This window comes from Halomonas salinarum (genome assembly GCF_012062845.1).
Taxonomy (GTDB): Bacteria; Pseudomonadota; Gammaproteobacteria; order Pseudomonadales; family Halomonadaceae; genus Onishia; species Onishia salinarum.
This window is the reverse complement of the sequence record NZ_WWNB01000009.1, coordinates 57,672-115,342: the sequence shown is the minus strand read 5'-3', so window position 1 is coordinate 115,342 and position 57,671 is coordinate 57,672. Positions and strand designations below refer to the sequence as shown.

Genomic DNA, 57,671 nt, shown 5'->3' with positions numbered 1-57,671 from the left:
CGCCAGTGCCAACGGCAAGCGCTGCCAGGCGCTGGGTGGCGCCAAGAATCACGCCATCGTGATGCCAGATGCCGACATGGAAAACGTCGTCAACTCGCTGACCGGCGCCGCCTTCGGCTCCTCCGGCGAGCGCTGCATGGCGCTGTCCGTGGCTGTGGCCGTGGGTGACGAAGCCGCCGATGCCCTGATCGCCAAGATGCAGGCAGCGATGAAGACCCTCAAGGTCGGCCCCTTCCACGACGCCGACAACGACTTCGGCCCGGTCATCACAAAGGCGCATCAGGAGAAGGTCTGCGGTTACATCCAAAGCGCCGAGCAGCAAGGCGCCGAGATCGTGGTCGACGGCCGCGGCGTCCAGGTGCCGGGCTTTGAAAACGGCTTCTATGTCGGCGGCACCCTGATCGATCGCGTGACCCCGGACATGACCTGCTACCTCGAGGAGATCTTCGGCCCGGTGCTGCTGGTGGTCCGCGCCGGCTCCATGCAGGAGGCCATGCAGCTGATCGATGAGCACGAGTACGGCAACGGCACCTGCATCTATACCCGCGATGGCGAAGCGGCCCGCTACTTCAGCGACCATATTCAGGTGGGCATGGTCGGCATCAACGTACCGCTGCCGGTGCCGGTTTCCTACCACAGCTTCGGCGGCTGGAAGCGCTCGCTGTTCGGCGACCTCGGCGCCTACGGCCCGGATGCCGTGCGCTTCTACACCAAGCGCAAGACCGTCACCCAACGCTGGCCATCGGCCGGTATCCGTGAGGGTGCCCAGTTCTCCTTCCCGTCATAAATAGCGGTTAACCACCGCCTTACCGCGATAGCAGCGGCCAAGCCAGATAGCCTGGCTTGGCCGTTTTTGTTGATCGGCACAAGTGGCTGAACGCGTCATCAACTCGCAATGCAATGGTGTCGTCTACCCTCTTCAGTTAGGCTCTCCTTATGATAATTGAAGCCAACGCTGTATCGCCCTAAAGAGCCACTCTCACGTCGGAGGCTCGACCCAGCTCATGTGCCAATATCAAGGTGCGCGATGGTTCGATGTACGATACCCTCGCCGGCGGCGACTGCGTGCAGGAGGGTCGCGGCGGCCGCTATCCCAAGCCGAAGGACCTTGAGCTTTTGGGGAGGAATGGGATTTGGACTGAGCAGCAAAGTTGCTTTTAAATACCCCTCTTTGAAATAGGGCTATTAATATTTTTATGCAATGGATGCAGGGGGTATAAAGCTTTGATCGATTCTCAACTGGACAAGAAAAAAATTCTTCAACAGGTTTCCTTTGGCAAGAGGATTGCTGAGGAAGAAAGCTCAGAACTGGCTGGATATTTTGTTGAGACAGATCAGTGGGAGCGAATCATTGGGGGCGAAGTTGATATTGTATATGGTGCCAAAGGGACTGGAAAAAGTGCTATATACTCTTTGATGCTCCAAAAGGAAGACTATCTACTAGATTGCGGAACTGTAATAACTAGCGCTGAAAGGCCACAAGGCGCTCCGGCATTCAAAAGCTTAGAGTCTCATGATGACATTTCTGAACGCGAGCTTGGGAACTTATGGAAACTGTATTTTTTATCCTTGCTAGGAATGGTGTTTAGAGACTATGGGATTGATAACTCAGGAGCAAAGCTAGTCATCAAACAGCTAGAAAAAGCCGGCTTGATGCAGAGAAAATTTAGCTTGTCGCGCTTACTTTCTTCTTCGCTAGATTATGTGAAGAGATTGGCTGCATGGGAAGCTGCTGAAACTGAATTGAAATACGATCCAGCCGGCAATGTTACGGGTGTAGTTGGGAGGATCGTTTTCAAAGAGCCTGATTCGTACCAAGCTGACCAAGGCTTCCATTCCATTGATGAGCTTCTTGATGATGCTAACAATGCTTTAGATAATTATGGCTATGACGTCTGGATTCTTCTCGATCGACTTGATGTCGCTTTTGCGGAAAACATGGCCCTCGAATCTAAAGCGCTAAGGGCTCTTTTTAAGGTTTATTTGGACTTTGCTGCTTACAAAAACATCGTCCTTAAAATTTTCATCCGAGATGACATCTGGGAGAGAATTGTTGCTGACGGATTTAGAGAGGCTAGCCATATAACCCGGTCACTTACAATTGACTGGGACTCTACAGGCCTAATGAACCTAGTTATACGGCGTTTCTTAAGTAACAATGTCATTGTGGATCTATATGATTGCAACATAGCCGAAATCCTTTCTGATATTATCAAGCAGCAAGATCTTTACTACTCAGCTTTCCCAGACCAAGTTGATGTCGGCCAAAAGAAGGGGACATCTTTCGACTGGATGCTTTCGCGGATTAGAGACGGAAATGGTATTCATGCTCCTAGAGAGTTAATACATCTCTTAGAGGAAGCAAAACGTGCAGAAATTGATCGCATAGAAGTAGGCGACCTGGATATTTCTGGAGTAAGACTTTTCTCTGAAAAGTCTTTCAAGACCGCACATGAAGAAGTCTCAAGGGAGAGACTAAACAAGACAATATTTGCTGAATATAGTGACATGAAAAAATGGATTTTGGAACTCTCTGAACAAAAGACCGAGCAGTTTTTAAAAACTCTTTCTGAGCTTTGGAGCGTTAGCGAAGATGAGGCTCTCTCCATCGCAAATCGCTTAATCGAAATTGGTTTTTTCCAGAAAAGAGAATCCAAAGGAGAAGCTTCATACTGGGTTCCATTCATTTATCGCCCTGCGCTCGATATGGTACAAGGCAAGGCTTCTTGATCGAATTGTCAAAAAATTCAAGTTTTTGTATGTATGGCTGCTTCGCTTTCTATAGCCCCTTAACAAAAACCCTCCCGAGGCTCTGAGATTACCGCTAGAGCCTCGGGAGCTGACGCCACGCTACAACGTGGCGCTTGGCACCTAGGTCGTGTTGGTGCTCCCGGCGATGACGCTCTCCTTGGGTGCTAAACCCCAGCCGCCATTTCCTGAGCCGTTCGCTCGGTCGTATGCCCACAGTCCAGACAAGACAATCGGTAGTTCTGCTTATCCAGCCAGCCTAAGTCGAATGCTGTCCAGTGATTTGACTTCCTGCCGCGAATTTCTGTAGCGCCGCAGGGGCAGGCCATGATCCAGCCGCCGGATGGCTCTGGGTACATATCTATTTCGTCCATGGTTCACGCCTCCTCGCAGAAGGGTAACTATAAGCAAGGTGTCATGGCTGGAATGTAGGAAATAGTAGGCAAAGGCTGTGCTGTAATCGTTTTTTTGCGGCTCAAGCCTTGGCGCTGAGCAGTTCTTCCCACTGCGTTGTCCACCTCGGCGTGCGATGCGCACAGCGCAGCTGCCAGGCGGCGTCATGGCGGCGCACACCCAGGCGCACGGTGCCGCGGCCCATCTTCTGGTTAAGCTCGTCCAGCGTGCTCATCAGGCGTTCGCTGCGCTCGCGATCGGCGGCGCTGTCGGGGGTATCCAGCAGCGAGAGCTGTTCGCGGTTGGCGTCCACCAGGTCGAGCAGCATCACGCCGGCCTTCATGAACCGGTAGCCGGGCCGGTAGATCTCGGCCAGGGCCTGCTGTGCGGCGGCAACGATCGGACGGCTGTCGTCGGTGGGCTCGGTCAATTCAGCGACGATGCTGGGGGAATACTGGGCCAGGTCTTGCCGGTGGCGGTTGGTCTTCAAGAACACCAGCACGGCGCGGGCGTGGCTTGCCTGCTCGCGCAGCTTCTCGGCGCCGCGTTGGGCGTGCTGGCGAATGGCCTCCTGCAGCTCGCTCATCTCGCCGGTCAGGCGACCGAAGGAGCGCGAAGTCATGATGCGCTGGCGGGGCTCGTCAGTGTCGTTCATATCGATGCAGGGCGTGCCCTGCAGCTCGCGGGCGGTGCGCTCGAGTGTCACCGAGAAGCGCCGGCGAATGGTTTTAGGGTCGGCGCAGCGCAGGTCCCAGGCAGTCTCGATGCCTTGCAGGGCCAGCCGCTCGACCAGCCGGCGGCCCACGCCCCATACATTGCCCAGAGGGGTGCACTCGAGCAGGCGGCGCGTCTCGTCGCTCTCGCCGTGGAGCACGCAAACGCCGGCGTATTCGGGCAGCTTCTTGGCGGCACGGTTGGCGAGCTTGGCCAGGGTGCGGGTGGGGGCCACGCCCACGCAGACGGGTATGCCGGTGAACTGGCGGACATTGCGGTAGAGGGTGCGCGACAGGGCAAGCGTGGTGGCGGCATCGAAGCCGTCGAAGCGCACGAACATCTCGTCGATGGAGTAAGGCTCGACGCCAGCCGAGAACTCCTCGAGCACCTCGCGTACCCGGGCCGACATATCGCCATACAGCTCGTAGTTCGACGAGAGCAGGTGGATGCGCCCCTGGTTGACCCACTGCTGCAACTGAAAGGCCGGGGTGCCCATCTCCACACCCAGCGTCTTAAGCTCGCTGGAGCGGGCGATCACACAGCCATCGTTGTTGGACATCACCCCCACGGGCACGCCTTCCAGGCGCGGCTGGAAGACCCGCTCGCAGCTCACGTAGAAGTTGTTGCAGTCGACCAGGCCGATCATCGGGTGGCTCATACCGGGTACTCGTGAATCACCGAGCGCACCACGCCCCACACCTGGCAATCCAGGTCCGTGACCGGGATCGGCGCATAGCGCTCGTTGCCGGAGCACAGGTAGGGCCGCTTGCCGAGGATCTCGTAGCGTTTGACGATCACCTCGCCATCCACCAGCGCCACCAGAATATGGCCGGGCTTGGCATTCACCGAGCGATCGACCACCAGGGTGTCGCCATCCTGGATACCGAAGCCTTCCATGCTGTCGCCGGTCACGGTCATGAAGAAGGTCGCCGAGGGGCGCTTCACCAGACGCTCATTGAGATCCAGCGTGCGGCCCACGTAGTCCTCCGCTGGCGAGGGGAACCCGGATATGCCGGCGCGGATGGTGGTCTGCGGGTGGGGCAGGTCCTGCGCGGGCGGTGTCGCGTGTGCCTGGAAGATCTCGCAAGCTCGCATGGCGGTGCCTCTTGTCGAATACTGTCTATCTATACAGTATTAGCCATAAGAGCCGTCTTAGGCAAACACTAATGTGCTGGGCCGAGACTCCCACCCGCCACGCTCACTTACTACGCCTACCTACACGAAGAGGTGGCGAAAGCCCGGTACAGCGCGCTCGATGGGCTTGGCCACAGGAAGATGCCGTTGAGAAAGAACGACGCCGCGCGCAACCGCGTCGGCGTCCAAGGGAGGGACATACCACGGGCCCTGAATGCGACCCGTGGCGGTGGCATCAACCAGGGCTCATGCCGCGCAGCCGCTCGCTGCGCCGCCGCAGCATTTCAAGCGTTGCCAGCAGCAGCATCGACAGCAGCACCAGCATCGTTGCCACCGCGAGGATGGTCGGGCTGATCTGCTCGCGAATGCCCGACCACATCTGGATCGGCATGGTGCGCTGCTCGGGCCCGGCGATGAACAGCACCACCACCACCTCGTCGAAGGAGGTAATGAAGGCGAACAGCGCCCCCGACACCACCCCCGGCGTGACCAGCGGCAGCACCACCTTGAAAAAGGTGCGGGTTGGGCTGGCACCCAGGCTGTGCGCGGCCCGGATCAGAGTGGTATCGAAGCTCGACAGGGTCGCCGTTACCGTGATCACCACGAAGGGAATACCCAGCGCCGTGTGGGCGAGGATCACCCCCAGGTAGGTCTGGGCCAGCTGAATCTTCGAGAAGAAGAAGAACATCGCGGCCGCCGAAATGATCAACGGCACGATCATCGGCGAGATCAGAAGCGCCATGATCAGCCCGCGGGCCGGCATGTGCCGGCTCGACAGGCCAAGCGCGGCAATGGTGCCGAGCACCGTGGCAAGCACCGTCGAGGAGATGCCGATGATAAAGCTGTTCTTGATCGAGTTCAGCCATTCACTCGAGGTAAAGAAGTCCTCATACCAGCGCAGCGAGTAGCCCGCCGGATCAAAGCTCAGCATCGCCTCCGAGAAGGTGAAGTACGGCTCGGCATTGAACGACAGCGGGATGATCACCAGCAGCGGGCCGACCAGGAACAGAAAGATCAGCGCACACAGCCCGAGAAAGACGTAGTGCCAGATGCGTTCGCCACGGGTGGCATAGGAAGGAATCGCCATCACATTACCCCAGTTTGACTTTGTCGACGCCAATCAGGCGGTTAAAGATCATGTAGAACACGATGACCACAAACAGCAGGATCGAGGCGATCGCCGCGGCCAGGCCCCAGTTCAGCGAGGTCTGCATGTGATAGGCTATGTAGTTGGTGATGAAGCGTCCCGACTGGCCACCCACCAGCGCCGGCGTGATGTAGTAGCCGATCGAGAGGATGAATACAAGGATGCCGCCAGCGGCGATGCCCGGAATGGTCAGCGGGAAATAGACGCGCCGAAACGACAGGAACGGCTTGCCGCCAAGGGATCGCGCGGCCCGCATGTAGCTTGGGGGAATCGTCTTCATCACCGAATACAGCGGCAGGATCATGAACGGCAGCAAGATATGCGTCATGGCCGTGATGGTGCCGGTCTTGTTGTAGATCATCTGCCATCGCATCTCGTCCGCGATCACCCCAAGCGACACCATGACGTCGTTGAGTACCCCCTGCGACTGCAGGATGGCAATCCAGGTCGTGGTGCGCACCAGCAGCGAGGTCCAGAACGGCAGCAGCACCAGGATCATCAGCAGGTTGGCGCGCCGCGCCGGCAGGTTGGCGAGCAGGAAGGCGATCGGATAGCCAAGCACCAGCGTCAACAGCGTGATCAGCCCGCTCATCCAGAAGGTTCGCCAGAACAGCGCCAGATGGATCTGCAGGTAATCAGGCACCTCGACGATCTCACCAGAAGGGGTGTACTGCATATCGACCGCTGCCAGGTAGTACGACAGGGTATAGGGCGACGATTCACGCTTGATCAACTGCCAGGTATCGAGCTCGCCCCAGGCGTCGTTGGCGTCGATCAGTGCCGCCTTGTAGGGCGGCTCGATACGCGACAGACGACGGGCGGTGCCCATCACCGCCGAGCGCATGCCCGATTTTTCATAGTTCAGGCGGCTCGACACCAGGCCCAGGTTGCGAGCCTCCTGACCGGTCTTTAAGTCTTGCGCCAGCGCAGCGAAGACCGGCTCACTAGGCAAGCTCTCGCCATCCCAGCCCTCGAGTGCCTCCACGGTATGCGGCAGGGCATTGGAGACTTCGGGGTTGTCGACGCTGCGCCAGAGCATGTCGAAGATCGGCATGACGAAGGCAATGACCAGGAAGGCCAGCAGCGGCGAGACCAGCAACAGGGCCTTGATTTTCAAGCGACGCGAGGCGCGGCGCAGACTAACTTTCAGCGGCACGCCGTCGGCGGTGGTCAGCGGAGCAGAGGGGGAATCAGACACGCGTGCCTCTCCATTCGGGTCACCGGTGAGTGGCTCACCGGTCGTTCGCAACCCCGCCTTGCGTCACGGCAGCCGTGGCACAGGCGAGGCACGGGGAAAGCAGAGCACCGCCCGAAGGCGGTGCTGAATCTTACATGGCCAGCCAGGCGTCGAAGCGGCGGCTTAGCTCATCGATGTTGTCGGCCCAGAACTCGTCATTCTTGGGAATGGCGGTGGCAAAGTTGGGCGGGTAGGTCGGCATATGCGGGGTCATCTCGATGCCAGTCTCGGCATGGGTGGTGACCATACCCGAGGATGATTTACGGGCCGGACCGTAGGAGATATAGCGAGCCTGATCGGCGAGACGCTGGGTATCGGTGGCGAAGTGGAGGTAGTCCTTGACCTTGTCGAGCTTGCCGGTCGGCACTACCCAACCATCGAGCTCGAAGACCTGAGCGTCCCAGATGATCTCGAAGGGCTGGCCTTCGCTCGTCATGGCGTTGAAGATGCGCCCGTTGTAGGCCGAGCCGAAGGCGACTTCCTGGTCCGCCAGCAGCTGGGGCGGCTGAGCGCCTTCCTGCCACCAGATGACCTGATCCTTGATGGTATCGAGCTTGGCGAAGGCACGCTGCACGCCTTCATCGGTGGAGAGCACGTCATAGACATCTTCCGGCGCCACACCGTCAGCCACCAGGGCCCATTCGAGGTTGTTGATCGGCTTGCGCATCAGGGTGCGCTTGCCCGGGAAGTTCTCCAGATCGAAGACATCGGCGATGGTGCTCGGCTGGTTGTCCTCGGGGAACATCTCGGTATTGAAGGCGACGATATTGGAATAGACGATCGAGGCAACGAAGCACTCATCCAGCGCGCCGTCGACGAAGTCTTCGCTGGGCGGCGTGCCATCCGGCGCATCCGCCAACAGGGCATCGTGGTCAAGCGGCTCGATCAGGCCCTCGGCACAGGCGATCAGGGCATCGGCAGGCAGCATGTCGACCAGATCCCAGGTCACGTTGCCGGCCTGCGACTGGGCGCGCAGCCCGGCCAGACCATTGGCGCTGCGATCGATGTTGACGATCTCATCACCGGTCTTCTCCATCCAGGGCTCGTGGTAGGCCTTCTGCTGGCTCTCACTGTAGGCCCCGCCCCAGGAGACGATATTGAGGGTTTCCGCCTGAGCGCTGACCGCCGCGGCCAGAGCACTGAGGCCGACCAGGGCCAACGAGGTGCGCTTGATTCGCATCGAACGACGACCGGCTACCTGCTTGATGACGTTGTACATCACACTCTCCACTTATTGTTGTGCTTGGTTGTGTTGTGCTTGCTAGTGCTTTTCTGTGTTGTTCTGAATCGTGTCGAACTGAGTGTTACCTGGTTGAGCGATGGAGAGACTGAGCGTCATGTCGCGCTACGCCATCCCGTGTGGCCAACCATCTCCCTGCGAGGAGAGAGTACGCCCTGCCCTTCTAACCCCCTGTTTCGTATCCTGTTGCCCCCCCCTTTTTAAGTACGCTTTTTAGCACTCTTGCCTAGGCATCCAGCGCGCGGCAGTCGGCGCTGCACCAGCCGACCTGGATGTCCTGCCCCGGGCGCAGGCTGTGATGGCCGGAGGCATTGGGCGTCTTGAGAATGAATTCATCGCTGCCGCATACCGACAGACGGGTGCGTAGGTGATCACCCAGGTAAATCACTTCCTTGACGCGAGCAGTGAAGACGTTGTCGAAGCGTGCGGCGTCATCCTCGCCAAGGATCGAGACCCGCTCCGGACGCAGCGAAAGCGTCGTACGCGACCCCGGCCCCTCGACGGCGACCGGCTTGGCCATCACCGTCTCGCCGCTGTCCAGGCGTACCGTGCAGGTCTCGCCCTGCTGTTCGGTCACTTCGCCGACCAGCCGATTGTTCTCGCCGATAAAGTAAGCCACGAAGGCGTTCTCAGGCTCCTCGTAGAGGGTCTCGGGGCTTGCCAGCTGCTGCACCACGCCATCGTTGAACACCGCGATGCGATCCGACATGGTCAGCGCCTCGGTCTGATCGTGGGTCACGTAGATCATGGTCACGCCAAGGTCGGCGTGGATGCGCTTGATCTCGTACTGCATTTCCTCGCGAAGGTTCTTGTCCAATGCGCCCAGCGGTTCGTCCATCAGCACCAGGTCGGGTTCGAAAACCAGCGCTCGCGCCAGCGCCACACGCTGCTGCTGGCCACCGGAGAGCTGGGCGGGACGACGGTCACCGAAGTCCCCGAGCTGTACCTTCTCGAGTGTCTGTCTGACCTTCTGATTGATCTCGTCCTTGGACAGGCCGCGCACTTCAAGGGGAAAGGCCAGGTTCTCGGCAACGGTCATGTGCGGAAAGAGGGCATAGTTCTGGAACACCATGCCGATGCCACGCTTGTGGGGTGGCAGCCCATTGATCGGTGTGCCCTTGAGCAGAATCTCGCCATGGGTAGGCGTCTCGAACCCCGCCATCATCATCAGACAGGTCGTCTTGCCCGAGCCGGATGGCCCCAAGAGGGTCACGAATTCGCCCCGACGTATATCGAGATTGAAGCCTTTGACGACCAGTTCCACACCGTCATAGCTCTTCTGTACATCGATGAAACGGGCAAATAGCGATTCATCCTCGGACTCGGCCGGAGCACTGGCCGCTGCTGCGAGAGGTTGGGTCATGCCGGGTTCCTGTGCGTCGCCGTTATTGTGATTGTGATTATTTTGCTGCAATGGTCATGGCCGACTGTGGAGGGCGACATCCAGTAAGCAAACGTCTCATACTTTTTCCACAGCTTGAATGAACAGTAGAGCGAACGGCTTTGCTAATACAAGAACGGTCGGGACAACCAGCGTTGAAAAGACCCGATGCTGACTCAGGTCATTTCTGATAGTTACATTAGGTAACCGCGCACCGCCCTGTGCCGATGCAAGCATGAGCTTATCGGCCCTGGCCGAACCCAAAGGCTTGGGCTGGCCATGCTGAAGTCAGCGGCAGGCTCAAGCGGTGGCGGGCAGGCAAGGAGGCGTGCCAATGGACGAGGTCACCCAACAATTTCTGACCAGTCATCACCTGGCCATCCGCCTGGGGGTGGCCTTGCTGCTGGGCGCGCTGATCGGCCTGGAGCGCGGTTGGGACTCCCGCCACGAGGCCAAGGGCCAGCGAGTCGCCGGTATTCGCACCTTCGCCCTGGTGGGCCTGCTCGGCGGCGTCGCCGCCTTGCTCGCCGAGCGCCTCACCGTCTGGGCCTTTCCGGCGATCTTCCTGGGGATCACCGTCACCAGCCTGATCGCCTATCAGGCGCGGGTTCGCGAGGTGCCCAACTACGGCATCACCGGCCTGGTCGGCATGCTGCTGACCTTCTGCTATGGCGCCCTGGCGATGGCCGTCGACCCGGCCCTTGCCGGTGCGGCGGCCGTGATCACGGCGATGATCCTCGACAGCAAGCGCGAGATTCATGGCCTGCTGCACAAGTTGCAGCGCCATGAGCTGGATGCCGGTTTCAAGCTCCTGCTGATCACGGTGGTGATCCTGCCGCTGCTGCCTAATCAGGACCTGGGGCCGGGTGGTGCCATCAACCCAACGACCATCTGGTGGCTGGTGATCATGATCGCCACGATCTCCTTCGTCGGCTATTTCGCCATGCGCCTGGGCGGCACTCGCCGCGGCATCCTCTTCACCAGCCTGTTTGCCGGGCTGAGTTCCTCCACTGCCCTGACCCTGCACTTCGCTCGTCTGTCGCAACGCTCGCCGGGGCTAAGCCCGCTGCTGGCCGCCGGCATCCTGATGGCCTGCGGCACCATGTTTCCGCGCATTCTGCTCTATTGCCTGGTGCTCTACCCGGCTCTGCTGCCGACGCTGCTCGCGCCGGTGTTGGTCATGGCAACGCTGCTGCTGCTGCCGGCGCTATGGCTGTGGCGCACCCATCATGGTTGCGCCGACCTGGAGGAAAAGATTCCCACCCAGAACCCGCTGGAACTCAGCTCGGCGTTGCTGTTCGGTGCCATGTTGACGGCGGTGATGCTGCTGGGTGAGTGGCTTGGCGAGTGGCTGGGTGATGCCGGTATCTATCTGCTGTCTGCGGTCTCGGGCATTGCCGACGTAGGTGCCGCCACCCTGGCGCTGACGCGCATGGCCGAACAAGGCCTGGCGATTCCCACGGCGGTGATCGGCATCGTGCTGGCGGCCTCGGTCAATAACCTGGTCAAGACGGGGATGGCGGGCATCATCGGCACCAAGGACGTGGGCTGGCGCGTGGCAGGACCGATGGTCATATCACTGTTGGCGGGGCTCGCAGTGGCCTGGCTGCTGTAGGTTCCCCCCAACGGCGGCTCACCCGGCGTCCGGGCGCCACTTCGTCACAAGGCCACCTCGATGGGATTCACCAGCCGCGCGAATGTCGCGTAGGGCAGTTGCAGGACGTCGGTATGCGTGCAGGCATTGAAGGCGATCAGGTCGCTGGCGGTCAGGTGAGGAGAGACGAAGACCTCCATATCGAAGAGGTTGCCGAAGGGCGGCATCGCCCCGACGTCGCAATCCGGCAGACGGTCCTTGAACTCATCCTCCGTCGCCAGTTCGATGGTGCTGGCGCCGACGGACTGGGTCAGACGAGGCAGGTCGACCTGATCGCTGGCCGGCAGGACGGCCAGCGCCAGCCGGCCATCGATCTTCACTACCACGCTCTTGGCAAAGTGGCGGCCGGAGACATGGACGGCCTCGGCGATCTCCTGCGCGGTGAAGGCGGGGGAATGCTGCATGATGACGTACTTGACGTCGTGTTCATCGAGATAGCGTGTCACGTGTTCCATGGACATGGCGATCACCCTTGGACTGGCTAACTGGCTATGCACAATGCATGGCGGCTCCCTTCAGCATAGTCAGTGGTGAGCAATCTGTTGAGCGTCGCGCAGGCTCATGGCGGAGTAAAACAGGCACCTCGAATGCCGGGCAGGGCTAATCGAGCTCCTCGTCCTGGGCGCGCTCGCGGCGCTCGCTTTCTTCCTCGATGACGTCATCGATCACCGCCATCAGGTCGTCGACATCGACCTGCTGGGTGTCGTGAACGAAGCGGCCAGTCAATTGGCTGTCAGGCGTCAGCTCGCCGGCCTCGAAACGCGCCCATATCTCGTGGCCGTATTCGGTGTCGAGCAAGGACGGCGCGAAACGGCCGAAATAGGCGCGCATGCGATCCACATCGCGGCGTAGCATCATCGCCGCGCTGTTGTTGCCGGCAGCGTCCACCGCCTGCGGCAGATCGATGATCACCGGTCCCGTAGCGTCGAGCAGCACGTTGAACTCCGACAAATCGCCGTGCACCAGGCCAGCACACAGCATGCGCACCACTTCACGGATCACCTGATCGTGATAGGCAAGGGCTTCGTCCTCGCTCAATTCACAATCATCCAGGCGCGGTGCGGCATCCCCGTCGGCGTCGGCCACCAGTTCCATCAGCAGCACGCCATCGATGAAACCATGCGGCTCGGGCACCCGCACGCCAGCCGACGCCAGGCGATAGAGCGCATCTACCTCGGCGTTCAACCAGGCGGATTCCTGCTCCTGTTGGCCATAGCGGGTCTTCTTTGACATCGCACGGGCACGGCGGGTGTTACGCACCTTGCGACCTTCCTGGTACTGCACGGCCTGTTTGAAGCTACGCTGGCTCGCCTCCTTGAAGACCTTGGCACAGCGCAAGGTGTCGCCGCAGCGCACCACATAGACATTGGCTTCCTTGCCGCTCATTAGCTGACCTTCCACGGCATCGATCATGCCGTCTTCGACGAGCGGTTGCAGTCTCTTGGGTATCTTCATAACGCCTGGTCTGGGCCCTGCCTTGCCGGTTGCACGCCCACGAGTCAGGCGCTGTGCGTATCATCGCATGATAAACGGGGCTAAGGGTAAACCAGCGCAGGCAAAATTCATCCCGGAAGCGCGCACCGCTCCCGACACCCGCGGCGCACCGATGCTTTCCGGCCCGACATGAAAACGCCCGCCCACGGCGAGGCCGAGGGCGGGCGCAAGGCGTGCAGAGACGTGGTTTAGGCCGCCTTGTCGTCCTTGAGCGTTGCCATGTCGATGACGAAGCGATACTTCACGTCGCCCTTCTGCATGCGCTCAAACCCTTCATTGATATTCTTGATATCGAGCATCTCGATATCGCAGGTGATGTCGTGTTCGGCGCAGAAATCCAGCACTTCCTGGGTTTCCGCCATGCCGCCGATCAAGGAGCCGGCCAACACACGACGCTTCATCACCAGGTTGCCCCCCATCAGCGCCGGGTCCACTTCCTGGATCAGGCCGACCAGGATGTGCGTACCGTCGTACTTGAGCGTCCCGAGGTACGGGTTGAGGTCATGGGGTACCGGCACGGTGTCGAGCAGGAAGTCGAAGTGCTCGGCGGCGGCCGCCATCTGCTCCTCGTCGCTTGAGACGATGACATGATCGGCGCCCTGCTTCTTGGCTTCGCCGACCTTGGCCTCCGAGCGCGTAAACAGCGTGACTTCACAGCCCATCGCCTTGGCGAACTTGAGGCCCATGTGGCCCAGGCCGCCCATGCCGATGACGCCGACCTTGTCACCGGCCTTGACGCCATAGTGGCGCAGCGGTGAATAGGTGGTGATGCCGGCACAGAGCAGCGGTGCTGCCACTGCCGGGTCCAGCTTGTCGGGAATCGAGACCACGAAGTGCTCGCTGACCACGACCGAATCGGAGTAGCCACCCTGGGTCATGGTGCCATCGTGACGGTCCGGGCTGCCGTAGGTCATGGTCATGCCTTCGAGGCAGTACTGCTCCAGATCGTCCTTGCAGGCGCTGCAATGGCGGCAGGAATCCACCATGCAACCCACGCCGACCACATCGCCGACCTTGTACTTGGTGACATCGCTGCCGACAGCGGTCACGCGCCCGACGATCTCGTGCCCCGGCACCAGCGGATACTGGCTCATGCCCCAGTCGTTACGGGCAAAGTGCAGGTCCGAGTGGCAGACGCCGCAGTAGTCGATCTCGATGGACACATCGTCCGCGCGCGGCGTGCGACGCTCAAAGCTGAACGGCGCAAGGTCCGTCTCGGCTGAATGTGCGGCATAAGCGTTGGCTTGATGACTCATGTGTGACGCATCCTCCTGAGAGAGTTGGGCTCATATGAATGATGATATGCAGGCATTGTGCTCCTGTGACAGTGCCACTACGACCAACGATCCTGCGCCATTTTTGCTCATTCCTACAAACTGCCTTGCCCTGAAGCGGGTTTTCTCGCCAAAAACCACCTGATTCGGTCATCATGTGGCCATCGCTGCGAGCGGTACTGCCGGGCTCGACGCCTCTGGCCGACCCTGCTTCAGCCCATGATGACTTCATCGCAATGAACGACTCGATATCACCGACTCACCCTCACCGACAGGACCCCCCATGCCACTTTCTTCCCGCCTGTTGGCGCTGATCGAGCCGATGATCGAGCGCGATGGCTATACGCCAAGCGCCATACCTGCCGTCTCGCTGATGGCCTGTCATCACCAGGTGCCGCGTACACCATTGATGTACGAGCCGAGCCTGGTGATTGTCGTTCAGGGCCGCAAGATCGGCTATCTCGGCGACCGCGAAATCCACTACGACCCGGGGCAGTATCTGGTGCAGACACTGCCGCTGCCCTTCGAGTGCGAGACCTTCGCCACGCCAGAGGAGCCATTGCTTGGGCTTTCCGTGCGTATCGACCCTGCGGTACTCAGTGAACTGGTCGCCGAGACGGGGCTTGAAACAGGGCTTGAGAAAGGGCTTGAGAAAGGGCTCGAGACAGGAACTGAAACCGGGCGTGGAAAAGGCACCGAGCCCCGCTTCAACGCCAAGGCGCCCTCAAGCGACCCGCTGCCGATGGCCTCGGTGGCGATGACCGCCAGCATGCAGGAAGCCGTGGTGAGACTGCTGCGCGCCCTGAACGATCCCCTGGATGCGCAGGTGATGGGGCAAGCCCGAGTACGCGAAGTGATCTTCGAGGCCCTCAAGGGCGAACAGGGAGCGGCACTGCGCGCGCTGGTCAATCATCAGGGGCACTATTCACAGATCATTCAGGCGCTGACCCAGATGCATGCCGATGTCGCCCAGACCACCTCGATTGAAGAGCTGGCGCGGGATGCCAACATGAGCGTCTCGTCGTTTCATCAGCACTTCAAGCAGGTGACCCGCGCCACACCGCTGCAATACCTGAAGCGCCTGAGGCTGATCAAGGCGCGCCAGCTTTTGAGTCACGATGACCTGAACGTTAACCAGACCGCCGAGGCCGTCGGCTATCGCAGCGTTGCCCAGTTCAGCCGCGACTACAAGCGCACCTTCGGCCTGAGCCCCCTCAAGGATCGCCGCCGGCCCCGTGACTTGAGCGATGTTTCTGCCAGCTGATGCCTAGGCCGGTGGCTCATCTTCAAGCCCCAACCGCCGGTGCCAATCAGCGAGGCTCTCGTCCGGGTAACCCTCGAAGCAGCGATCCGCCGGGTCGGGAGCGAGCTCGACCCAGTCGGGTTTGGCTGCCAGCATCAGGTGCACGTGCTCCGGCGGCACAGGCAGCGGGGTGTCGATTGCCGAGGCGAAGGGGTGGACGAGCTCAGGCCAGAGTGGGTCATAGACTCACAGGGTCGACGCGCAGTGCTTGCAAAAGTGACGCTCGCCGGGGCTCTGCGCGCCATCGATCACCGCCTGGTAAACGTGGACGTGCTCCTCGCCGCGGACCTTGAGGCTATCGGCGTCGGCGCCAAGATTGATCGCATAGCCGCCAGCGCCCGCGGTCTTGCGACACACCGAGCAATAGCAGCGATTGAAAGGATAGGGCTGCCGAGCCATCACCCCGAAGGTGACGGCTTGGCAGTGACATGAACCTTCAAGCCACATGAGGATACCTCCGTCTGGATCGGTCGCCTGATCGAGAACCCCGGCCGGCTCCGCGCCTAACGGCATGGCGCTGCCTTGACGCCGATCAGGTCACTATCGGTCAGCATCGCCTAGCATGAGGGATGCGTCTAGCGAAGGCCCAGCCCTGACCGCCAAGAGGAAATACCGTGTCGATTCGTAATCTTGATGCCCTGTTCACCCCCTCCTCCATCGCCTTGATCGGCGCCAGCAACCGCCCAGGCTCGGTGGGCGCGGTGCTTGCCAAGAACCTGTTCGAGGGAGGATTCGCCGGGCCGGTGATGACCGTGAATCCCCACGAGACGGCGATCCGCTCTACCCTCAACTATCACTCGGTCGCCGAGCTGCCGATCGCCCCGGATCTTGCCGTGATCTGCACCCCACCGAATACGGTGCCGGGGCTGGTCAAGGAGCTCGGCGAGCGCGGCTGTCGCGCCGCGGTCGTGATCACGGCGGGCTTTGGCGAGGGTGATCATGCCGAGGGCCAGGCGCTCAAGCAGGCGGTGCTGGATGCCGCGCGGCCTTACCTGATGCGCATCGTCGGCCCCAACTGCCTGGGCATCATGGCCCCCCATGCCGGCATCAACGCGAGCTTCGCCCATGTCGCGCCGTCGTCGGGCCATCTGGCCTTCGTCACCCAGTCCGGCGCCGTCGCCACCTCGGTACTCGACTGGGCAGAAAGCCGCGGCATCGGCTTTTCGCACATGGCGTCATTGGGCGCGATGAGCGATGTCGACTTCGGCGACATGCTCTATTACCTGGCGCTCGATCCGAATACCCACGCGATTCTTTTGTATGTCGAGGCGGTGAGCGAGGCGCGCAAATTCCTGTCAGCGGCGCGCATGGCCTCCCGCAACAAGCCAGTTGTGGTGGTCAAGGCCGGCCGCAGCGATGCCGGCGCCAAAGCGGCGATGTCGCATACCGGTGCGCTGGCCGGGGCCGATGCGGTCTATGATGCCGCCTTTCGCCGCGCCGGCATGTTAAGGGTCAAGACCCTCGACGAACTGTTCCAGGCCGTCGGGACCCTCGCCTCAGGCGTGAAGATCAAGGGCGACCGACTGGCGGTGCTGACCAACGGCGGTGGCATCGGCGTGCTGGCGGTGGATGAGCTCGCCGAGGGCAACGGCCGGCTGGCCGAGCTTTCCCCCAAGACCCTTGCGCGCCTGGACGCTCGCTTGCCGGCCACCTGGTCCCACGGCAACCCGGTGGACATCCTCGGCGATGCCCCCGGCGAGCGTTATGTGGTGGCGCTGGAGGCGCTGATTGAGGCCAATGACGCCGATGCCATTCTGATCATCAACTGCCCGACCGCCGTGGCCGATAGCTACGAGGCCGCCCAGACGGTGATCAACACGCTGCATACCCGCCACCTGCCGGTACTCAGCTGCTGGCTTGGCGAGGCCGCCGGGGCCAGGGCACGTCAGCTCTTCGCCGACCGCCGCCTGCCCTTCTATGACACCCCCGAACAAGCGGTGCAGGCCTTCGCCCACCTGTGGCAGTACCAGCGCAACCATGAGCTGCTGATGGAGACACCTCCAGCGGTGACGGACCTGCCCGAAGACGCGCCGGCCAAGGCCAACGCGATCATCGATACGGTTCTCGCCGACGGCCGCGAGGTGCTCACCGAGCCAGAAGCCAGCGCCCTGCTGGCCGCTTTCAGCCTGCCGGTGGTGCCCGCCCGTCAGGCCCAGAACGGCGACGACGCCGCTGCCTTTGCTGCCGAGATGGGCTTTCCCGCGGTGGTGAAGATCCTCTCGAAAGACATCAGTCACAAGTCGGATGTTGGCGGCGTAAAAACGGACCTGACGTCGGCCGAGGCCGTGCGCCAGGCAACCGACGACATGCTGGAGCGGATACGCCAGTCGATGCCCGAGGCACGCATTGAAGGCGTCAACATGCAGCCGATGATCCGCCGCCCTGGCGCCTTCGAGCTGATCCTGGGCGTCGCCGAGGACCCGATCTTCGGCCCGGTGATCCTGTTCGGTCAGGGCGGCACCGCGGTGGAAGTCATCGGCGACCGGGTGATCGGCCTGCCGCCTCTGAATCCCCTGCTGGCCCGGGAAATGATCGAACGCACCCAGATAGCGCGGCTGCTCAAGGGCTACCGCGACCGCCCTTCCGTCGATATCGAGGCCATCGTGCTGGCACTGGTCAAGCTGTCGCAGCTGGTCATCCGCCTACCGCGGGTCGTGTCGTTGGACATCAACCCGCTACTGGCCGATTCAGGCGGCGTGATCGCCCTGGATGCCCGCGTGGTGGTGCGCGAGGCCAGCGAGCCGCGCGTCCCCATGACCATCCGCCCCTATCCACGGGAGCTTGCGCACGACATCGTCACTCAGGCGGGCCAACACTATCACCTGCGCCCGATTCGCCCCGAGGACGAGAATGCGCTGGTGGAAATGCTCAAGCGCTCCGAGCACCATGACGTGCGACTGCGCTTCTTTGCCGCGATCCAGCGCTTCGATCATGCCTTCGCCGCGCGCCTGACCCAGCTCGACTATGATCGCGAGATGGCCTTCGTCGCCCTGCCGCAGGACGCCGAGAGCATTCTCGGTGCCGTGCACCTGATCGCCGACCCCGACCTGGAGCGGGCCGAATTCGCGGTGATGGTGAGAAGCGACACGAAACACTCGGGGCTGGGCTACTGCCTGATGCAGGCGATACTCGACCATGCACGCCGCATGGGCATCACCTGGGTTGAAGGCGAGGTCATGCTGGAGAACCAGGCCATGCGGCGCATGGCCAGAGAGCTCGGCTTCAAGGAACAGCCACTGGAAGAGGGGGCCGACTCGATCGCCCTGTCATTGAAGCTCGACCATTGAAGCTTGAGTTTTCCCGGGCGCCCCAAGGCAATGCGCCAGGCAGTGACACTGAACCTGCCAGGGCGCCTCACTGATGCTTCATATCCCGTTATTCACACCCAGCCTTCAACCCCAGCGTGGAAACGCTGGGGACCTTCAGCCCTCGCCGTGAATATCGTCTCAGCGGTTGTCAGGCATGCGCTGCAGATGGAGGTGGCGGACCAGGCGGATCGCCGGGCGTACCAGGAATTGGAAACTGCCGATGATGAACATCCAGATCGCCAGATGTTCCTGTGAGGGATACAGGAACAGAATACTGCCCAACAGGAACCATATACCGATCAGCACATCATTCAAGATGCTCAGCACCTCGTAGCGCTGACGGATGATCAGTTCCTCATGCCCCAGGTGCAGGGTGAGCGAGTTGTCGGGCGCTTGCTCGGCCATGCGTACTCCTGATAGCGGAGGTATGAGAGTGAGTATGAAAGCTCGGGTGACTAGTAATTGACCCGCCGAGCGCGGAATGAGCGCCCCTTCAGCTTGCCGTTGGCGAGCTGCGCAAGGGCCGCCTTGGCCTGTTCGCGGCGCACCGCCACGAAGGTGCTGCGCTCAAGCACCTTGATCTTGCCCACCGCATCACCCTTGAGGCCCCCTTCACCGGTCAGGGCACCGAGGATATCGCCAGGGCGCACCTTCTGCTTGCGCCCCCCGTCGATCTGCAGCGTCACCATCGGCGCCGGGGCAGGTGCCTCGGCGAGGGCCTGACGCGGCGGCAGCGTCTCGGGCGCAAAGGTTTCGCCAAGCCGCTCGCCGAGCTTCTCCAGGCGAAAGGCTTCCCGCGGCCCATAGAGCGTGCAGGCCATGCCGCTACCCCCGGCCCGGCCTGTACGGCCGATACGGTGCACGTGTACTTCAAGCTCACGGGCGATGCCATAGTTGAAGACCGCGTCCAGGGCGTCGATATCCAGGCCACGAGCGGCCACATCGGTGGCGACCAGAATGGAGGCGCTCTGGTTGGCAAACAGCACCAGGGTGCGATCCCGGTCGCGTTGCTCGAGATCGCCATGCAGCGCCAGGGCACTGAAGCCGTGATCGCAGAGCGCCTCGGCGATATCGCGAGCCTCGCGCTTGGTATTGCAGAACACCACGCTGGTGGCGGGGCGATGGGTCAACAGCAACAGCTGTAGGGCCTCGAAACGTGCATCCTCGTCATCGACCCGGTAGAAATGCTGACGAATGCTCGTGCTGTCATGGGTCGATTCGACCTCGACGGTGACAGGCTCGCGCATCAGCGACTCGGCGATCGGGCGAATGGCATCGGTATAGGTGGCGCTGAACAGCAGCGTCTGGCGATTGCTGGGGGTGTCGCCGATGATCGCTTCCAGCGCGTCCTTGAAGCCCATGTCGAGCATGCGATCGGCTTCATCGAGCACCAGCGTCGAGAGCGCGTCGAGCGTGAGCGTGCCCTTGCGCAGGTGCTCCTCTACGCGGCCGGGGGTACCGACAATCAAGTGAGCACCGTGCTCCAGCGAGCCGCGCTGCGGACCGAAGGGAGCACCACCGCACAGGGTCAGCACCTTGACGTTGGGCAGGCCGCGGGCCAGGCGTCGCAGCTCACCGGCCACCTGATCGGCAAGCTCACGCGTCGGGCACAGCACCAGCCCCTGCACGTCCAGGCGCGCAACCGAGAGCCTGGACAGCAGGCAAAGGCCGAAAGCCGCGGTCTTGCCTGAGCCGGTCTTGCCACGTCCGATCACGTCACGCCCTTCAAGCATTGGCGGCAGGCTCTGGGCCTGGATCGGCGTCATGGCGTGGTAGCCCAGCGCGTCGAGATTGGTCAGCAGCGCATCGGCTAACGGCAAGCGCGCAAAGGAGGTGGCATCAGACACGGTGGGCGGTCCTTGAAAGCGGGATAATAGCGAGCGGGCAGGATACCAGACCCTTGCCGTGATCGTCTGGAAACCAAGCCGCTTCTCGCAACAGGAAATACCCCTGTTACCCATTTCGGTTGTTCAGTAAGATTTCAGCTTCGACCACGACGCAACAGGATGACACGATGGGCAGGGCCTTCCAGAACCGCAAGGAATCCATGGCCAAGACGGCCGACGCGAAAACCAAGGTCTACAGCAAGTACGGCCGGGAAATTTACGTGGTCGCCAAGTCGGGCGGTACCGACCCCAGCAGCAACTTGACGCTGCGCGGCCTGATCGAGCGTGCCAAGAAGGATCAGGTACCCTCGCACGTGATCGACAAGGCACTGGACAAGGCCGCCGGCGCCGGTGGCGAGGACTTTGCCGCGGCCCGCTACGAAGGCTTCGGGCCAGCCAGCTGCATGATCATCGTCGAGTGCCTCACCGATAACCCCAACCGCACCTTCGGCGACGTTCGCAACGCCTTCAACAAGGGCAAGGGCAAGATCGGCACACCGGGCAGCGTCAGCCACATGTTCGACCACTGTGCGATCCTGCGTTTTGCTGCCGAGGACGAGGAAAGCGTGCTGGAGTCGCTGATGGAGGCCGATGTCGATGTGACCGATATCGAAAACGAAGACGGCCACATCACCGTCTTCGCCCCGCACACCGAGTATGCCAAGGCCAAGCAGGCACTGATCGACGCTTACGGCGAGATCGAATTCGAAGTCGATGACATTCAGTTCCTGCCCCAGACCCATACGCCGGTCGAGGGCGATGACGTGGCACCGTTCGAGAAACTGCTCGACATGCTCAACGACCTGGATGACGTGCAGAACATCTACCACAACGCCGAGCTTTAAACCGTTGGCGCCGGGCTTGCGACCCGGCGCTTTCTCCCGCTTTTTCTCCACCTCTCTCGAGCTACACTCTTGAGCTAACAGCGGCTAGCGAACTGACAGCGGCTAGGTGAATTCGCGAAACAGGATCACATAGCGCGTCTTGTCATCGCGGCAGACGCCGTGCGCTGTCATCTGCACGTTGCACATCTGGCCGTCACGTCGCTCAAACGCGCATTCCCTTTCCAGGCGCTGCCCCTGGTCGAGCACGTCAATCAGGTCGGGCTGCATCATCAGGAACAGCCGCATGGCCGAGCCGGCCTGCTCTCTGGGGAAGCCACTCATCTCCGCAAAGGCGCTGTTGGAGATCAATACCTGCTGGTGCTCATCGAGCACGATGGCCGCATCGCGCGTCTCGGCCAGTACCTCCTTGGCCAGGCCTAGTGCCTCCACGGTCTGCTCCGTGTCGGTGATATCGGTGGCGATACCGCCGATCAGGTAAGGTTTGCCGTGATCATCGGTGATCGGGAACTTGCTGAAAAGAAAGCTCCTTGCTCCCGAGCGCGTCTTGAGGACGTGCCTGTATTTGACCGGCTCACCACTTCGCAGCACTTGATTATCCATCGCCAGCGCATGCTCCATGCTATCGCTATCGAGCACCTCCCACATCGGCCTCCCCACCAGCTGCTGCGGTGTCGTGTTCACCACCTTGGCATATTGCTGGTTAACCAGGCAGTAGTGGTGATCCAAGTCCTTGAGAAAGATCAGGTCGGGGGAGTGGTCGATGATCTCCTCCAGGTACCGGTCGCGTTCGCGGATGCGATGCAGCATCTTCTCGAAGGCCCGACCGACGCGGGTAAACTCCTCGAAACGCCCGCCGGTAAAGGGCTTGGGCGTGCCACCCTCCGGCACTTGCTCGGCATAGCGCGTCAGGTTACCCAGCGCACTGGCCGTCAAGCGGTTGATCACGACCATCATGATGATGCCAAGCGCCACCACCATCAGGGTGGCGTAGCCAAGGTTGGTGATATAGGCATCACGCAGGGCGTCATAGCTATCGCTTGGCAACATCGTGTAGACCCGATAGTCATCGCTTCTGCCGACCTTGAGCACATGCTCGCGCAGGATGCCCGCCGCGGTGATACGCACCTCATCGGCGTCCTTTAGTTCCTCGTGTTCCGGCAACGAGCTTTCACCGCGCTGCAGCGCATCAAGCGTTGCGCCCTCGTGTTTCAGTGCGATCGCGCGCGCGCCGAACAGCGACTGCAGTTCGTTGAGTATCCAGAAGTTGTCGTTAAGCATGACGAAGGTATGCAGCCGGCCGACCACCTCGCCAAGTGTCGGCTCAACCACCGGCAGCGTCAGGCGCAGCAGACTGTAGTGTCGACTTTGCGCATCACTGCCGGTATCAGCGTCGACCGTGACCCAATGCCCCAGCCAGGGCGCTTGCTGGCTGAGCGCATTGAGCGGCAGCTCCAGGTTCAGCAAGCTGACATTGCGTACGGCATCGAACTCACCTTCGTGCTCGATCACCATGGCATCGATATAGCGGGAATAGCTGTCTCGCATCAGGCCCTGCATGGCCTCTTCCAGCAACCGGCTGTCATCACGGGTCAGAGCGCGCTGCAGCGATTCAGACTGACTGACTTCCTCGCTGTACTGACGAATGTTGCGGAAATGACTCTCGACGATGCTATTGAGCATGCGCTGATCGCGCTCAAAGGCTCTCTTTGCTTCCTGCTGCAGGGCGTTTTCCGCCCCCATATAGGCAGTGGTGAGCAACGTCAGCGATACCCCCGCCAGCATCAGCAGCACCAACACCAGCAGGAGCCTCGAGAAGCGCCAGGTCCTCATTTGAGGGCTCCGGGGTCAACACCTTCCTGATCGTCGCCATCGTTTACGCGGCGGTTCGCATTCTTTTTCATATGCCATCTTCCTCTAGGTCGTGATCACCTTCGAGGTCGCCACTACCCCCTTCGTCACTCTTTACATCACCCTCTTCGCCACTCTTTTCTTCACTATCGATGGCGAGGTCACTGAGCCGGAACGCCCGGCGCTCCAGATGCTCAAGGACGCCCGGTGAGACCGAGTGCTCGACCAGCTCGAGCCGGCCGGAAAAGATGTGCGGCACCTGAGACGGCGCCTGCATCAGGTCGAGCTTGATGGCTTCGGCCATGGCGATGCCACTGTCATCGTTCATCCGCATCACCGTCAGGTCGAGCTCCCCTTTCTGAAGCGCGGCCAGTTCTGCCTTACCGCCTCCCCAACCGTTAATCAGCACATCCAGACGATCGGCTTCGCGAAGGGCACGCAGGGCGCCAAGGGCCGTATCTGTCGCGCTGGCAAAGATCATCTTGAGGTCTGGATGTTGCTTGAGTGCGACATGCGTGGCTCGATAGGCCCTGCTGGCATCGGCGTAAGTATAGAAGGCCTCGACCTGATCGATGCCCGGATGCTCAGCAGCAGCCGCTTCGAAGGTGCCACCACGCATCTCGCTGACATACCCCTGCGCGGCGTAAAGCATCAGATACTTGCCATGGTAGTCGATGATTTCAAACATGCGTTCGGCAAGCAGCTTGGTGCCCTCTACATGATCAAAGCCCACATACAGAAAAGGCGGCGTTTGATGCCAATCCGCCAGCGGCGTGGTGATATTCTGCAGGATCAGACGCGTTTGCTGCTTGGCCAGAATGCGCTCGATCATCCGGCGATGAGGCAGCGCGTCCAGTGTGAAAGCCAGGTAGTCCGGTTGCCACGCCAGAGCATCGGCAAGCTGCTGCTCCTGCAGGTCCAGATCCTCACCGGGGCGAGAGAAGAATGCCTTGATTTCAAAGGGAATATCCAACCGCTCCAGGCGACGGGCCAGCGCCATGTCACTTCGCCGCCAATACCCCGAGACCTGCTTGCCGGGGTAGACCACCGCAATGCGGAGGGCGCGTTCGGGCGGCGAGGCCAATGGCTCGGCGGGCGCCTGAACCTGAGCCGCAAACTGCGTCATCAGTGCACGCTGTTCGGGATGGCGATCCACGTATTCGTCGATGAGCAGATACCCCTGCGTCGCCACACTGGGCGACGCTTCGACCGACAGACAAACAAGGCCCAACATCAGTGCCGCGACCTGAGCGAGCTTTCTGAACCACATCCGCATTTGCCCTCTCTCCCTATGCCACGGCCCCATCTGCGTCTGTTGCATCATGTCCTCGCCTCGACCGCCTTCGCCGTAATAAGCACCCACTTCGGCAATGAATAGTTGGCATGCGAACCTGCAAGATAGCGTCATGATGCCGCCTTATTAGGTCAGGCGGCGATAGTACACGACAGAGATAAGCGAAGGCAGAGATGGGCTCGGCGTAGAGTGCAAAAACCGACGCAAGCGTCAGGCACCGGCATGTCAAAATCCCACCCAGGCGTGAAAGGAAGATCAGTGACCGTGACGGATCAGCCCGACACCTGCACCGCCAGATAGACGATGTACAGACAACACAGGATACCGGCCACGAACACCAGGGAGCGCGACCAGGCAAAGTCAGCCATATAAAGCACAGCATGCAACAGTCGCAGCGCCAGGAAAACCAGCGCAACGCTACTCAGAGAGGCCAGCGGAACCCCCGCAGCGAAGGCGATAAAGGTGACCACCGTGAAGGTCAGCAAGGCTTCCCAGGCATTGGCCTGAGCTCCCTGCACACGAGCTCCCACACCGGTAAGGGCCGCCTGCTGGAGACGCGGGGTATTATTATCCAGATGACCGAACTGGCGTATCCGCAAGAAAGCCCCCAGCCAGGTCAGCAGAAATGGCAGCAGGGCAAGCGTCAGCAATACATAGAGAATAACCGGCATCATGGCTCCCAAGCGTGTGTGAAGGATGTTGAATGAGCATACCGCACACGCCGACTTTCGCAGAGTCGCTGAGCAGCGTTGTTGGCCAACGTTGTTGGACCGCGTTGCAGAACGACATCAGCACATGCTCGCCTAGGCCCAAGGAAGCCCTGCTTGATTTTCCTCGCCACATAGCCGGTCCGGAACACCTGAGCGTATTCGTCAAGCCCGATGGACGTCGCAAGAGGCGGGCATATGCCGCGTTGATAAGCCCTTGTGCTGATACTGTTAGGGTAGAGATTCTCTCTCCAGGCACTCGCCGCACCTGAGCGTCGCCGCGAATGTGCTCGACCAAGGAGCAACTCCATGCACAGATCCTTGCAGGGAATTCTGCTTGTGGCTGTCCTGTCCATGCTCACGGGCTGTGGCGAGTCTTCAGCCCCGACTCTTGCCGCGCCCGATGAAAGTGGCGTTCTCAAGGTGGCCACCCGTAATGGCGCGACCACCTACTATTTTAATCGTCATGAAGCACCCGCCGGGCCCGAGTACGACATGGCGCGCAACTTCGCCGACACCCAGGGCTGGGAGATCGAATGGTCGCTCTTTGACTCCACCTCTGAGGTACTGGATGCCCTGGCATCCGGGGACGTTCACATGGCCGCTGCCGGACTGACCCTTCTTCCCACTCGGAATGAGCGCTTCATCGAAGGGCCCGCCCATACCGATATCGTTGAGCAGCTGGTCTGTCATCGTGACATGCGCCCCCTGCCCCGCCAGATTGAAGATCTCGCCAACGTGGATATTCGTGTCACCGAGGCCTCTAGCTATTCACAGCAGCTCACGTCGCTGGTCAATGACCACACCGGCATTTCCTTTGCGGAGGACCCGCGCACCACCGAGGTGCTGCTGGAGGCAGTGGCCAACCAGACACTGGACTGCACCGTGGCCGACTCCAACATCGTCAAGGTGGTGCGTCGCCACTTCCCGCATCTGGAAGTCGCCATGAACCTGACCGCCGGCAGCAACCTGGGCTGGTATCTGGCGAACGGCCAGCAGGCGCTGGCCGACCAGGCGCAAGGCTGGATGGCAAGCGAGGAAGGGGTCGCCACTATCGAGGCGGTACATGAGCGCTACTACGCCTATATCGGCGAATTCGACTTCGTCGACCTGCGTGCACTGAATCGTCGTATCGACGATCGTCTGCCGAACTATCTCGATCTTTTCCTGGAGGCCGAGAATAACACCGGCATGCCGGCCGACCTGTTGGCTGCGCTGGCCTACCAGGAGTCCCATTGGGACCCCGAAGCCGTTTCCCCCACGGGCGTTCGCGGCATCATGATGCTAACCCGCAATACCGCCACGTCGCTTGGCGTGACCAACCGCCTGGACCCCGAGGCCGCCATTGATGGCGGCGCCCGCTACCTGGCCGACCGCCATGCGCGACTGCCCGACGACATCCCCGAACCAGACCGCACCTATCTGGCCCTCGCCAGTTACAACATCGGCCGCGGTCACGTTCTGGACGCGCGTCAACTGGCCCGCAAGCTGGGCAAGGATCCGGACTCCTGGGAAGACATGAAGGAGGTACTGCCGCTCAAGGCCGACAAGCGCTACTACCCACAGACACGCTATGGCTACGCGCGCGGCTATGAGCCGGTGCATTACGTGCGCCGCATCCGCAACTACATGGATGTCATCTCGCCCGCTGTCGCGCCATTGGAGGCTTCAGAGGTTGCGCTGATACCAGACGCGACAGAGGACGAATAAACTGGCTCGAGGAAACTGGCTCAGGGCAGCAGATGCGCGACCACGCTTCGCTCATCGAGAAGCTCCTGCTCGGTCGCCGTCATGCGCTGACGAGACATCTCATCAATCGACAACCCCTGAACGATCTCAAAGCGCCCGTTGGCGCAACGACAGGGGAAGGAATAGAAGATGCCTTCGGCAATGCCATAACTGCCATCGGAGAGGACCGACATGCTCACCCACTCATCCGGTGGCGTGCCAAGCACCCAGTCGCGCATATGGTCGACAATGGCTTGCGCCGCCGACCCGGCACTGGACTTGCCGCGGGCCTTGATGACAGCGGCGCCACGCTGCTGCACTGCCGGCTCGAACTGTGCCGTACGCCACTCTGGAGATGCCAGCTCAACTGCCGCCCGGTCGCCGACCAGGGCATGACTGAGGTCGGGGTAGAGCGTCGCCGAGTGATTGCCCCAGACCGTCAGACGGCGAATCCGTGCCACGGCCTCGCCGGTGTGGCGAGCCAACTGCGCCAGCGCGCGGTTATGGTCCAGCCGAGTCATCGCCGTGACCTGATGCGCCGCCAGGCGCGGCGCATTGCCCAGGACAATCAAGGCGTTGGTATTGGCCGGATTACCGACCACCACCACCCGCACATCATGGCTTGCTACCGCCTCAAGGGCCTGCCCGTTGGCGACGAAGATCGCCGCATTGTCTTCCAGCAGATCCTTGCGCTCCATGCCAGGGCCACGGGGCTTGGCACCCACCAGCAACGCATAGTCCGCGCCAGCGAAGGCCCGCTCGGCGTCGTCATGTAGCGTGACCCCGGCCAATAACGGATAGGCGGCGTCCTCAAGCTCCATCGACACCCCTTCCAGCACCGAAAAGGTCTCGGGAATATCGAGCAGCTGCAAAATGACGGGCTGATCGTCACCCAGCATGTCGCCGGATGCGATGGAGAACAGCAGGCTATAAGCGACTTGGCCTGCCGCTCCCGTAACCGTGACACGGACTGGATCGTTCATGGCGAATCTCCTAAGGTCTCTGGCTCAAGCGCCAAGCCAGCTAAGGGCCAGCTCGTCGCCTGGTCCTGTGTTACCTGCAACATAGCAGACCGGCAAGGATTCGCGTCTCTCCGTTGAGCCAGAGCAGATGCCAGGCCAACCAGGTTCAGCTCATTGATAACGGTACGGTTCCGGCTTCAGGCGTACTCGCCACGGGCGCGCCTTCATGTCCAAGACCTCAGAACCCTTTCAGCACCAGCTTGCCCCGGCCCTTGCCGGATTCCAGCAGCGCATGGGCACGCAGCAGGTTATCGGCATTGATGGTGCCAAATTCCTCGGCGAGGGTCGTCACCAACTCGCCTCGATCGACCATCTCGGCCACCCGTTCAAGCAGGTGGTGCTGTTCGATCATGTCTGTCGTCTGGAAGAGCGAGCGAGTGAACATGAATTCCCAATGCACCGATACGCTCTTGCGCTTGAACGGTGTGATATCGAGCGACACGGGGTCATCGATCACCGCGAGCCGTCCCTGCGGGGCGATCAACTCGGCGATCTCGGCCAGATGCTGATCGGTATGCGAAAGGCTCGCCACATACTCAACCGATGCAAGCCCCGTGGCTTTCAGCTCTTCCACCAGTGACTGACGGTGATCTATCACGTGATCGGCACCCAGCTCCTGCGCCCAGGCACGGGTTTCGGGCCGCGAGGCGGTCGCCACCACGGTCAGATCGGTGAGCCGCTTGGCGAGCTGAATCATGATCGATCCCACGCCACCCGCGGCGCCGATGATTAGCAATGAGCCTGCATTTTCCGTGGGCACCTGCAAGCGATCAAAGAGCATTTCCCAGGCTGTGATCGTGGTCAGTGGCAGCGCCGCCGCCTCGGCAAAGCCGAGCGATGTCGGCATCCTGGACACGATACGCTCATCGACCTGATGGAACTCGGCATTCGTGCCGCTACGATCCACCGCACCGGCATACCAGACCTTGTCGCCAGGCTGGAACAGCGTCACCTCATTGCCGACCGCCTCGACAACGCCGGCGGCATCCCAGCCCAGCACCTTATAATCACCGCCCTCGGGCGAGACGTTCTGGCGGATCTTGGTATCGACCGGGTTGACCGAAACGGCCTCGATTCGCACCAGCAGATCGTGCCCCTGAACCTCGGGGGTGGGCAGTTCGATGTCCTCGAGCGACTGGGGGGCTGTGACCGGCAGCGAGCGCTGATAACCGACGGCTTTCATGGTGATGTCCTCTATCTTTGAATGTCTTGACGACCAATTGTAGGGATACCATGACCACTAACAAGTCGGCACATTCCTTAGGGGTAGTGGGCTTTTTACCCTGCACTCAACAGCCGAGTCCGCGCGATATCAGAGGCCCAGCCGTCAGGCCCCGGACAAGCCGCTTGCGCTGGGCAACACTTGCCAGACCACAGATAACGAAAAAAGCTCGCGAGGAAGTGCTTGCTCACCATTAAAGGCATGCCACTAAAGTCCCGGCAATAAAACGCAGCGCTCATATCACTGGATCAAGCCACAAAACCCTGTATGCTGATCGAGCACTATCGTCAGTCAACGGAGTAGGCATCACGATCGATCATTCTTACCAAGCCAGCACGGAGATTCTCATGAAGGTATATCGACCTGAATGGCAGTGCACGTTTAACGTAAACGAAGGCGCGGAAGAAAAAGCCGGTTGGCGGGAGCGCATCGCCTGGCGTATCAGGGCGCTGGCCAACAGGTTGGATGGTGGCGGACGTACGATCCAGATTGACTGCAATATGACCCCTCGAGTGAGCCAGGAAGATATTGATGTTTGCCTGGGCAAAGGCTTCGAAGTGACCCATAGCCTGCTCACCCAGCTTGCGCATCAAGCTGCCTGCGAGGATGTCATGCGTGACGCCAAAGCAGAGCTTTACGAAGAAAACGTTCAGCACTAACAGACAAGCGTGGCGATAACGTTGCCTCCCGGCACGTTAGAGGCGCTGGATTCTCCAGAAAATAGACGAATTCACGCACCACAGATGTCTGAAGCCAAGCGTTGGAACGCTAGATGATAGACCGCTGCCGCACCCCATTCAGTCAAACTGGATGGGGTGTTCTCATGTAAGGCTATCTGTCCTCCACGGGGCGCCGTACCCGGCCATCGACCAGCAACGTCTTCTCACCACCGCTGACCCGATAGGTCACCGTCGAGCGCTCACCGACACGGCCATAAGAGACTCCGTTCAGGGTCAGCCACCCATCATCGATCTCGACGTGGTCGGCGTTCACGTCAATCACCGCGTTGGCGCCCGAGACCACCGCCTCGACGCTGCCGCCGGAAGCCGTGCTCATGCTTGAGATAGACACCGCGCTACCTCCCTGCATATTGACACTATTGGCCGCAGAAACAGGCTCGCCGCTCCCCGCCCAAAGCGCGGGCAGAGCCAACAACATCGCCATACGCCAAGATCTCATCGTATCGTCCTCACCGAGCCCCGACCGGAATCATCAGGTGCTGGTAGTCGGTGCCCTTCCACATCAGGTAAGGCCCGCCGTTGTCCGGATCGGTGGGGAAGGTCTCGACCAGCGCCGGTGGCGCGATGACCATCAGGTGTGGCCCCTCCTCGATCCACTGATTGTCCTCGCTGGGCCCTTCGGCATAGGGGTCGATGTTGCTGGCCCCCTCATCCCCCGCCAGCATGTAGGCAATGCCCAGCGTCTCGGCGGTGAAGGACTCCTTGGCCTGCCAAGCCTCGGCCCAGGAAAGCCAGGTTTCATCCAGGCACATCGGCGCGGTGCCGGTCAGCATCGGTGGCGTCGGCATACAGGTATAGCCGTTGCTACCTTCCTTGAGCACCTTGCCCTCCCAATCCACCACCGTGGCGCCCTCGACCATCCCCGGCCAGGTCGCGCTCAAGGCATCCTCCAGCAGGGTCGATTGCGCCTGCGACGGGCTCGCCCAGACCAACGCCAGAGCCAGCAGGACGCCGCCAATGGCCCATTGGCCGGTGCGCGCCTCTCCGACACACCTGCCGCTGATCGCACAACGGTTAATGCCTTTACGCCCGTTCATGTAAGTCTTCATCCCATTTGTCCTCTTGCAGGTATAACTCCCCCATTACATCGCTTCCAGATAGATCAGAGCGACGTCCCACGACAAGTCCGGTCCTGCCGGCACTCGGTGACGGCGCACCGGGCTCTGCCCTATTCAGTCAAGACGAGCCTCCCGCAGCGCTCCACCTTAAGAGCGCGATACAGGGCAAGAGACTGAGTAAAACCAGCACCACGTACGACTCACCACCAGCCGCATGACCCGTCAGCGCACTGGCGTCGGGGGATCAGGGCAGGAGCTATCGGGTGTGGTAAATGAGCGCACCAAGAACCCTGGCGGTTGATCCTCATCAGGCGGTGGCGCAACATTCTTCATCAAAGCCCCGCTCATGCCCGATGTCTGCGGCACATCCCTCGGGGTCGCTCTAATACATCATTGTCGACTCAAATGGCATCAGGCCGACTGTTGAAAGAGACAGTGACAAGAAAAGTGACAAGAGACAGTGGCGAGAACAGACAGAGCGCACCGCCTTGATGGACCAACCTAGAAGGAGCCAAGTGACGTGCTGAGTATTCTGATCTTTTTTCTGATTTATGCCGGCGTTTCCATCGCCGTTTATCAGCTCTATGACATCTACCATAGCCAGAACTTCGCCGATGAAGAAAAGCGCGCTCGCGCCGGTAAGCAGGAGCTTGAAGACCTGGCGCTAAAGGCAAAGACCTACCGGGAAACGGGCGCATCTGCTGGTTTCGTAAAAGGCGTTAACGCCTTCTTCGGCAGCGGTTTCGACCCCCGGGTTGCGCTGGCCGCCTTCTCCCAAGGTGACGCGCTTCCCAACGTGGAACCGCTGCTGCGTCGCAAGAACAACATCATCTGCAACGGCAAGATCCGTATTCGTCATGCCTTTGGCTTAAAGACCCGGCCCCCCACGAAAGACACGCGGGGCATGGCAATCGCCGTTATCATCATCAACTGCCTGCTGGCCCTCTTCCTGGGTGGCTTGAGTGTTTATTCCATCGGCTACGACGTGCCGGCCGCCTGGATGAACGATGAAGCGACGCTGATGGTGTTGATCTACGCATTGATCCTCTTCACCCACGTGATTGCCAAGCTCGACAACTACATGAATGACCTCTATCAGATCGGCAAGCTTAATCGGCATTTTCCTTCCCGACCGCTTGGCCAACCGGCAACAAACGCTGGACCTTCGGTATAAGATCATCTCTCGACATCCGCCTGAGACCGTCATAAGCGGTGATACTGGAACGCAAAACGCCCCCCGAGACCTGATCTCCGGGGGCGTTTTGCATGCCGTTGCCATGCTGTTAAAGCAAAGGAGCGAGACCCCCATGCACGCCATCAACCCCAACACGCTGCATCACAGCAAGTGGACGGCCGTTGCGCCTGAGCACAAGGAAAAACACTTTATGGTCACCAAGCTTGTGCGCGACGAGGAGGAAAACGTGGTGCAGGTAGTGCTGGAAGCCGTGCTCACCCATCGCGAATTCACCCTGCCCTGGCAAGCGCTCAAGGATGAAGCGACCTGGCGGATGGGCTGGAAGTGAGCCGTGCCAGCGTCTTGACAGGGTGCGCTGCTTGGCATCATACAGAGAGGAAGGTGGCGTTCTGGTGGCCCATACCCTAGCCGGGTACACCGAGATGCCCGTAGATTCGGCGAAGCGTAACGACTCCACAATCTCAGAAAGGAGGCAGCGAGCACGACGGAGGGACACACACCCCACGCTCACTGGGCGTTCTCCCCCTCACTCAAGGCAGTGGCAGCGCTCGCGACAACATCCGATGAAAAAAGCGATAGGCATGGCGATCGCCAACTGGCTGCGCAAGCCGGAGAACCGAGAGAAGGTCAAACAGACCGCCAACAAGTGGCTGGATAAGCACAAGAAGCGCAACACCCCCTCAGGCCCGAACCGGCCTGACCGGTAGTTCAATACCGAAGGAGCGCTTCTTCACTCTGATTTTTCGCATGGCGCCGCGTCAGCATCACGCTGACGTGGCGCATCCGGGGGAAGACATGCGTCAGCCCCAAGGCTTCAAGCGCTTTCTGCTTGCGACACACCCTGCGGGTCGACCCGCTCGTCTTCGCTACGGTCGATGATCGAGGTGCCGACCAGATCCCCCGTGACGTTGAGCGCGGTGCAGCCCATGCCGACCAGCGCATCGATCGAGGCCAGTAGCGCCACCGTCTCGATCGGCAGACCCACCTGGGCAAAGACCGTCGCGATCATCACGATACCGGCCCCGGGCACTCCGGCGGTACCGATCGAGGTCAAGGTGCCGATCAGCACGATCTGGATCATGCTGGCCAGATCCAGCGGCGCCCCGATCACATTGGCCGCGAAGACCGCCGAGATCGCGATGCGAATCGCCGCCCCATCCATGTTGATGGTCGCGCCCAGCGGCAGACTGAAACCGTAAAGGCTCTGCGAAATACCCAGGCGCCGAGCAGCATTCAGCGTTAGTGGCAGTGTGCCCGAGCTGCTCTGGGTCGCGAAGGCCGTCGCCATCGGCGTGCGTGCCTCGCGGAAGAACGCCCTCAGTCGCACGCCGAACAGCTTCATCAGCACGCCGTAGATAACCACCTGAACCGCCAGCGCGATATACAGCACCGCGACCATGTCGCCAAGCGACAATAGTGTCTCCATGCCCTGCTCGCCCGCCGTCTTGGCGACGATCGCGAACACGCCAATCGGCACGTAATGCAGCACCCCCGACATCACCTTGAGGGTCACCTCGTTCAGCGCCTCGATGACGCCATAAAGCCGCTCGCCAAGCACTGAATGGCTATCTGACTGACGCAGCATCAACAGCGCGATGCCGAATACCACCGCCGTGAAGATGATGCCCAGCAGGTTGCCCTCGACGAACGCCGAGACGATGTTATCTGGCACCACGCTCAACAGGACGTTGGCGATGCCCGGGTTATCCGGCACGCTGATCTGGGCACTTTCATCCAGCGTCATGCCGGTGCCTGGGGCAAAGAACGTCGCCACGGCGAGGCCGACCACAATCGCCAGCGCCGAGCTCACCACGTAATAGCCAAACAGCTTGCGACCCAGGCGCCCGGTGCTGCCGAGCGGCGCCTGGTTGATACCGACCATCAGCGTGAACAGCACGATCGGCACGATCAGGAACTTCAGCAACCGCAGCAATAGCTCGCCGAACGGGGCCAGCCAGTTCGCCGCCTCCTGACCACCCAGCAACCCGACGGCTACGCCGAGCACCAGCGCGATGCTGACACGCAGGATCAGCGACGCCTCCATGTAGGTGCGTAATAGTGCTTTCATGACGTTTCTCCCTTCACAACCTTGCTCCCGGCCTGTAGGCCAACCAAAGGACAGCGCCCACGAGAGAGTCCTCATGGGCGCTGGGTGATCAACAGAGGCTCAGCCGCCAGCACGATCAGCGTAGCCGGCGGCGCTGAACCGTTAGCTCTGGGTGTCTAACTTGTCCTGGGTCTTCAGCTCGAAGTCGCTGGCATCGTGGCGTTCGTGCAGCTGCATCTCCGGCTCGCCGAAGGTGCGATTGACCATGCGACCGCGGGTGACCGCCGGACGCGCATCGATCTGTTTCGCCCAGCGCAGCACGTGCGTGTATTCCTGCACCTGCAGGAACTCGGCGGCATCATAGAGCCGGCCCAGCACCAGTTGACCGTACCAGGACCAGTTGGCGATATCGGCGATGGTGTACGCATCCCCGGCCAGGTACTCGGACTCCGCCAGGCGGCGGTCGAGCACGTCGAGCTGGCGCTTGGTCTCCATCGCGTAGCGGTTGATCGGATACTCGAGTTTCTCCGGTGCATAGGCGTAGAAGTGACCGAAACCGCCGCCCAGGAAGGGCGCGCTGCCCATCTGCCAGAACAGCCAGTTCAGGGTCTCGGTGCGAACGGCCAGGCTATCCGGCAGAAACTCGCCGAAGCGTTCGGCAAGGTACAGAAGGATGGCGCCGGATTCGAAGACCCGCGTCGCCGGCGTGGTGCTGTGATCCAGCATCGCCGGAATCTTCGAGTTCGGGTTGATCTCCACGAAACCGCTGCCGAACTGATCCCCATCACCGATGTTGATCAACCAGGCATCGTACTCGGCATCCTTGTGGCCAAGCGCCAGCAACTCCTCGAACATCACCGTGGCCTTCACGCCATTGGGCGTGCCCATGGAGTAGAGCTGGAACGGATGCCTGCCGACCGGCAGCTCCTTGTCATGGGTGGGCCCGGCGATGGGGCGGTTGGTGCTGGCGAAGGTGCCGCCGCTGGCCTGATCCCAGGTCCAGACCTTCGGGGGAACGTACTCGTTGCCTTGGCTCATGAAGCTCTCCTGTAGAGGCATATAGCTACCTGCCAAGGTGGGGGCAGGTTAGCGTGCTATCAACCTGAGACAGACGATCGCTCACGATAATATTGTGCACAAGCCTACTTTAGTCCTCGTTCTCGCGACCCCACCGCGTCATCCGCACATCCACCGTCACGCTCAGCGATGCCAGCGCTGCGGCCTTCTCGCGGCCCTCGGCGCTGGCGCGGTAAAGGTGCGGGGTCATGGCCAGCAGATCGGCAATGGCCTCGGCGCCATCGAGTGTGAGCGAATAGCGAAGGCTATCAGTGCCCAGAGGCGTAAAGCCCTCAGGTGCCTGGGCTTGCTCGGTGCGTTCGGGCTTAAGCGTGGGATAGATGATCTCGCGTAGCTCCCGCAGGTGATCCGGCCCGGCCTCGACCATCAGCAGCACGCCGCCGGGCTTCAGCACCCGGGCGAACTCCGGGTAGACGGGGAAGCCGAACATGCACAGCACCAGGTCAAGCGTGCCCGGCTGCACGGGCAGGTTGGCGTTGCTGGCCACCACCCAGCTGGCATGCATTCCTGCCTGCTTGCCCTGCTTGCCCCGCTTGGCGGCAGAAAGCACTGCCCACTTGGAGATATCCACTCCCAGTAGCGACAGCGCCTGCTCCTCGCCTGCCGCTTGATCACTGACCTTGGAAAGCTCGCGCAGGTAATAGCCCTCACCGCAGCCGGCATCCAGGCAGCTTAGGGAGGCATCATCAACCGCATCTGGTACTTGCGTGAGCGCGGCCTGGCTGACGGCGTCGGCGATGGGTTGGTAGTGGCCGGCATTCAGGAAGCGCTGACGCGCCGCCACCATCTCCTTGCTGTCGCCGGGGTCCTGCGAGCGCTTGTTCTGCACCGGCAACAGGTTCACGTAGCCCTGCTTGGCGATATCGAAACTGTGACCGACGCCGCAACGCCAGGTGCTGCCGTTCTTTTGCAGCACGTCGCCATCCAGCGGGCAGGCCAGCGCCTGAAAGGAGGTGGTGTTCATATAGGATCTCATCGCCCGTCATGCATACTCTTCGCGCCCGGCTCACGAGCGCTCGTGCCGCGCAGTATACCCTCTCGAGCCAGGAGAGCCGCCACCTGGGCAGGCTATCGACTGGCCAGCAACGCCTCGACCAGATCGGCTCGCCATGCATCGGGCGTGCGTTGACCGTGCCTCATCGAGCGGTACGGCCTGGGGGCTTCTTGGGGCAGGTCGGCGAATTCGGGCTAACAAAGGACTGGCCACTGCTGGGCCAGATCGCCAAGGTGCGATCAGAGGCATCAGCCCTCCTTTACGTCTTGATGCGTATTTCACTTCTCGATGAATATCGGCGTCACCCGCTTTAGACCGACCAATGCGAACAACCGGGCAATGATCACGGCATGGCCGCTGCCCTGCCGTGCACTTCTTAGGCTTTGTCTGAAAAGTCGACGAGCGAAGGCCAGACAAGGCAAAAATTGGCGAAAGAGCGGTGTTTACGGAGTGTAAATGAGCATCTTGAGCCGATTTTTAACGCCGTATGGGCGAGCGCAGTACTTTTCAGACATTGCCTAGGTGGCTAGACCACGCCTTTGCCCCAGCCATAGACGGCCCCGATCACCGCACCGAAGATGAGGTGGGCAATCAGCATGGAGAGCGGTGCCACCAGCCCCAGGCCCAGACCGAAGAAGCCGGAACCCGCCAGGGGAAAAACCGTGAGCATCACCAACAGCCAGCTGGCCACGCCGAACTCCAGGCCGCGCCGGGTCGGTGTACGGCCGGGCAGGTGGGGCACCAGCAGCGCGAACAGCAGGCCCCAGACCACCGTTCCCACCACGAAATGGATACCCCAGGCCAGCATCATACTGTCAGGCGTGCTGAGCAGGTCCTGAGCGGCCAGGTTCATGACTTCGATGGGGTTGTACCAAGGGATGATTCCTGCCGCCAAGCGCAGGATCAGAATCAACGAGATGACCAGGGTGGCCGTGAACCCGGCCATCACACCGCGTAACGCGCGAGCCATATGGCGTCCTCCCGGCGATGAATGTGCCTTTCAGTGTAGCCACGATACGGGATACGGGAAGCGCAGCGCCGCCGTCATGCCGCGTGGCGGGAAAACTTGCAGTATCACGAATGCAGCCATAAGCCTCGACGACAGGGGTCACCTGCAGGTTTTTAGGGGAATGATCCAGCCGCTGGCGCCAGCATGTTCCACCTAGCCTCTTGAGATGGCAGCGGAACTAGCCTGAACGCTGCGCGAAGGCTTGAAGACGAGTTGATCCCGGCAAACACTGGCGTTGCCGACCACGCACTTCCGGTTAACCGAGCAATGCTTCCAGCGCATCGCGCTGTTCAGCGTGCTTGGCGGCGTTGTCGTTCTTCAGCTTTGCAAGATTGACGAGCTTCCAGCGCACGGCGGGTAAATTCGCAGCGTGGGAGCGGTCGATGGCAGTGAAATCGGGCATGCCGTCGTGAAGGCTCAAGAGAAACTGCCTGGTGCTGCCATTGAAGCGGGACTGAATGTCTGCCACCAGCCGTGTGCGGGTATACAGAAGCGCATCAAGGCTAACCGGCGTCCGGGTCATGCCTTCGAATTCCTGGGTAAAAGGCTGGTCGAGATTGAGCAAGTTCGGGTTCAGAAGCTCATGGGCAGGACGCGGCGAGCCCGCGATGTAGACAAGCAAGGTACGGAACAGGCCATCCGTCAGCCCCTCGTTCTCGTAGAGCAGTTTAACGTCGAAGAGATCGCGCGGATGCTGCCGGTCCAGGCACGCATTCAACTTGCCACCGAATAGATCCTCGAAGGCAACGATCTGCATTTCTGCATAGCCAAAGGCATCCTCAACCGAGTCCGAGACGCTGCGAATTTCCGGTTCATGCACGGCGCCGCGGGTAACCGGCGACGTTTCGATCTTGATTTCGACACCATTCAAACGGGCAAGAAGACGAGTGGCGCCACCTCCGCCGCCTTGAATACGCTGAGTATTGGCACCCGCGATACCACCTTCAATGCTGGCAGCGATTCGGTCCATCGCCGCGTTGATCTCGATAAGACTCTCGTGCCGTCCCTTGATCGGCAGGTAGGTCAGGTCGATATCAACCGATAGCCGCGGCAGATCGCGATAGAACAGGTTGATCGCCGTGCCACCCTTCAGGGCGAAGATTGTCTCGTTGGCAACGTGCGGCAGCAGGCGCACCAGCAACGCGACCTGGGCCTCGTAGCACTCACCCGCCATCACGGATCTCCGCACTGATAAAGTCATCAGGCACCATGATGCGATAGCGCGGATGTATTCTGCCGCCACTGACCAGTGCGCGATCACCACTGCCGAGATTGAATGCCGTGTGGTCGAGGCGCTTGCGCCAGGGGTGATCGTGACGATCGGCAAACACGAAGAACAGGCGCCGAACCTTGACCTTCCTGCAGCTGTGCAGCAGTGCCGTCAGAAGCTTGGGACGCAGCGTCGTCAGGCTCTGGAACACCATGTCGAGGTTGTGGAAGCTCTCGTGATCGGGCAGTTCGTCCATGGCCTCGAGAATCGCTCGTTCGGGTGCCGACATGGTCATTGTCCAGTCCCATGGCAAGGCGCCGGCGTTCACCGAACCACTGACCATGCCAAGCGAGGCATCGTCGAATAACGATCGGCGGCGGGTCGCGACCGGGGCATTGAGTGGCAGCTTACCAAGCCAGTTGGGTATCACATCACCATAGACCCAGACCGATGCCTGACGGCCCAGGCGCAGATAATGCGCATGGCCCTGCTGATCGAGCGCCGTCGTGCCACCGATGTGAACGTCGTAGCCCATGATCTGCTGCATGGACAGCAGGCAGGTCTTCCAGTCGATCGACTCCGATAGCGCTCCCTGTGGTGCTGGGCGTCGAAAGACACCGCGGTTAACGCGCTGCAACCAGCCGCGCTTGACGTAGTCGCGAAAGGTCTCGTAGGCGACCCCCTGTGCTGTCAGCCAGCGGGCATCGACCAGAAAGCCGGCTGGCACGGCTTCCAACACTCCCTTCAGCTTTGTCGATTTTTGAGTGCTCATAACGCTTCAATAACATAGTAATTAAAGAAATGGGTGACACCTTCTTCGCTATTTTCCACCTTACAGTGTTTATAGCACTTTAAAATGTTATTTAATAAAGAGGCTCAGCCTCCTTGATCGCATGAACCGAAAGGGAAGCCAGCGAGCGGCGCGTTACATGCAGCGAAGGGCAACCACCAGACGCCATCACTCCAGCTCGGCGATGACCCACGTGTTCATGCCTGGAACATCGCCGGCACCTGGCATGTCACAGGAGCTGACGGCCATACGACACGGAGGACGTCCAGATGCCGACGTTTCACAACGATTCAACCCTGCCCACCCCCGCCTTCCCCGGCAGCCACATGGTGCTCGATGAGGACTACGTGCACCTATCGGGCCTCACCGCAGCGGATATCCAGGGCGGCGGGGCCATTCTTGGCGATATCGCCGAGGAGACCCGCTGGGTGATGCGCCGCCTCGTGCATATCCTCGAACAGGTGGACTGCCGAGTGGAGGACACGGTCCGCGTCGATGTACACCTCACCGACCTGGATCGGGTTGATGAGATGAACGCGGCCTACGCGGAATTCTTCACGGCGCCGGACTACCCGGCGCGCACCTGCACCGAGGCTCCCAGGCTGCTCAGCGGCGCCAACGTGGAGATCACCCTAGTGGCGCGACGCCCGGCCGCCCCCGAGTCCGAGTCCGAGTCCAAAAACAGCGACTGATTCGACTGCGGCGTCACTCTCAAGGGATAGCGTAAAGAACGGAGCCCCGTGACAGCCGCCTCGCATCACCAACGTCACCGGCAGGGAAACGTAGCGCGGCGGCTGACCACCGGGTGGGGAGTCACGTAGTATCATCCGTACACTAGGTGTACTGGCCCCCTGGTCAGGCGAAAGCCGTTGCCCGGAAGAGCCGCACCTCCTGCATCCTCCGTCATCGATACTCTGGAGCCCCTTCATGTCTCGTGCTATCGAAATCCCTGCTGCCGACGGCACCATCGACGCCCTTGTGTTCACGCCAGAAAACGCGAGCGGCCCTCTTCCGGCCGTGGTGCTGCTCACCGATATCGGCGGCTTACGCCCCTGCTACCACGAGAAGGCACAACGGATCGCCGACAATGGTTATGCCGTATTGATGCCCAACGTCTATTATCGCGATGCGGTGGGCACCATCGTGCCGGCGGGCAAGTCCTTCCGCGACCCGGACGTGCGGCCAACCCTAGTCGAGTACGCCACACGCCTGACACCCGAGGCACAGATCCGCGATTGTGCCGCCCTGCTGAGCGGCATCGATAACGAGGCCGAGTTCGCAGGCGGCAAGATAGGCGTGGTCGGCTACTGCATGACCGGTGCCTTCGCGCTGCGCATGGCAGCCGAACACCCCAACCGCGTGACCGCCGCGGCCGGTTTCCACTCAGCCAAACTGGCGCAGGCCGACGACGAGAGCAGCCCCGTGCACCAGGTCGAGAGCATTGAGGCGCGCGTCTATTTCGGCCACGCCGACCAGGACGAGTTACTGCCCCCTGAGCAAATCGCCCGCATGGACGAAGCGCTGGCAGCGGCCGGCGTGCACTTCACTACCGAGCTCTACAAGGGTGCCGCCCACGGCTTCACCGCCAAGGATGCCCCCTCCTACGACGCGACCGCCGACGCCCTGCATCACAAGCGCTTGGCCACGCTACTGGAAGAAACGCTGCTGGAAGAAACGCTGTAGCGGTAAGCCTCCTCATACTTTCAGCGGCCCTACTGTATGGGCCGCTCTTTACGCCCCCTACCCTCATTCAGCGCCAGCCCCGCATCTTGGCGGCCAAGTACGGCGCCAATGCCGTAACAGCCAGCACCACGGGCCAGATATTGCCCCCTTTGAAGGCATAGGGCGCCAGCATCGTCGCCCATGACGTGCCCTGCCAGAGCCCGAACGAAAACTCGAACACCAGCGTCAGCACCAGCCAACCGAAGCCCACCAGCCAGTATTGAGCCGAGGCCATTGGCTGAAGCCACGGCAGAGACAGATAGACCACACTGAGAATCAACATCGACAACAGCACCCCACTGCATATCAGTGCAGCGGGAGTGCCCAATAGGGGCATCAGCACCGACTCACGCAGCAGGCCATTTGCAACGGCCAGCACGAGAATGGCAAGCCAGAGAATGAGTGCTTTGCGTGCAAGGGTGGTGGTCATGATCTCCGCAACATTCATCCAAGCCCTTTCACTCTATGTGAATACGATCATTTCGCGTAAGGAATCGCCCATCAACGGTCAGCCACAGGGGCTCACCACTCAGGGGTTCATGCGCTGGCAGACGCCGCTGGGCATGCAGGTGCAGATGCGGTTCTGAGCTGTTCCCCGAATTGCCCATTTGCCCCAAGGCATCACCCACGTCCACCTGTTCACTCGCCGCCACGCTGATGCTTCCCCGGCGCAGATGGGCCAGAATCACGAAAAAGTCGCCACAATCGATGGCAACATAGTTGCCGGGCAAAGTGTCTCGATCCATGTCCGGCACGGTCATGTCCGGGTGTGCATCGACCACCTTGGCCACCTCACCTCGGCACGGCGACAGGACGGCAGTGCCAAATGTCACGTACATGGCCGGATCTGCCGGCTGCCACCCATCCTTGTGCAGCCCCAGGGACGACGTACGGAAAATATCCAGCGCCTTGCTCTGCCCACGCCATGGCCGAAAGCGTTCAACGGACTCATCGAGTGTCTTCAGATGAACGTTGACCATCGGGGTGGCGCCCCCGTGGGCAACGAGGTAATGCCCTGGCGGAAATGGGGCCGCAATATCTGCAACCGCGCCCTCCGGCAGTCTTTGCCCCTGTATCGCCTGATAGCCCATGTAGGCAGCCACCAGACCCAGACCACACACCAGCACGATCGCGACCGATTGTGCCGCCGATGCCTGCCACAGCCGCTGATCCATGACGGCTCCTCTCGCCCAGTGCCTGATGACGATAATCACCAAGACCAGCCCGTACACGTAAGGCACCCAGAACGGCGGCATTGTCCACAACGCCGTCAGCCAGAGACCCACCCAAATGCCCCCGACCGACACCACCTGAAGCCCCCAGGCGAGCCAGCCCGCCGCCGGGAACAGCGCCAGCCAAACCAGCAGCAACACAGGCAAAAACACTTGGGTAAACATCACGACCCAGGACATTCAATGGCCTCCCGTGTGTGTCGTCATATCTTTGAAGGAATAACGCTTGAGAGAATAGTCGAGGGCTTGAGTTACCGGGCTGTGTTTCTCGAATGACATCACTCAGCCCTATGATGCCTTGCCCGACAAGAATTCCTCTCTCGGTTACACTAGGCGACCGCCGAGAGGGTGAGGCTTTCTCACCCCTTGTTCACCCAGCCCATACCAACCTGTGATGCATTCCATGTCCATTTCCGCACGCCCTTCGAAGCTGAGCCTGCCTCAGGTCAATCCCGGTGTGTCGACGGTGCTGGAGTATCTGCTGCTCAAGTTTCCGGCCATCGGTGAGGCGACATGGCGTGAGCGCATGGCCACCGGCAAGGTGCATCGCGATGACGGCTCCTGTATTACGCCGGCGTCGCCCTTCAAGCCACATCTTCGCGTGTTCTATTACCGCGAAGTGGCAAGCGAGCCGAGCATTCCCTTCGCAGAGCAGACTGTCTATCGAGATGAGCACATTCTGGTGGCCTACAAACCGCACTTTCTGCCCGTCACGCCCGGCGGGCGCTACGTAAACGAGTGTCTGCAACAGCGTCTGCGCAAGAGCACGGGAATCGAGGCCCTGCAGGCAGTGCATCGTCTGGATAGAGTCACGGCGGGACTGGTGTTGTGCTCGCTCAATCCCGAGACCCGCGCGCTGTATCACCAGCTGTTCAAGTCACGACATATCCACAAGACCTATCAGGCCATCGCCGAGATAGACGGCGATACGTCATTGGTGGGTCAGCAGTGGGACGTAAAGAACCGCATCGAGCAAAGCGAGCAGCGCTTTCGCATGCAGGTCACCGAAGGCGACGCTAACAGCCACTCGGTGATCCGCTGCGTGCAGCAAACCGACACGCAGGCGCTGTTCGAATTACACCCCGTCAGCGGGCGCCGCCACCAGTTGCGCCTGCATATGCAGTCACTGGGCTGGCCGATTTTGAATGACCGCTACTACCCGGTACTGCAGCCGCTCTCCTCGGATGACTACACGCGTCCCTTGCAGTTGCTCTCCAAGGGCTTCGAGTTCATTGATCCCGTGACAAATGAGCCTAGGTGCATTGAATACGATGGCGACCTGGAGCTTAACTAGCGCGGCGCCATCACTCCCCTATCCTTTGCTCTCCGTAGCGCGTCTCGAGCCGGACCACGATGCTCATCTCGGCTCTTGCATGCTGGTCGTCACCAATGGAACCTGACGACGGCCTAGGGAGGTTGAGCTGAACGACGCCGGACTGTTCGCACTATGGGAGCTTCCCGCCGGTAGCTACCACTCACACGAAAAAGCCCTTCCGGTCTGATGGCCAGAAGGGCTTTTTTGCACACGCGGCGCTCAGTTCATGTCACTGAAGTGCAACCGGCGCTGCGTCAACTCAGCGATGAGAGATCGTCAGACGATCACTCCCACTCGATGGTCGCGGGCGGCTTGCTGCTCACGTCGTAGGTGACGCGGGAGACGCCTTCCAGCTCGTTGATGATGCGGTTGGAGACCTTCTCCAGCAGCTCATACGGCAGGTGCGCCCAGCGAGCGGTCATGAAATCGATGGTCTCGACGGCGCGCAGGGCCTTCGGACGTACTGCCAGTAAGGAAGATGTGCCTGGAAATGGAGCCGGCTTGGCTGTGAGCCATTCGGGCTCCAAGTCGAAGGTAGTTAAGAAGACCACTGATTGGACAGCAGCTCCGCTTGCCGAAGAATCAACTCTATGACATCCGGCGATTTATCCGGCGGGTACTTGTAACGCTGGAGCGTCCGGCGTACCAGTATCCGCAGCTTGGCGCGCACGCTTTCGCGCACCTGCCAATCGACGGTGGTCGAGCCGCGCAGCTTGTTGGTTACTTCAACCGCCAGTGCCCGCAACTTATCATCACCCAGCTCTCGTACCGCGCTTTCGTTGGTGATCAAGGCGTCGTAAAAAGCGATCTCGTCGGGGTTCAGGCCCAGCGCCTCGTTGCGTTCCATATCGGCCTTGAACTGCTTGGCCATCTCAATCAGCTCTTCGATCACCTGCGCCGTCTCGATGCCGCGGTTGTTGTACTTGCGCAGCGTCTCCTGCAAGCGATCCGAGTACTTTTTCTCCTGCACGGCGTTAGTGCGCGTTTTGGCCTTGATGTCGTCCTTGAGCAGTTTCTCCAATAGCTCGACGGCCAGGTTGCGATACGGCATCTGGCGCACGTCTTCGAGAAACTCATCGGAGAGCAGCCCGATATTGGGCTTGTCGAGCCCGCAGAGCGCGAACACGTCCGTCACGTCCTCGGCCACTACGGCGTTATCGAGGATCTGCTTGAGCGCGGAGTTTTTCTGCTCTTCGCTCAGTGAGCGGTTCAAGCTGGTATGTTTGACCAGTGCCGCCTTGATCGCCGAGAGAAACGCGATCTCCTTGTGCAGCGCTTTTGCTTCATCCAGCGTACTGCACAGCGAATACGCCTTGTTGAGTTGTAGCACGGTATCGAGAAAGCGCTGCTTGCCCTTGTCCAGGCTCAGAATATAGTTGGCCGCTGGCGGCAGCAGTTTGTGCGGCGCCTCTTCAAAACCGCTGTAGTCGAAGCCATCGCGGTTGGGGCCGCTGGCAAACATGCCGTGAATAACATCGAGCTTTTCTTCCAGCACCGCGAAGGCTTCCTCGGCGCTGTAGGTAGGCTGGCCCTTGCCGCGGGAGTCGGTGTAGGTCTTGAGGGCGTTTTTCAGCTCGTTGGCGATGCCGATGTAGTCCACCACCAGCCCGCCGGGCTTGTCCTTGAATACCCTGTTCACGCGGGCAATGGCCTGCATCAGGTTGTGCCCTTTCATGGGCTTGTCGACGTACATGGTGTGGCAGCACGGCGCGTCGAAGCCGGTCAGCCACATATCGCGGACGATCACCAGCTTAAGCGGGTCCGCCGGGCTCTTGAAGCGCGTCTCCAGCCGCTTCTTGGTCTTCTTGTTGTAGATGTGGGGCGTCAGCAACGCACTATCGGCCGCCGAACCGGTCATGATGACCTTGATTGCGCCTTTTTCCGGGTCGTCGTCGTGCCACTCGGGGCGCAGGTTGATGATCTCATTGTAGAGCTGCGCGCAGATGCTGCGGCTCATGGCGACGATCATCGCCTTGCCCTCAATCGCCTGATTGCGTGTCTCGAAGTGCTCGACAAGGTCCGACGCGATGCGTTTGAGCCGCGGCTCAGTGCCCATCAACTTTTCCAGACGGCTCCACTCGCCCTTGGTGCGCTCCCGTGCGCCGGTATCCTCTTCATCCTCGATGACATCATCGACCTGCTCGGAGAGCTGGTTGATTTCCTCGCGGTTGATGTCGAGCCGTGCCAGGCGCGATTCGTAGAAGATCGGCACGGTGGCACCATCGTCGACGGCGTCCTGAATGTCGTAGATCGAGACGTAATCGCCAAAAACGGCGCGGGTGTCCTTGTCTTCATTGGCAATCGGCGTGCCGGTAAAGCCGATAAACGACGCGTTGGGCAGGGCGTCGCGCATGTGCTTAGCAAAGCCGAACTGGTAGGAGCCATCCTGCTTGAGGGTGGCTTTCAGGCCGTACTGGCTGCGGTGAGCCTCATCCGAGATCACTACGATGTTGTGGCGGTCATTAAGAACTGGGTGGCCGCTCTCGCCGTCCAGCAAAGCAAATCTCTGAACAGTGGTGAAGAGGATGCCGCCGGATTCGCGCTCGGCGAGCTTTTGGCGCAGGCTCTCGCGGCCCTCGGCCTGTACCGGGTCCTGCTTGAGCAGATCGCGAGCGCTGCTGAAGGTGCCGAATAGTTGACCATCGAGATCAATACGATCGGTCACCACGACCAGCGTCGGGTTGTGCATCGCCGGTTGCTGCAACAGCTTGCCCGCGTAGCAGACCATTGAAATACTCTTGCCCGAGCCCTGGGTATGCCATATAACCCCAGCTTTCTTACTGCCGGGTTTGACCTCGTCGCCATAAGTCGCGCGTTTCTCGCCCAAGCCCGCCGCAGGTTCCTCGGCAGCAATCACTGTCGCCTTCACCGCCTCGCGTACAGCGTGAAACTGGTGGTAACCAGCAATCTTCTTGATCACCCGCTCGGCGTCGGTCTCGAACAGCACGAAGTAGCGCAGGTAATCCAAAAACAGTTCGCGGTCGAAAAAGCCTCGCACCAGGGTTTCGAGCTGCCACTCCAGCAACGGTTTGTCGTCTTCATTCTTGATGGTGCGCCACGGCATGAAGCGCTCCTGATCTGCCGTTAATGAACCGACCCGCGCGGTGTAGCCGTCGCTCACCACCAGCGCTTCGTTGGTGACGAACAGATCGGGGATTTCCGTCTTGTAGGTCTGTAGCTGATTGAAGGCGCCGGAGGTATCGGCGGTTTCGCTGCTCGGGCTTTTTAGCTCGATCACCGCCAGCGGCAGGCCGTTGACGAAGCAGACGATATCCGGGCGGCGGGGCTGCTTGCTCCCCTGAATCGTGAACTGATTGATGGCGCGGAAGCGGTTGGCCTCGACGCGCTCGAAATCGACCAGAAAGGCGTGGTCATAGATGACCTCATCATCGCGCTTGTACTGCACCGGCACGCCGTCGAGCAGCCACTGGTGGAAAGCGCGGTTACTGATGGTCAAATCAGGGCTTTGCGGTTTGCTGATCTGCGCCACGGCCTGCTGAACGGCGTCATCGGGTAGCTGCGGGTTGAGCCGGGTGATGGCTTTTTCGAGATCGCCGCGCAGCAGCACCTGCTTGTAATCGTCTCGCTCGGGCGAGGCGCCATCGTGGGCGATGTCCGGCCCGTGCGCAATTTCCCAGCCTGTAACGCCAAACCACTCAAGACAGAGCTGCTCCAGTTGATCTTCGGTCATTAAATCACCCACTCAGCATATCTAAATTACAAAATTAGTCATTATCTGGTTCGGACGACACATCAAGAATATGTGAAACGATATACTCTCTAGCTTCTTCGGGATAACTATGGCGACGTAGAAGTGCCCGGGTCTTTGCTTTTATCTCTGCTTGTAAAGACTCCCGTTCCATCCAATCCACTAATTTCCCGCTTGCAACGACCTTTGATAGCTCTTTTGACAGCTTGTCTATGCTTTCTACACTGATTGATCTTGCGGAATCTGGCGTTAGCAAAAGGGATTCAACTGATTTAAATTTCCTAGGTCTAGGTGTCGACTTTTCTGGCTTACTCTTATCTCCAAACACTCCGTCCATGAAAGTCTTGGCTATTTCTTCGTCAAAACCAGAATCTTTTAAATCAACCTTACCCGACTCAACAAAAGCGTCAGAAACATTACTTTCAAGGACTTCCTTGGATTCAAGATGATCATCAGCACCTGGGCTTTGATCATGACCACTTATTTTTAGAGAGTCTTGACTCGTTGATGAGTTATGATCCTCCATATATGTATTGCAATAATCCGCAGCACCTATGAGATCAGGAAACAAACTGGCATGATGAACATTCATACGCCTTAAATGCCTGAGACACTCTTTTTGACCTTCATTTTTTATATAAATCTTACATATATAGCGCGCTAGAATAGATGCCTCTTCAGACTCATCTGCATCTTTGAGCGCATCAATAGGAAACTCTTCGCTCCAGAGCACTTCTGCCAGCTTATTTTCAATGGTCGAGTCGAAAGGAGAAAATGTAAAAAGCCCGGCCTGGCTGACTAACCTACCATGATCGTCTTTTCTAGGTTCAAAAACTCGTATATCAGGGCAAAACTCATCATTTGATACAAAAGTTTTGTTTAAGGCATAGACAGCCCTGTAGGAATTTTCTTTTTCATCTTTCCTATTTTCTTTAGAAAACGCGAAGAAGAGAGCAACATAAGGAGAGTATGTCCAATCAAGCAACGGCGTCATTAGCCCGTGATGTTGCCCGATGGACCAAAGTTCATCATCATCAACGCCATCTTCCAGCAACGAGTGATCCGTTGTTCTACCTCTTATTGCTTTTCGGAATAGCCCCAACTGTTGACTGGCAAGTTCTTCTGTAACGATACCATCGTCCGTAAGGCGCCCAAGCGTCGGCGTCATACTCCAGTCAAACCGGCGATGTCCACGAAACACCCATTCCGTGCCTAGGGCATCAAAGAAAGGGCTTTCTAGCAGCTCGACGAAATCCTTCCAGCCTTCTATTTTTGTAGCGGGTATTCGACCACTAAACTCATCCGACAAAATCTCAAAACTTTTTTCAGGACTGTCACTCTGCCAAGTTGGCACCTTTCCCCAATTGAACTCATCTGGCATCAAGAACTCCTAAATAAAGATTAGCCAAATACTTTAAAATATTTTTACTTTTCAGTTGCTACAGGTATTATCTCGCCAGAAAGGAGTTTAGGCAGGAGGGTATCGCGTAATTCGGCTAGTTTTTGAGACTGGCTAATATTTTTAGCTTGCGCGGTAAAAAGTGGTCTCACTTGGCGCGCGTAACGTAGTGCCAATGCTTCGCAAGGCGCCACCACATCCATTTTTGCAACCTGCTTAGGCTGCGCCCTTTGTCTACTGCCTGTAGATCCAGTGACGCTAGCTATAACACCTGCCTGAAAAGGAGCAGACGAGATCATCCCGGCGACGAAAGCTCTCAGCTTCTCGGACCTTGGGACAAATTGCATAAACTCGGTTGAACAAATAGCAGCTTCATTATCAATAGGTTCAGGCCACCATACCCGAGAGGTGCTCGGATTGAGCTTTGAAGTAAGCACGGAAGTCTTTTTAACCTTATATTTTCCACTTTTAATGCTCGCACCCGCATCTAAAGCTGGTGCTTTTCCTGCATCAAAGGCCGGAATGCTGTAATGCTCCCATATCTTTTCTGGATTTTCTGAAGGCTTGATAGAGCTGGAATCTAACTTGGCGAGTTTCTCGAACGGTGTTACTTCCCACCCCTCCGGAATCTCCCCCAGCTCACTTTCCTGCATCGCCGAGGGAAACAGCGCGGCGGTCTCATACAGCTCTTGGTAGCGCTCTGGATCTTCCGCGCGTAGCGCGTCGAGCTGAGCCGCCGTCTTGCCGGCAATCGCCTGCATCGCGGCGCGGTTCATGTAGGATTCCAGATCGCCCACCGCGGGCGGCTCGTCAAACTCTGCGGCGTAGCAGACGGGAGATGCGGGTTCATTTTCTGGCTGTAGCGCCTGCCAACGCTGACGCGCGGCGATCTTGGCCTTGACCGGCTCGAAATCGACAAACCAGCTTTTGAAAATAGCCTGAGCCATCTGTTCGAGGGTTTGATTGATGCGATAGTTGTGATTAATTTTTTTATCTAAGGACTCTAAATTACGCACTATCCATCTTTGAACTGAAAGCTCAGGCAGTTTCACCTTTTGCTTTTTAAGCTGGCCTAGATTAAACCCCGGCACAGCAGCCCCAATACCATTGGCAAGGATTTCATTTTGCTTCTCAGGACTTGAAAATACATAGTATAAAAACTTAGGCTCAACCTTCTCTCTATTTACGGTCAGCTTCATCTGCTTATTAGATATAATATATTCAGACCAAAAGGCATCTTCATCGACCAAACCAACTTGATTGATTGTCCCCCAGCAAGTAAATATCAAATCCCCGTACCTAACGGTAGACCGCACAAATTCATTTGCCTTTTCTCTAGATAGAAAAACGCCCCCTTCATCGCTCAACTTAACACCTGGATCAGCACTCAAATTAGAGCCACGAATAACGGGAACACCTTTTTCAACAAAAAATTTTGAGCTAATTGCTGATCCAAAGGGGCCTGTAGAAAGAGCATTTGGTTGGTCCGCTGCGATGTCTTCGATAGTAACCTCTGGCCACTCAGCACTCATAACCCAGCCCCCCAAGATTCCGCTTGATCTCGCTTTCCAGCCGGTCGCTTTCCTCGAACTGGTCTTTCAGCTGCGCGGTCAGCCGCGCCATCTTGTCGGCAAAAGGTTCATCGTCCTCTTCCTGAACCGCCGTGCCCACATAGCGCCCCGGTGTCAGTACGAAGTCGTGCTTTTCGATGGCGGCGAGATCGGCGGAGGCACAAAAGCCGGGCACGTCTTCAAACGCATCAGTGCGTTGCCAGCTATGGAAGGTGTCGGTGATCTTCGCGATATCTTCACTGGTGAAATCACGCAGCACACGGTCGCGCATATAGCCCTGCTGGCGGGCATCGATAAACAGCACTTCGCCTTGACGCTTACGTTTTTCGACGCCGTTGGGCGAAAGGCCGCCGGTTTTGTCCTTGGTCAAGAACCAGATACAGGCGGGAATCTGGGTATTGGTAAAGAGCTGGCCCGGCAGGGCGACGATGCACTCGACCAGATCCTTCTCGATCAGGCGGCGGCGAATTTCACCCTCGCCGCCGCTATTGGAGCTCATTGAGCCGTTGGCGAGCAGCAGCGCCATACTGCCCACCGGGGCGAGGTGGTGCAGCATGTGAAGTAGCCAGGCGAAGTTGGCGTTACCCTTAGGCGGCGTACAGAAATCCTTCCATCGCACGTCGTCAGCGAGCGATTCGTGCCACCAGTCCTTGACGTTGAACGGCGGGTTGGCCATCACGAAATCGGCGCGCAGGTCCGGGTGCTGGTCATCGAGGAAACTGTCGGCGTTTTTCTTGCCGAAGTTGAAGTCGATGCCGCGAATGGCCATGTTCATCGCGGCCAGCCGCCAGGTGGTGGGGTTCGACTCCTGCCCGTAGATGGAAACGTGCTTTTTCTGCTCGGCGGGGTCGTAGTGGTGCTCGCGGGCATGCTCTTCGATGAACTTGTCAGACGAGACAAAGAAGCCACCTGAGCCCATGGCCGGGTCATACACGCGTCCCTTATAGGGCTCCAGCATCTCGACGATCAGCGAGACGATGCTCTTGGGCGTGTAGTACTGCCCGCCCTGCTTGCCTTCGGCAAGGGCGAACTGGCCGAGGAAATACTCGTAAACGTGGCCGAGAATGTCCTTGCTGCGCAAGCTGAGCGGCTCGCCATCGAGCGTCGGCTGAGTAAAGGAGGTGTCCGAGAAGGAGTTGATCAGCCCGATCAGCTTGTCGTTATCGACCTGAAAGCGGCTGATGCCTTCCAGCACGCCCTTGAGCTTGTCGTTGCTTTTTTCGATGGCCTCCAGGGCGTTGTCGATCAGCCAGCCGACCGAACGCAGGCGCACGTCTTCGCCTTTATTGTCCTGCCAAAGCACCGAGCCAGTGGGCAGCGCGGCGCTCTCTTTCAGCGTGCTCCAGCGCGCCTCCTTCGGCACCCAGAACACGTTGGCCTCGCGGTAGTAGTCGAGGATCTCAAGCTCATCCTCAAGCGCCTTCTCGTACTCGGCGTCGCAATCGTAATCCTCGCGTGGCAGGTAGTAGATGTTGTCGTCGGCGTCGTTCTTGAACAGTCCGAGCAGCTCGCGCTGGCGCTCCTCGAAGGCGTCGGAGACGTACTTCAGGAAGATCAGCCCGAGCACCACGTGCTTGTAGTTGGCGGCATCGAGGTTGTTGCGTAACTTGTCGGCGGCTTTCCAGAGCTTGTCTTCAAGCTCTTTCAAAAATTGCTGTTCGGTGCTTTGCATTCATGACTCACTTGAATTAAATCATTGGATTATGCTACTTCAGCCGCGCGCTGGGTGTCATTGTTACCACTCAGAAAAAACCCGCCTTGCGGCGGGTTTCTTAGTATTAGCAAACACAAGCGTGATCACTCCCACTCGATCGTCGCGGGCGGCTTGCTGCTCACGTCGTAGGTGACGCGGGAGACGCCCTCCAGCTCGTTGATGATGCGGTTGGACACCTTCTCCAAGAGCTCATACGGCAGGTGCGCCCAGCGGGCGGTCATGAAGTCGATGGTCTCGACGGCGCGCAAGGCGATCACCCACTCGTAGCGGCGGCCGTCGCCGACCACACCGACGGACTTCACCGGCAGGAAGACGGCAAACGCCTGGCTGGTCTTTTGATACCAGCCGGCGTTGTGCAGCTCCTGGATGAAGATGGCATCGGCCTCGCGCAGGATGTCGGCGTATTCCTTCTTCACTTCGCCGAGGATGCGCACGCCAAGGCCCGGCCCCGGGAAGGGGTGACGGTAAACCATGTCGTAGGGCAGGCCGAGCTCGACGCCGAGCTTGCGCACTTCGTCCTTGAACAGCTCACGCAGCGGCTCGACGAGCTTGAGCTTCATGGTCTCGGGCAGGCCACCAACGTTGTGGTGCGACTTGATGACGTGCGCCTTGCCGGTCTTGCTGGCCGCGGATTCGATCACGTCCGGGTAGATGGTGCCCTGGGCCAGGTAATCGACGCCTTCGATCTTGCCGGCCTCGCTGTCGAAGACATCGATGAAGGTGTTGCCGATGATCTTGCGCTTGGCTTCAGGGTCGTTGACGCCTTCGAGCTTGCTAAGGAACTGGTCTTCGGCATCAACGCGGATCACTTTGACGCCCATGTGCTGGCCGAAGGTCTCCATTACCTGGTCGCCTTCCGCCTTGCGCAGCAGGCCGTTGTCGACGAACACGCAGGTCAGCTGGTCGCCGATGGCCTTGTGCAGCAGGGCGGCGACCACGGAGGAGTCGACGCCGCCGGAGAGGCCGAGCAGCACGTGGCTGTCGCCGACCTGCTCGCGCACACGGGCAACCTGGTCCTCGATGATCTGCGCCGGGGTCCACAGGCGCTCGGACTGGCAGATATCCAGCACGAAGTGCTCGAGAATGCGCAGGCCCTGCAGGGTGTGCGTCACCTCGGGGTGGAACTGCACGCCGAAGAAGCGCTTCTCTTCCCAGCTCATGGCGGCGATCGGGCAGCTCGGGGTGGAGGCGGTCACGGTGAAGGTGTCCGGCACCTCGGCGACCTTGTCACCGTGGCTCATCCACACGTCGAGCAGTCGCTTGCCGCTGTCGTGGTCGATGTGATCGGAGATGTTCTTGAACAGCGCGGTCTCGGCATCGAGGCGAATCTGGGCGTAGCCGAACTCGCGCTGATTGGAGCCGGCCACCTTGCCACCGAGCTGCTCGGCCATGGTCTGCATGCCATAGCAGATGCCGAGTACCGGCAGACCCATCTCGAACACGCACTGGGGCGCACGAGGCGAGCCAAGCTCGGTAACGGACTCCGGGCCACCGGCGAGGATGATGCCGTTGGGGTTGTACTCGCGGATCTCGTCTTCGGTAATGTCGAAGGCGCGCACTTCCGAGTACACCCCGATCTCGCGCACGCGGCGGGCGATCAGCTGGGTGTACTGGGAGCCGAAGTCGAGGATCAGGATCTTGTGGGCGTGAATATCGGTCATGAAGAAAACATCTCTGTGAGGCCGCAAGCCGGTCCAAAAGCTAGCCAGTCCAAAAACACAAGCGGCGGGGATAAGCCCCGCCGCCGTCTAGCGCATGCTGTGATCAGCCAGCCCGGTAGTTCGGGGCTTCCTTGGTGATCTGCACATCGTGCACGTGAGATTCGGTGATCCCCGCGCCGGTGATCTTCACGAACTCCGGCTTGGTACGCATCTCTTCGATGGTGTGGCAGCCGGTGTAGCCCATGGAGGCGCGCAGACCGCCCATCATCTGGTGCACGATGGCGCTCATCTGGCCCTTGTAGGGCACGCGGCCTTCGATGCCTTCCGGCACCAGCTTCTCGACGCCTTCATCCTTGCTCTGGAAGTAGCGATCCGAGGAGCCCTGGGTCTGGGACATGGCGCCCATGGAGCCCATTCCGCGGTAGGCCTTGTAGGTACGGCCCTGGAAAAGCTCGACTTCGCCCGGGGCTTCTTCGGTACCGGCCAGCATGCTGCCGATCATCACGGTGCTGGCACCGGCGACGATGGCCTTGGCGATATCACCAGAGAAGCGCACGCCGCCATCGGCGATCAGCGGGATGTTGTAGGGCTCGAGCGCTTCGGACACGTTGGCCACTGCGGTGATCTGCAGCACGCCGACGCCTGTGACAACGCGCGTGGTGCAGATGGAACCGGGGCCGATACCGACCTTGACGGCGTCTGCGCCAGCTTCGGCCAGGGCGACCGCGGCATCGGCGGTGGCGATGTTACCGCCGATCACCTGCACCTCGGGGAAGTGTTCCTTGACCCAGCGCACGCGCTCGATGACGCCCTTGGAGTGGCCGTGAGCGGTATCGACGACCAATACGTCGACGCCAGCCTCGACCAGGGCGGCGATGCGATCCGGTGTCTCGGGGCCGGTACCGACGGCGGCACCCACCAGCAGGCGACCGTCGCTGTCCTTGGCGGCACTGGGGTAGGTGCGCGCCTTCTCGATATCGCGCACGGTGACCAGGCCCTGCAGGTGGAACTCGTCATCGACGATCAGGATCTTCTCGATGCGGTTTTCCTGCAGCTTGGTCTTGATCTCGCTCAACGGGGTGCCGACCGGGACCGTCACCAGCTTTTCGCGCGGCGTCATGATCGCCTCGACGCTGTCGCTGTGGTCCGGCTGGAAGCGCATGTCACGACCCGTGACGATACCCACCAGTGCCTCACCCTCGACCACCGGGAAGCCGGAATAGCCATGCTCTTGGGCCATCGCCAGCAGATCGGTAAGCTTGGCCTTGGGGCCAACGGTCACCGGGTCCTTGACGATCACACTTTCATGCTTCTTGACCTTGCGCACTTCGGCGGCCTGGCCAGCGATGGTCATGCTCTTGTGGATGATGCCGATACCGCCTTCCTGCGCCATGGCGATTGCCAGGCGAGCCTCGGTCACGGTATCCATGGCGGAAGAACAAAGTGGGATGTTCAGTTCGAGATTGCGGGTCAGGCGTGACTTGAGGCTGACGTCCTTGGGGAGGACATCCGAGTAGCCGGGAACGAGTAATACGTCATCGAACGTAAGAGCTTCTTGCGCCATACGTAACATATCGGCAACACCCAATGTTGAGCAGATGGAGGATGTGGTGAGGGGAAATTAATCAGCCATTATAACGCCGAGCCCTACCCTCCATCAATCCAAGTGATGCCGGAAAGCCTGCTCCCCGGCTGAAATCGTGCCAGGCTAATACACTGCTTTCTTACCTCATCCATCCATTTCGTCTTGTAAGCCCGGACACACGACAGGAGATCACGCCAGTTTGATTGACACCCCCACCCCACGGCTTACCGCCCTCGCCCGCTTCCTCCCCACCCTTGGTCTGGGGCTTGTCGGCGGCGCCATTGGCTTCTGGCTCGACCTTCCCTTGCCCTGGCTGCTGGGCGCGATGATCGCCACCACGGTGGCAAGCCTCGGTGGGACACGGCTGCGTTCGCCGGGGCGTGGGCGCAAGGGCGTGCTGGTGGTGATCGGGGTGATGCTCGGCTCGGCCTTTCATCCGGGGGTTAATATCGATGTCGCCGCCTGGAGCGCGAGCCTTGGCATCATGCTCGTGGCAACGGCGGTGATGATGGCGTTCTCGGTGTGGTTCTCGCGTCGCGTCGCCGGCTATTCGCTGGAGACCGCGCTATACGGCGGGGTGCCCGGTGGTGTGTCGACGGTAACGCTGATGGCGCTGGAGTCCGGCGCCGACCTGCGGGTAGTCGGCATGACCCATGCAGTGCGCATCCTGATCCTGCTGCTGGCCATTCCACTGGCATTGCCGCTACTGGGCCATGTCAGCCTGCCACCGACCAACACGACACTTGAGCACTGGCTATGGCTTCCCGGCGCGGCGGATGCCGCCTGGCTTACCGCCGCGGGGCTTGTTGGTGCCTGGCTGGGTCAGTGGCTGCGGCTGCCAAGCGCCCTGCTGTTCGGCCCCGCGCTGGCCTCGGCGGCGCTGCATCTGTCGGGGCTCAGTGAGGCCGCGGTGCCCCCGTCACTGATTGCGCTGGCGCAAATCCTGATCGGCATCTCGGTGGGCGTGCGCTTTACCGGTACCTCGCTGGCCTCGGTCGGCTACAGCCTGGTGATGAGTGTTCTGCAGGCGCTGGGGCTGGTGGTGATCGCTGGCCTGGCCGCCTGGGGCGCACAGGTAATGACCGGCACCTCGCTTGCCGCGGCACTGCTCGCCTACATGCCCGGTGGCGCCCCGGAGCTGAGCCTGGTGGCGCTGTCGTTGGGTATCGACCCGGCCTTTGTCACCGCCCACCACCTGCTACGCATCAGCCTGCTGGTGCTCTGCCTGCCGCTGCTACTGAGTATCGGGCGCCGCTTGAGCGCCTGATGCGGCAGCGCCAGTGGCCGGCCGTGGCTCATCGCGCTGCTGGCGCAGGAAGTCCACCAGGCGCGGGAAGATGTCCTCGTGGACCCGGTTGCCCATGAATACATCCTGGTGGCCATAGCCCTCGAAGACCGCCAGTTGATGGCGCCCTGGCGCGACCTCTTCCAGCATCCGGTGGCAATGGAGATTGCTGTCGGTGAAGACGCGGTTGGTGTCGCCGGTCATGAACAGGCAGGGCGTCTCCACGCCGGCCGCGCCCCGAATATAGTCGTCGGGCAGGTCGGCATAGCGTGGATCATCGGGTTTCATGCGCACCGTGCGATGGCCACGACCCAGCATCTTCAGCACATGCTTGTGGTAGTTGAGCCCCACCGGGCCATAGAGGTCGCCGCCACGGCGGTGGGTGATCTCATCGAGGTTCTCGTGCAGGTACAACGCCGGCCAGCCGGTACCCCACATCAGCGAGAGCATGTGGCAGGCGGGCACATCGCACTCGCGATGAAATAACGAGACCATCTTCGACAGCAACTTGCCAAGCGTCAGCCGAGGGTCCTCACTCCAGCCCGGACTGACATAAGGCTGTTGGAAGATGCGCTCGAGGATGAAAGGGAAGACATGCCCCTTGATCCGCGACCAGGTCGGCACGTGAGGCGTCAGTGCCACGCTGTTGGCGATGCAGGAGCGAATGCCGGTCACGGTGCCAGCGAACAACGCCATGGTGAAGCTCATGGCTCCCAGGCAATGACAGATGACGTGAATATTGACATCGGCGCCTGCCACCTCACGGAGTTTGGCAATCG

49 protein-coding genes and 2 pseudogenes (2 of these 51 cut by a window edge) are annotated in these 57,671 nt (G+C 60.1%); 16 read left to right on the top strand and 35 right to left on the bottom strand.

What is annotated here, in order from left to right; all coding sequences use genetic code 11:
* Positions 1-787: the 3' portion of a CoA-acylating methylmalonate-semialdehyde dehydrogenase gene (locus HF027_RS08610; protein WP_168014758.1), read on the top strand. It extends 704 nt beyond the left edge of the window; the window shows 787 of its 1,491 coding nt (coding positions 705-1,491); the start codon falls outside the window, past its left edge; its stop codon occupies positions 785-787.
* Positions 788-1,224: 437 nt separating this feature from the next.
* Entirely contained in the window at positions 1,225-2,730 is a 1,506-nt protein-coding gene (locus HF027_RS08605; RefSeq protein WP_168014756.1) for a P-loop ATPase, Sll1717 family, read from the top strand.
* A gap of 493 nt (positions 2,731-3,223) precedes the next feature.
* On the opposite strand, the gene HF027_RS08600 is transcribed toward HF027_RS08605, so the two are convergent.
* The 6 genes from HF027_RS08600 to HF027_RS08575 all read right to left on the bottom strand — a co-directional run bounded on the left by HF027_RS08600 (position 3,224) and on the right by HF027_RS08575 (position 9,976).
* Positions 3,224-4,501 (bottom strand): Y-family DNA polymerase, encoded by a 1,278-nt coding sequence (locus tag HF027_RS08600; protein WP_168014784.1) that lies wholly within the window; start codon positions 4,499-4,501, stop codon positions 3,224-3,226.
* 8 nt (positions 4,502-4,509) lie between these two features.
* On the bottom strand, positions 4,510-4,950 hold the full coding sequence (locus HF027_RS08595) for a LexA family protein (protein ID WP_168014754.1): 441 nt from the start codon (positions 4,948-4,950) through the stop codon (positions 4,510-4,512).
* Positions 4,951-5,224: 274 nt separating this feature from the next.
* Entirely contained in the window at positions 5,225-6,076 is an 852-nt protein-coding gene (locus HF027_RS08590) for an ABC transporter permease (RefSeq protein ID WP_168014752.1), read from the bottom strand.
* Between the two features lie 4 nt (positions 6,077-6,080).
* A complete protein-coding gene (locus HF027_RS08585; RefSeq protein ID WP_168014750.1) occupies positions 6,081-7,334 on the bottom strand; it encodes an ABC transporter permease in 1,254 nt (417 codons plus the stop codon).
* A 130-nt stretch (positions 7,335-7,464) separates the two neighbouring features.
* Positions 7,465-8,592 carry an ABC transporter substrate-binding protein gene (locus HF027_RS08580; protein WP_245184608.1) on the bottom strand — a complete coding sequence of 376 codons (1,128 nt, stop codon included), beginning with the start codon at positions 8,590-8,592 and terminating at the stop codon, positions 7,465-7,467.
* A gap of 247 nt (positions 8,593-8,839) precedes the next feature.
* Complete coding sequence (locus HF027_RS08575; RefSeq protein WP_168014748.1) at positions 8,840-9,976, bottom strand: ABC transporter ATP-binding protein; 1,137 nt, start codon at positions 9,974-9,976, stop codon at positions 8,840-8,842.
* 352 nt (positions 9,977-10,328) lie between these two features.
* Here HF027_RS08575 and HF027_RS08570 point away from each other — a divergent pair, with 352 nt between their 5' ends.
* Positions 10,329-11,609 (top strand): MgtC/SapB family protein, encoded by a 1,281-nt coding sequence (locus tag HF027_RS08570; RefSeq protein ID WP_168014746.1) that lies wholly within the window; start codon positions 10,329-10,331, stop codon positions 11,607-11,609.
* A gap of 44 nt (positions 11,610-11,653) precedes the next feature.
* Here the strand turns inward: HF027_RS08570 and HF027_RS08565 are convergent, their stop codons facing one another.
* From HF027_RS08565 to HF027_RS08555, 3 genes are all read right to left on the bottom strand, one after another.
* Complete coding sequence (locus HF027_RS08565) at positions 11,654-12,109, bottom strand: aminoacyl-tRNA deacylase (protein ID WP_168014744.1); 456 nt, start codon at positions 12,107-12,109, stop codon at positions 11,654-11,656.
* Positions 12,110-12,248: 139 nt separating this feature from the next.
* Positions 12,249-13,103, bottom strand: a complete 855-nt coding sequence (locus tag HF027_RS08560) for a PA4780 family RIO1-like protein kinase (RefSeq protein ID WP_168014742.1) — start codon at positions 13,101-13,103, stop codon at positions 12,249-12,251.
* Positions 13,104-13,330: 227 nt separating this feature from the next.
* Positions 13,331-14,398, bottom strand: coding sequence for an NAD(P)-dependent alcohol dehydrogenase (locus HF027_RS08555; protein ID WP_168014740.1), 1,068 nt, complete (start codon positions 14,396-14,398; stop codon positions 13,331-13,333).
* Between the two features lie 301 nt (positions 14,399-14,699).
* On the opposite strand from HF027_RS08555, the gene HF027_RS08550 reads away from it, so the two are divergent.
* Complete coding sequence (locus tag HF027_RS08550) at positions 14,700-15,680, top strand: AraC family transcriptional regulator (protein ID WP_168014738.1); 981 nt, start codon at positions 14,700-14,702, stop codon at positions 15,678-15,680.
* Between the two features lie 3 nt (positions 15,681-15,683).
* Here HF027_RS08550 and HF027_RS08545 read toward each other — a convergent pair.
* Positions 15,684-16,166 (bottom strand): annotated as a pseudogene (locus HF027_RS08545) (GFA family protein).
* A gap of 167 nt (positions 16,167-16,333) precedes the next feature.
* Between HF027_RS08545 and HF027_RS08540 the strand changes: the two are divergent.
* A complete protein-coding gene (locus HF027_RS08540) occupies positions 16,334-19,006 on the top strand; it encodes a bifunctional acetate--CoA ligase family protein/GNAT family N-acetyltransferase (protein WP_168014736.1) in 2,673 nt (890 codons plus the stop codon).
* Between the two features lie 159 nt (positions 19,007-19,165).
* Here HF027_RS08540 and HF027_RS08535 read toward each other — a convergent pair whose 3' ends face one another.
* Both HF027_RS08535 and dbpA read right to left on the bottom strand, forming a co-directional pair.
* Entirely contained in the window at positions 19,166-19,432 is a 267-nt protein-coding gene (locus HF027_RS08535; RefSeq protein ID WP_168014734.1) for a YrhK family protein, read from the bottom strand.
* Positions 19,433-19,482: 50 nt separating this feature from the next.
* Positions 19,483-20,874, bottom strand: coding sequence for an ATP-dependent RNA helicase DbpA (dbpA, locus tag HF027_RS08530; RefSeq protein ID WP_168014732.1), 1,392 nt, complete (start codon positions 20,872-20,874; stop codon positions 19,483-19,485).
* Positions 20,875-21,041: 167 nt separating this feature from the next.
* Here dbpA and HF027_RS08525 point away from each other — a divergent pair, with 167 nt between their 5' ends.
* A complete protein-coding gene (locus tag HF027_RS08525) occupies positions 21,042-21,758 on the top strand; it encodes a YebC/PmpR family DNA-binding transcriptional regulator (RefSeq protein ID WP_168014730.1) in 717 nt (238 codons plus the stop codon).
* 102 nt (positions 21,759-21,860) lie between these two features.
* On the opposite strand, the gene HF027_RS08520 is transcribed toward HF027_RS08525, so the two are convergent.
* From HF027_RS08520 to HF027_RS08510, 3 genes are all read right to left on the bottom strand, one after another.
* The gene (locus HF027_RS08520) at positions 21,861-23,588 is read right to left on the bottom strand and encodes a PAS domain-containing protein (protein ID WP_168014728.1); all 1,728 of its coding nucleotides are present in this window, start codon (positions 23,586-23,588) and stop codon (positions 21,861-21,863) included.
* 67 nt (positions 23,589-23,655) lie between these two features.
* Positions 23,656-24,882, bottom strand: coding sequence for a substrate-binding domain-containing protein (locus HF027_RS08515; protein WP_168014726.1), 1,227 nt, complete (start codon positions 24,880-24,882; stop codon positions 23,656-23,658).
* Between the two features lie 290 nt (positions 24,883-25,172).
* Positions 25,173-25,571, bottom strand: a complete 399-nt coding sequence (locus HF027_RS08510) for an MAPEG family protein (protein ID WP_168014725.1) — start codon at positions 25,569-25,571, stop codon at positions 25,173-25,175.
* Between the two features lie 345 nt (positions 25,572-25,916).
* Here HF027_RS08510 and mltF point away from each other — a divergent pair, with 345 nt between their 5' ends.
* Positions 25,917-27,317, top strand: a complete 1,401-nt coding sequence (gene mltF / locus HF027_RS08505; protein WP_168014723.1) for a membrane-bound lytic murein transglycosylase MltF — start codon at positions 25,917-25,919, stop codon at positions 27,315-27,317.
* A gap of 20 nt (positions 27,318-27,337) precedes the next feature.
* Here mltF and HF027_RS08500 read toward each other — a convergent pair whose 3' ends face one another.
* Together HF027_RS08500 and HF027_RS08495 are read right to left on the bottom strand one after the other, a co-directional pair.
* Entirely contained in the window at positions 27,338-28,318 is a 981-nt protein-coding gene (locus HF027_RS08500; RefSeq protein WP_168014721.1) for a malate dehydrogenase, read from the bottom strand.
* Between the two features lie 217 nt (positions 28,319-28,535).
* Positions 28,536-29,540, bottom strand: coding sequence for a zinc-binding alcohol dehydrogenase family protein (locus tag HF027_RS08495; protein ID WP_168014719.1), 1,005 nt, complete (start codon positions 29,538-29,540; stop codon positions 28,536-28,538).
* 386 nt (positions 29,541-29,926) lie between these two features.
* On the opposite strand from HF027_RS08495, the gene HF027_RS08490 reads away from it, so the two are divergent.
* Entirely contained in the window at positions 29,927-30,238 is a 312-nt protein-coding gene (locus tag HF027_RS08490) for a hypothetical protein (protein ID WP_168014717.1), read from the top strand.
* Positions 30,239-30,410: 172 nt separating this feature from the next.
* Here HF027_RS08490 and HF027_RS08485 read toward each other — a convergent pair whose 3' ends face one another.
* Both HF027_RS08485 and HF027_RS08480 read right to left on the bottom strand, forming a co-directional pair.
* A complete protein-coding gene (locus HF027_RS08485) occupies positions 30,411-30,758 on the bottom strand; it encodes a sugar ABC transporter ATPase (protein WP_168014715.1) in 348 nt (115 codons plus the stop codon).
* 10 nt (positions 30,759-30,768) lie between these two features.
* Entirely contained in the window at positions 30,769-31,368 is a 600-nt protein-coding gene (locus tag HF027_RS08480) for a hypothetical protein (protein WP_209316424.1), read from the bottom strand.
* A gap of 529 nt (positions 31,369-31,897) precedes the next feature.
* Between HF027_RS08480 and HF027_RS08475 the strand changes: the two genes are divergently transcribed.
* The 3 genes from HF027_RS08475 to HF027_RS08465 all read left to right on the top strand — a co-directional run bounded on the left by HF027_RS08475 (position 31,898) and on the right by HF027_RS08465 (position 33,279).
* Positions 31,898-32,551 (top strand): hypothetical protein, encoded by a 654-nt coding sequence (locus HF027_RS08475; protein WP_168014713.1) that lies wholly within the window; start codon positions 31,898-31,900, stop codon positions 32,549-32,551.
* A gap of 133 nt (positions 32,552-32,684) precedes the next feature.
* Complete coding sequence (locus HF027_RS08470; protein ID WP_168014711.1) at positions 32,685-32,900, top strand: TIGR02450 family Trp-rich protein; 216 nt, start codon at positions 32,685-32,687, stop codon at positions 32,898-32,900.
* A gap of 235 nt (positions 32,901-33,135) precedes the next feature.
* Complete coding sequence (locus HF027_RS08465; protein WP_168014709.1) at positions 33,136-33,279, top strand: hypothetical protein; 144 nt, start codon at positions 33,136-33,138, stop codon at positions 33,277-33,279.
* Positions 33,280-33,386: 107 nt separating this feature from the next.
* On the opposite strand, the gene HF027_RS08460 is transcribed toward HF027_RS08465, so the two are convergent.
* The 3 genes from HF027_RS08460 to HF027_RS08450 form a co-directional block, all read right to left on the bottom strand.
* Positions 33,387-34,640, bottom strand: a complete 1,254-nt coding sequence (locus HF027_RS08460; RefSeq protein ID WP_168014707.1) for a dicarboxylate/amino acid:cation symporter — start codon at positions 34,638-34,640, stop codon at positions 33,387-33,389.
* A gap of 141 nt (positions 34,641-34,781) precedes the next feature.
* The gene (gene yghU, locus HF027_RS08455) at positions 34,782-35,657 is read right to left on the bottom strand and encodes a glutathione-dependent disulfide-bond oxidoreductase (RefSeq protein WP_168014705.1); all 876 of its coding nucleotides are present in this window, start codon (positions 35,655-35,657) and stop codon (positions 34,782-34,784) included.
* 109 nt (positions 35,658-35,766) lie between these two features.
* Positions 35,767-36,660: a putative RNA methyltransferase gene (locus HF027_RS08450; protein WP_168014703.1), complete on the bottom strand. Its 894-nt coding sequence runs from the start codon at positions 36,658-36,660 to the stop codon at positions 35,767-35,769.
* Between the two features lie 20 nt (positions 36,661-36,680).
* On the opposite strand from HF027_RS08450, the gene HF027_RS08445 reads away from it, so the two are divergent.
* Positions 36,681-37,004, top strand: a complete 324-nt coding sequence (locus tag HF027_RS08445) for a hypothetical protein (RefSeq protein WP_168014701.1) — start codon at positions 36,681-36,683, stop codon at positions 37,002-37,004.
* A 212-nt stretch (positions 37,005-37,216) separates the two neighbouring features.
* Here HF027_RS08445 and HF027_RS08440 read toward each other — a convergent pair whose 3' ends face one another.
* From HF027_RS08440 to HF027_RS08430, 3 genes are all read right to left on the bottom strand, one after another.
* Positions 37,217-37,660 carry a DUF6789 family protein gene (locus tag HF027_RS08440; protein ID WP_168014699.1) on the bottom strand — a complete coding sequence of 148 codons (444 nt, stop codon included), beginning with the start codon at positions 37,658-37,660 and terminating at the stop codon, positions 37,217-37,219.
* 295 nt (positions 37,661-37,955) lie between these two features.
* Entirely contained in the window at positions 37,956-38,834 is an 879-nt protein-coding gene (locus HF027_RS08435; RefSeq protein WP_245184613.1) for a nucleotidyl transferase AbiEii/AbiGii toxin family protein, read from the bottom strand.
* A 28-nt stretch (positions 38,835-38,862) separates the two neighbouring features.
* The gene (locus HF027_RS08430; RefSeq protein WP_168014695.1) at positions 38,863-39,681 is read right to left on the bottom strand and encodes a type IV toxin-antitoxin system AbiEi family antitoxin domain-containing protein; all 819 of its coding nucleotides are present in this window, start codon (positions 39,679-39,681) and stop codon (positions 38,863-38,865) included.
* A gap of 287 nt (positions 39,682-39,968) precedes the next feature.
* Between HF027_RS08430 and HF027_RS08425 the strand changes: the two genes are divergently transcribed.
* Together HF027_RS08425 and HF027_RS08420 are read left to right on the top strand one after the other, a co-directional pair.
* A complete protein-coding gene (locus tag HF027_RS08425; RefSeq protein WP_168014693.1) occupies positions 39,969-40,391 on the top strand; it encodes a RidA family protein in 423 nt (140 codons plus the stop codon).
* 235 nt (positions 40,392-40,626) lie between these two features.
* Entirely contained in the window at positions 40,627-41,382 is a 756-nt protein-coding gene (locus HF027_RS08420) for a dienelactone hydrolase family protein (RefSeq protein ID WP_168014691.1), read from the top strand.
* A gap of 67 nt (positions 41,383-41,449) precedes the next feature.
* Here HF027_RS08420 and HF027_RS08415 read toward each other — a convergent pair whose 3' ends face one another.
* Entirely contained in the window at positions 41,450-41,851 is a 402-nt protein-coding gene (locus HF027_RS08415) for a hypothetical protein (protein WP_168014689.1), read from the bottom strand.
* Between the two features lie 28 nt (positions 41,852-41,879).
* Positions 41,880-42,833 (bottom strand): M23 family metallopeptidase, encoded by a 954-nt coding sequence (locus HF027_RS08410; protein ID WP_168014687.1) that lies wholly within the window; start codon positions 42,831-42,833, stop codon positions 41,880-41,882.
* Between the two features lie 223 nt (positions 42,834-43,056).
* Here HF027_RS08410 and HF027_RS08405 point away from each other — a divergent pair, with 223 nt between their 5' ends.
* The gene (locus tag HF027_RS08405; RefSeq protein ID WP_168014685.1) at positions 43,057-43,947 is read left to right on the top strand and encodes a pseudouridine synthase; all 891 of its coding nucleotides are present in this window, start codon (positions 43,057-43,059) and stop codon (positions 43,945-43,947) included.
* 305 nt (positions 43,948-44,252) lie between these two features.
* On the opposite strand, the pseudogene HF027_RS08400 reads toward HF027_RS08405, so the two are convergent.
* The 7 genes and pseudogenes from HF027_RS08400 to guaB all read right to left on the bottom strand — a co-directional run.
* A pseudogene (locus HF027_RS08400) lies at positions 44,253-44,420 on the bottom strand (GMP synthase (glutamine-hydrolyzing)); the annotation flags it as partial.
* 86 nt (positions 44,421-44,506) lie between these two features.
* On the bottom strand, positions 44,507-47,659 hold the full coding sequence (locus HF027_RS08395) for a type I restriction endonuclease subunit R (protein WP_168014683.1): 3,153 nt from the start codon (positions 47,657-47,659) through the stop codon (positions 44,507-44,509).
* 34 nt (positions 47,660-47,693) lie between these two features.
* Positions 47,694-49,058, bottom strand: a complete 1,365-nt coding sequence (locus tag HF027_RS08390; RefSeq protein WP_209316423.1) for an FRG domain-containing protein — start codon at positions 49,056-49,058, stop codon at positions 47,694-47,696.
* 44 nt (positions 49,059-49,102) lie between these two features.
* Entirely contained in the window at positions 49,103-50,608 is a 1,506-nt protein-coding gene (locus HF027_RS08385; RefSeq protein ID WP_168014679.1) for a restriction endonuclease subunit S, read from the bottom strand.
* Positions 50,598-52,319, bottom strand: coding sequence for a class I SAM-dependent DNA methyltransferase (locus HF027_RS08380; protein ID WP_168014677.1), 1,722 nt, complete (start codon positions 52,317-52,319; stop codon positions 50,598-50,600). Before HF027_RS08380 ends, HF027_RS08385 begins: the two co-directional genes overlap by 11 nt.
* A 125-nt stretch (positions 52,320-52,444) precedes the next feature.
* Positions 52,445-54,022, bottom strand: coding sequence for a glutamine-hydrolyzing GMP synthase (gene guaA / locus HF027_RS08375; protein ID WP_168014674.1), 1,578 nt, complete (start codon positions 54,020-54,022; stop codon positions 52,445-52,447).
* Between the two features lie 103 nt (positions 54,023-54,125).
* A complete protein-coding gene (guaB, locus tag HF027_RS08370) occupies positions 54,126-55,595 on the bottom strand; it encodes an IMP dehydrogenase (protein ID WP_168014672.1) in 1,470 nt (489 codons plus the stop codon).
* A 211-nt stretch (positions 55,596-55,806) separates the two neighbouring features.
* Here guaB and HF027_RS08365 point away from each other — a divergent pair, with 211 nt between their 5' ends.
* Positions 55,807-56,874, top strand: coding sequence for an AbrB family transcriptional regulator (locus HF027_RS08365; protein ID WP_168014670.1), 1,068 nt, complete (start codon positions 55,807-55,809; stop codon positions 56,872-56,874).
* On the opposite strand, the gene HF027_RS08360 is transcribed toward HF027_RS08365, so the two are convergent.
* Positions 56,842-57,671: the 3' portion of an alpha/beta fold hydrolase gene (locus HF027_RS08360; protein ID WP_168014668.1), read on the bottom strand. It continues 331 nt past the right edge of the window; 830 of the gene's 1,161 nt are visible here — the last part of the coding sequence; the start codon falls outside the window, past its right edge — the gene reads right to left on this strand; the stop codon is at positions 56,842-56,844. The two genes, HF027_RS08365 and HF027_RS08360, sit on opposite strands and share 33 nt — an antisense overlap.

What these genes read in the sequence shown, in the direction of transcription:
- HF027_RS08600 (WP_168014784.1), bottom strand. Translation starts at nt 4,501, where the DNA reads ATGATCGGCCTGGTCGACTGCAACAACTTCTACGTGAGCTGCGAGCGG.
- HF027_RS08595 (WP_168014754.1), bottom strand. Translation starts at nt 4,950, where the DNA reads ATGCGAGCTTGCGAGATCTTCCAGGCACACGCGACACCGCCCGCGCAG.
- HF027_RS08590 (WP_168014752.1), bottom strand. Translation starts at nt 6,076, where the DNA reads ATGGCGATTCCTTCCTATGCCACCCGTGGCGAACGCATCTGGCACTAC.
- HF027_RS08580 (WP_245184608.1), bottom strand. Translation starts at nt 8,592, where the DNA reads ATGTACAACGTCATCAAGCAGGTAGCCGGTCGTCGTTCGATGCGAATC.
- HF027_RS08575 (WP_168014748.1), bottom strand. Translation starts at nt 9,976, where the DNA reads ATGACCCAACCTCTCGCAGCAGCGGCCAGTGCTCCGGCCGAGTCCGAG.
- HF027_RS08570 (WP_168014746.1), top strand. Translation starts at nt 10,329, where the DNA reads ATGGACGAGGTCACCCAACAATTTCTGACCAGTCATCACCTGGCCATC.
- HF027_RS08565 (WP_168014744.1), bottom strand. Translation starts at nt 12,109, where the DNA reads ATGTCCATGGAACACGTGACACGCTATCTCGATGAACACGACGTCAAG.
- HF027_RS08560 (WP_168014742.1), bottom strand. Translation starts at nt 13,103, where the DNA reads ATGAAGATACCCAAGAGACTGCAACCGCTCGTCGAAGACGGCATGATC.
- HF027_RS08555 (WP_168014740.1), bottom strand. Translation starts at nt 14,398, where the DNA reads ATGAGTCATCAAGCCAACGCTTATGCCGCACATTCAGCCGAGACGGAC.
- HF027_RS08550 (WP_168014738.1), top strand. Translation starts at nt 14,700, where the DNA reads ATGCCACTTTCTTCCCGCCTGTTGGCGCTGATCGAGCCGATGATCGAG.
- HF027_RS08535 (WP_168014734.1), bottom strand. Translation starts at nt 19,432, where the DNA reads ATGGCCGAGCAAGCGCCCGACAACTCGCTCACCCTGCACCTGGGGCAT.
- HF027_RS08525 (WP_168014730.1), top strand. Translation starts at nt 21,042, where the DNA reads ATGGGCAGGGCCTTCCAGAACCGCAAGGAATCCATGGCCAAGACGGCC.
- HF027_RS08520 (WP_168014728.1), bottom strand. Translation starts at nt 23,588, where the DNA reads ATGAGGACCTGGCGCTTCTCGAGGCTCCTGCTGGTGTTGGTGCTGCTG.
- HF027_RS08515 (WP_168014726.1), bottom strand. Translation starts at nt 24,882, where the DNA reads ATGCGGATGTGGTTCAGAAAGCTCGCTCAGGTCGCGGCACTGATGTTG.
- HF027_RS08510 (WP_168014725.1), bottom strand. Translation starts at nt 25,571, where the DNA reads ATGCCGGTTATTCTCTATGTATTGCTGACGCTTGCCCTGCTGCCATTT.
- mltF (WP_168014723.1), top strand. Translation starts at nt 25,917, where the DNA reads ATGCACAGATCCTTGCAGGGAATTCTGCTTGTGGCTGTCCTGTCCATG.
- HF027_RS08500 (WP_168014721.1), bottom strand. Translation starts at nt 28,318, where the DNA reads ATGAACGATCCAGTCCGTGTCACGGTTACGGGAGCGGCAGGCCAAGTC.
- HF027_RS08495 (WP_168014719.1), bottom strand. Translation starts at nt 29,540, where the DNA reads ATGAAAGCCGTCGGTTATCAGCGCTCGCTGCCGGTCACAGCCCCCCAG.
- HF027_RS08490 (WP_168014717.1), top strand. Translation starts at nt 29,927, where the DNA reads ATGAAGGTATATCGACCTGAATGGCAGTGCACGTTTAACGTAAACGAA.
- HF027_RS08485 (WP_168014715.1), bottom strand. Translation starts at nt 30,758, where the DNA reads ATGAGATCTTGGCGTATGGCGATGTTGTTGGCTCTGCCCGCGCTTTGG.
- HF027_RS08480 (WP_209316424.1), bottom strand. Translation starts at nt 31,368, where the DNA reads ATGAAGACTTACATGAACGGGCGTAAAGGCATTAACCGTTGTGCGATC.
- HF027_RS08470 (WP_168014711.1), top strand. Translation starts at nt 32,685, where the DNA reads ATGCACGCCATCAACCCCAACACGCTGCATCACAGCAAGTGGACGGCC.
- HF027_RS08465 (WP_168014709.1), top strand. Translation starts at nt 33,136, where the DNA reads ATGAAAAAAGCGATAGGCATGGCGATCGCCAACTGGCTGCGCAAGCCG.
- HF027_RS08460 (WP_168014707.1), bottom strand. Translation starts at nt 34,640, where the DNA reads ATGAAAGCACTATTACGCACCTACATGGAGGCGTCGCTGATCCTGCGT.
- yghU (WP_168014705.1), bottom strand. Translation starts at nt 35,657, where the DNA reads ATGAGCCAAGGCAACGAGTACGTTCCCCCGAAGGTCTGGACCTGGGAT.
- HF027_RS08450 (WP_168014703.1), bottom strand. Translation starts at nt 36,660, where the DNA reads ATGAACACCACCTCCTTTCAGGCGCTGGCCTGCCCGCTGGATGGCGAC.
- HF027_RS08445 (WP_168014701.1), top strand. Translation starts at nt 36,681, where the DNA reads ATGCATACTCTTCGCGCCCGGCTCACGAGCGCTCGTGCCGCGCAGTAT.
- HF027_RS08440 (WP_168014699.1), bottom strand. Translation starts at nt 37,660, where the DNA reads ATGGCTCGCGCGTTACGCGGTGTGATGGCCGGGTTCACGGCCACCCTG.
- HF027_RS08430 (WP_168014695.1), bottom strand. Translation starts at nt 39,681, where the DNA reads ATGAGCACTCAAAAATCGACAAAGCTGAAGGGAGTGTTGGAAGCCGTG.
- HF027_RS08425 (WP_168014693.1), top strand. Translation starts at nt 39,969, where the DNA reads ATGCCGACGTTTCACAACGATTCAACCCTGCCCACCCCCGCCTTCCCC.
- HF027_RS08420 (WP_168014691.1), top strand. Translation starts at nt 40,627, where the DNA reads ATGTCTCGTGCTATCGAAATCCCTGCTGCCGACGGCACCATCGACGCC.
- HF027_RS08415 (WP_168014689.1), bottom strand. Translation starts at nt 41,851, where the DNA reads ATGACCACCACCCTTGCACGCAAAGCACTCATTCTCTGGCTTGCCATT.
- HF027_RS08410 (WP_168014687.1), bottom strand. Translation starts at nt 42,833, where the DNA reads ATGTCCTGGGTCGTGATGTTTACCCAAGTGTTTTTGCCTGTGTTGCTG.
- HF027_RS08405 (WP_168014685.1), top strand. Translation starts at nt 43,057, where the DNA reads ATGTCCATTTCCGCACGCCCTTCGAAGCTGAGCCTGCCTCAGGTCAAT.
- HF027_RS08395 (WP_168014683.1), bottom strand. Translation starts at nt 47,659, where the DNA reads ATGACCGAAGATCAACTGGAGCAGCTCTGTCTTGAGTGGTTTGGCGTT.
- HF027_RS08390 (WP_209316423.1), bottom strand. Translation starts at nt 49,058, where the DNA reads ATGCCAGATGAGTTCAATTGGGGAAAGGTGCCAACTTGGCAGAGTGAC.
- HF027_RS08385 (WP_168014679.1), bottom strand. Translation starts at nt 50,608, where the DNA reads ATGAGTGCTGAGTGGCCAGAGGTTACTATCGAAGACATCGCAGCGGAC.
- HF027_RS08380 (WP_168014677.1), bottom strand. Translation starts at nt 52,319, where the DNA reads ATGCAAAGCACCGAACAGCAATTTTTGAAAGAGCTTGAAGACAAGCTC.
- guaA (WP_168014674.1), bottom strand. Translation starts at nt 54,022, where the DNA reads ATGACCGATATTCACGCCCACAAGATCCTGATCCTCGACTTCGGCTCC.
- guaB (WP_168014672.1), bottom strand. Translation starts at nt 55,595, where the DNA reads ATGTTACGTATGGCGCAAGAAGCTCTTACGTTCGATGACGTATTACTC.